This is a genomic window from Halorubrum sp. SD41 (genome assembly GCF_058630335.1).
In genome coordinates, this window is record NZ_JBZVGZ010000008.1 from 53591 (window position 1) to 109272 (window position 55682).

Here is a 55682-nt window from a genome sequence, read left to right on the forward strand (position 1 = left end):
GGACGCGGTCGGGCTCTCCGACCGCGAGCCGTTCGGCGAGATGGGGCCGGTGACGATCGGGACGATCGGCGAGACCGCGTCGCCGCGGTCGGCGGCCGCGATCCGCGAGACGCTCGACGGGTTCGAGGGGCAGCCGGCGGGCGAGGCGTCGCCCACGCGGGTGCTCGACTTCGGTCCCGACGAGATCGAGCGGGTCGCGATCGTCACCGGTTCCGGGGTCGACTGGCTCGACGAGGCGGTCGCGGCGGACGCGGACGCGCTGATCACCGGCGAGGGGAAAGGGCAGGTCTACCACGACGCGCGGGAGGCGGAGATTACGGTGTTCCTCGCCGGCCACTACGCCACGGAGACGTTCGGCGTCCGCGCGCTCCAGTCAGTGACCGACGACTGGGGCGTCGAGACGACGTACGTCTCGCACCCGACCGGGCTGTGAGTCGGCCGTCGGAGCGGCCGGGCGTTGAGGTGGCCGGGCGTTGAGGTGGCCGGGCGTCGGGGGCGCGCCCGCCGCCGAACGCAACCCTTACCGCTCGCGTCCGCGCAGTCGGGGTATGCGCGATCACTTCGAGATCCGGGACCACGACGCGGCCGGGCGGATCGGCCGGCTGGAGGTCCCGCGCGCCGACGTCACGGTCGAGACGCCGGCGCTCCTGCCCGTGGTCAACCCCAACGTGCTCACGATCGAGCCCGAGCGGCTCCGCGGGGAGTTCGGCGCGGAGATGCTGATCACGAACTCCTACATCATCCGCAGCACGGACCGCATCCGCGACCGCGTGCTCGACCAGGGGCTCCACGAGTTCCTCGGCTTCGACGGCGCGATCATGACCGACTCCGGCTCCTTCCAGCTGGCCGAGTACGGCGACATCGACGTGACGACCGAAGAGATCATCGAGTTCCAGCGGCGGATCGGCAGCGACGTGGCGACGCCGGTCGACGTGCCGACGCCGCCCGACGCCGACCGCGAGCGGGCGGAGCGCGAACTGGCGACGACGAAGCAGGCGCTCGCGGACGCGGAAGAGGCCGAGACCGGCGAGATGCTCGTCAACGCGCCGGTCCAGGGGTCGACGTACGCCGACCTCCGCGAGGGTGCGGGGCGGCACGCGGCCGCGACCGACCTCGACGTCTTCCCGGTCGGCGCGATGGTCCCCCTCCTGAACTCCTACCGCTACGCCGAGGTCGTGGAGGCGGTGCGCGCGGCGAAGCGCGGGCTCGGCCCGGGCGCGCCGGTCCACCTCTTCGGCGCCGGCCACCCGATGATGCTCGCGCTCGCGGTGGCGGCCGGCTGCGACCTGTTCGACTCGGCCGCGTACGCGCTGATGGCGCGCGACGGCCGCTACCTCACCGTCTCGGGGACTGAACACCTGGAGGACCTCGACTACTTTCCCTGCTCGTGTCCGGTGTGCGCGGATCACTCGCCGGCCGACCTCCGCGGCTTCGACGACGGCGAGACGGAGCGGCTGCTCGCCGAGCACAACCTCCACGTCACCTTCGAGGAGCTGCGCCGCGTGAAGGAGGCGATCCGCTCGGGGACGCTGCTCGAACTGGTCGACCGCCGCGCCCGCGGCCACCCGGCGATGCTCGACGGCTACCGCGCGCTGCTCGACCGCGCCGACGAACTGGAGCGCACCGATCCCGGCTCGAAGGACGCGTTCTTCTACACCTCCCACGAGGCGGCCCGCCGGCCGGAAGTCGAACGGCACCGCGACCGACTCGCCCGGCTGGCGGCGCCCGACGACCTCCTCCTCACGGAGTCGAAGGCGCCCTCGAACCACGAGTACGACGCCGTCTGGCGCGTGAAGCCGCCGTTCGGCCCCTATCCGCCCGCGCTCTCGGAGACGTATCCGCTCACCGCGGAGGTGCCCGAGCGGACCGACGACGCGGCGCAGATCGCGGCCGCAGAGGGGGTCGTCGCGCTGGCGGCGGCCAACCCCGAGACGGCGCTCACGCTCGGCCACGACGCGTGGTGCGACCGCGCGCTCGACCGCCTGCCCGAGCGCGTCGAGACGGAGAACCTGCGGACGCTCGGCTGACGAGCGGGTTGCTCGCCGGCCTGAAAGCGCATCGAGTGCCGCGAGAAAACCGCAGCCGTGACCGAGTCGACCGCCGGTTCGGAGACATCGCGCGCCTCAGTCCCGCCGGTGCCCGAGCGGCTTCTTCTGGTCGACCTCGACCTCGACGTGGATCGAGTCGGGGAAGTCGCGGCCGACGACGTCGCGCGCGATGTCGTCGGCGCCGTGGATCTCCATCGAGCGGCGGTACACGTCGTAGCGCCACGGCGAGAACTCGTCGCCGGGCTCGAGGTTCTTGTACAGCGGGACGGTGACGTTCTCCGAGGGGCTCGCGTGCGGGCCCTTGCACTCGGCGCCCTTGCGTTCGAGCGTCTCCTTGAGGTCCTGAACGGTCTCGACGAGCACGTCGCGGTCGCCGGACGCGAAGTCGAGTTTCGTGACGAAGGTCATGGCTGGGGGTCGTCCGCCAATGGCCGCCCGAGCGGTAAAAACGCATCTACCCGTCGTCGGTCCGGCCGCCCGCACGGCGAATCCCGCCCGGAGACCGGTCGACGCAGCCGAGTCGCTCGCCGCTGTTCGGGAGTCCGACACGCTCTTTAGGGGTGATCGCTTACCTGCGGCCAATGACGGTCGAAGCGACCAGTGCCGGAGCCATCCTCTTCCGCGATACCCGCGGCGAACGGGAGTACTTGCTCCTGAAGAGCCGACCGGGGGACTGGGAGTTCCCCAAAGGCGGGGTCGAGGGGGACGAGGAGCTCCAGCAGACGGCGATACGAGAAGTCGGCGAGGAGGCCGGGATCGAGGATTTCCGGCTGATCGACGGGTTCCGCAGGGAGTACGACTACGTGTTCGAGGCGAACGGGAAGACCATCCACAAGACGGTCCACCTGTTCATCGCCCGCTCGTTCGAGGCGAGCGCCGAGCTCTCGAAGGAACACCGCGACCTCCAGTGGCGCGACTACGACCAGGCGCTCAACACGATCACCCAGGACGGGCCGCGAGACATCTTAGAGGAGGCCCACGACTACCTCGACGAGCGGAAAGACGAGGAGGAGGGGAAGTACGTCTGACCGGGACGCGGGGCCGGCCCGCGGACGGCGACCGCCCCGTCCCCGAGCGATTCGTTTTTGTCCGCCCCGCTCGACGGGGCGACCAGTGACGCCCGACGCCGAGTTCGGCTACGAGCTCTTGGTCTGCCGGTACGCCGAGCTGGCGTGGCACCCGAGCGAGGGCCCCCGTCCCGCGCTGGTCGCCCGCCAGCTCGGCACCCAAGACCGACGGTGGGACACCGTCGTTATCGAGGTCGACCCGGCCGCGTTCGAACGGCGGCGTGCGTTCGGCGACCGGGCCATCGGCTCCGACCTCCTCCACGTCCTCCGGGGGGCGCCCGCCGAGTGGGCGTTCTATCGCGACGCGCTGCCGCACCCCGGCTACCCGTGGCGCTACGTGCGGCAGGCGGTCCACCGCGCGGCGGGCCGGGACCTGATCGAGAAGCGGCGCGACGGCAACCGGATCCAGATCCGCCGGAAGCGACCGTACCCGGACTGGGTCGAGCGGATCGTCGCGGTCGAGAACAAGCCGGACCTGGACCGCTCCGCGGCCGACCGGCTCGCCGACCAGCTCGACCACGACATCGAGACCGCGCTCGCCGACGAGGCGTGGCTCGCGACCGAGACGACCGGCGAGCGCGTCGAACCCGCGCTGCTCCGCGAGATGCCCGTCGAGGCCGGGATCCTCGCGACCGACTTCTCCGCGGGCGTCGACGCCGGGGCGGCCGACGTGGCGTGGCACCCCAGCGACCTCTCCCCGGGGGAAGGCGAGCGCCGCGACGCCGAGACCGAGACGCTGCGGCTGGAGATCGCCGAGCGCGCCTACGGGAAGGGGTGGCGCTCGTACCACGACACGATGCGCCCCGACTGCCGGCACTTCGAACTCCGCCGCGAGGGGCGCGCGCTCGTCCCGCACTGCGCGGCGAAGGAGAAGCTCCCCGCCGCCCGGGAGTGTTCGGGCTCCTGTTCCGAGTTCTCGCCGGAGCCGCCCCAATGGCGCACGAGCGGGTGGCCGATAGAGGGCGGTCCGGGGAAGGGGCTCGCGGCCCTATTGGAGCGGCGCCGCGAGCGCGAACGCGACCGGATAGCCCCCGAGATCGACGACTGACTGGAAACGCTTGTGTGGGTGACGACGCGACGGGGTCCCGTGAAGCTTCCGACGCCCTCCCCCTCCGAGTACGCCGTCCGCACCGCGGTCGTCGTCGCGACCCTCGCGGTCCTCCAGTACACCGGCACGTTCGTCGACGGGCCGCCGGGGATCGACCCCGCGCACCTCGCCGTCGTCGCCGTGCTGTTCCCGACGTTCTCGTATCTGCTCGCCGTCCTCGCCGCAAACGTGGACCGGATTCCCGAGTGAGCACCGGGCAGTCGGCCGTTTGAGCACCGGGCGTGGGCGGGTCCGGCCGCGCCGCCGCCCTACGCCAGCGCGGCCGCCAGCTTCTCGATCGGATGCGACGGCTCCGGAACCTCGCCGGGGCCTTCCTCCAACTGCGTCCGACAGGAGGTTCCGGGCGCGACGAGTCCGTCGCCGTCGCTGGCCGAGACCTGCTCGAACAGGTTCTCGCCGATCGCCTTGCTCATCGAGTAGTGTTCGGCCTCGTAGCCGAACGAGCCCGCCATCCCGCAACAGGAGGAGTCGAGCGGGTCGACGCCGTAGCCGGCGCGCCGGAGCACGCCGACCGCGTGGTGGTCCTTCTTCGTCGCCTTCTGGTGGCAGTGGCCGTGGTAGGTGAGCGACTCGGTCGGCGCGTCGAGCGGGAGTTCCTCGTCGAGCCGGTGGGCGTCGACGAACTCCATGACCCCGTAGGCGTGCTCCGAGACGGCCGCCACGTCCTCGTCCGGCACGTCGCTGGCGTCGCCGTCGAGCAGGTCGTGGTAGTCGGACTGGAGCATGACGGCGTCGGAGGGCTCGACGACGACGACTTCCCAGCCGTCGCGTACGTCGGGCGCGAGCGTTTCGACGGCGTCTCTCGCGGTCGCGCGCGACACGTCGAGCAAGCCTTTGGAGTGAGGCGGGCGCCCGCTGCCGTCGACATCCGGAATCCTGACGTGGCAGTCGGCGGCCTCCAGCACGCGCACCGCGGCCTTCCCCGCGCCGGGGTTGGTGTAGGTGGTGTACACGTCGGGGAAGAGGAGCACGTCGCGGGCGGCCTCGTCGCGCGGGACGCCGGCGCCGCCGCGCGCCTCGAACCAGTCGACGAGCGTCTCCGAGCGGAAGGTCGGGAGGTCCCGTTCCCTCGCGATACCGAGCGCCTTCTCCGCGAGGAGGCCGCTCCCGGGGATCTTGTTCGGGAGGTTCGAGAGCGGGGCGAACTTCGAGGCGAGCGGCGCGAGCGACTCGAAGCGGCCGAGCAGTCGCGTTCGAAGGTCGATACCGTGTTCCTCGTGGTGGGCGTGTTCGACCTCGGCCTTCAGCTTCGCCATGTCGACGCCGCTCGGGCAGTCGACCTTACAGCCCTTGCAGCCGACACAGAGGTCCATCACCTCGGTGACGAACTCGTCGTCGGTCGGGTCGTCGGGGAGCTCGCCGGTCATGGCCCCGCGGAGGGTGTTCGCCCGCCCGCGGGTCGACTGGATCTCCTCGTCGGCGGCGCGGTAGGTCGGGCACATCACGCCGCCGGTCGTCTCCTGCGGGCCGCGGCAGCCGCCGCAGCCGTGACAGAGCTCGACCATCCCCTGCATCCCGTTGTCGACGGCCCACTCCATCGCGGGGTCGAAGCCGGCGTCGTACTCGTAGTCGTCGTCGAACCGGAGGTTCTCGCGCATGTCGAACTCCCCGCAGACGTTCCCGGGGTTGAGCAGCCAGTCGGGGTCGAACGCGGTTTTGAGGTCGCGGAACGCCTCCCAGAGGTCGTCGCCGTACAGCTTCCGGTTCCACTGCGTCCGGGCGCGCCCGTCGCCGTGTTCGCCGGATACCGACCCGCCGAGCCGGACCACCGCGTCGGTGACGCGGTCGGCGATGTCGACCATCGCGTCGACGCCGTCGACGTCCTTCGTGTTGATCAGCGGGCGGACGTGGAGCACGCCCGGGCCGGCGTGCGCGTAGAAGGTCGCGAACGTGTCGTTGTCGGCGAGGATCTCCTGGAACTCGCGAGTGTACTCGGGGAGGTGCTCCGGGGGAATGGCGCAGTCCTCGATGAAGGAGATATGCTTCTCGTCGGTGGTCCGCGACAGGAGGATCGGGAGCCCCGCCTTGCGCATCTTCCAGAACCGGTCGCGCTTCTCGGGGTCGTGCGCCTCCATCGCGTGAACCGCCCGACGGGGGTGGCTCGTCGTCTCGGCGGCGCCCGCGCTCGGCTCGACCGCGGTGGCGACGCCGGCGCCGTCCCCGTCGCCCCCGTTCGCGGCCGCGCCCACCCGATCCGCGATCAGGTCCGCGACCTTCCGCTTCCCCGCCGCGTCGCTGTCGGCGTAGAACTCGACGAGCAGCACGGAGTCGGTGCCGTCGGGGAGCATGCCGACGACGTCCTCGAACTCCGGCGTGTCGGCGGCGAGCCCCAGCAGAACGTCGTCCATCACCTCGACGGCGGCTGGGTCGTGTTCGAGGCACGCCGCCACGTCCTCCATCGCGTCGAGGAGGTCGTCGTAGGTGAGCAGCGCGACCGCCTTCGTCTCGGGGATCTCGACGAGCGAGAGGGTCGCCTCCGTCACCGTCGCGAGCGTCCCCTCGCTGCCGGCGAGCAGGCGGGCGAGGTTGACAACGCCCGCCTCGCCGTGTTCGCCGCGATGCTCGGCGAGCAGGCGGTCGAGGTTGTAGCCGGAGACGTTCCGCTTCAGCTCCGGGAACCGCTCGTCGATCCGGTCGGCCTCCTCGTCGAGGACTCGGACGACCTCGGCGTGGATCCGGGGCAGGAGGTCGTCGGCGTCAGGGTCGGCGGACGCGCGGAGGTCCTCGACCGCGACCTCGCCGAACGTCGTCACGGTGCCGTCGGCGAGGACGACCTCCGCCTCCTCGACGTAGTGGTCGGTCTTCCCGTACTTCAGCGAGTGCGAGCCGGTGGAGTTGTTGCCGATCGCGCCGCCGACCGCGGACTTGTCGCGCCACGCCGGGTCGGGCGCGAACTTCAGGCCGTCGGGCTCGACCGCGGCGTTCAGGTCGCCGACGTACGCGCCGGCCTGGACGCGGGCCCGCTTCGCGTCGGGATCGGTCGACACCACGTCGTCCATCTCGCCCGTCAGATCGAGGACGACCGCCTCGTTGACGGTCTGCCCGGCGAGCGAGGTGCCGCCGCCCCGCGGGAGGACGGGGATCCCCTCCTCGAAGCAGTACTCGTGGACGGCCGCGACGTCCGCGGTCGACTCCGGGATCACGACGCCGATCGGCGTGACCTCGTACGCCGAGGCGTCGGTCGCGTACAGCCGCTTCGAGTAATCGTCGAACCGCACGTCGCCCGCGACGCGCTCGGCGAGCGCGTCGACGAGGTCCGGTCGCTCCACCGCGCCGCCGGTGTAGTCGAAGTCCCCGCCGTCCGTCGGGTCGGGACCCGGGGTGTTAGTCGCCATGCGACTCCCTCGCGGTCGAACCATGAAAAAACCTCCTGCCGTCCGCGCGTCGGCGGAATTCGGTCGCCCCGCGGCGGCCGAGACCGCCGCGTCCCGGCCGCGCTGTCGCCTGCCGGGAGCCGCCGTAACACCCATATGCCGGCCGGCGAACTCACATCCATGTCACTCGCAGACACGTCGACGTTCGCCGGTCGGCTCGACGACCTCGGCGTCGCGGTCTCGACGGGGCCGCCCGCGGAGTGCGCGGCCATGGTCGAGGCGGCCGCGGGCGAGCCCGCGGTCGGGGTGCCGCTGGCGCGCTCGGGGCCGGCCGCGTTCGCCGACTCGCCCGCGGCCCTGCCGGACCGCGTCGAGACGGCGCCGACGACCGCCGACCTCCGGGCGGCGCACACCGGCGTCACCGCGGCGTCGCTCGGCGTCGCCGAGTACGGGAGCGTCGCGCTGGAGGCGGACGCGGCCGGCACGGAGCCGGTGAGCCTCTTCGTCGACCGCCACGTCGTCGTCCTCCGAGAGGCCGACCTCGTCCCGGACATGCCCGACGCCTTCGACTGGCTCGGGCCGCGGGCGCGCGACGAGTCGGTCGACGTGGTGTTCGCGACCGGGCCGAGCGCGACCGCGGACATGGGCGGGCTCGTTCACGGCGCGCACGGGCCGAAGGAGGTCCACGTGATCCTGTTGCGCGGCGAGGACGCGGCGGACGGCTCGGACGCCGCTGTCGACGCGGAGGACGACCAATGAGTAGCGACGCCGAGACCGGCGCCGAGGAGGCGGCGGCGACCGAACCGGCGGACAATCCCGACCGCGAGGCGAAGGCCGAGCGGATCCGCGAGCTGTTGACGACCGAGGGCGACGCGGTCGCAGAGAACACCCGCGGGTTCAACGAGGGCCGCTACGAGTCGACCGGGCGGCTCGACGGCTACGAGGAACTGAAAGACGAGGCGCGGGCGATCAAGGAGGACGCGATCGAGCGGCTCCCCGACCTCATCGACGAGGTGAGAGCGAGCGTCGAGGCGAACGGGGGCACGGTGTACCTCGCCGACGACGCGGCCGACGCGAACCGGTACGTCCGCGAGGTCGCGGCCGAGCGAGACGCCGAGCGCGCGGTGAAGTCGAAGTCGATGACCTCCGAGGAGATCGAGGTGAACGACGCGCTCGAAGCGGACGGCGTCGACGTCGTCGAGACCGACCTCGGCGAGTGGGTGCTCCAGCTGGCCGACGAGGAGCCCTCGCACATCGTCGCGCCGGCGATCCACAAGTCGCGTGAGGGGATCGCGGAGCTGTTCGCCGAGCGGTTCGACCCGGAAGACCCGCCCGAGACCGCCGAGGAGCTCACGATGTTCGCCCGCGAGCGGCTGGGCGAGCTGATCGAGGACGCGGACCTCGGGATGACCGGCGCGAACTTCATCGCCGCCGACTCGGGCACCATGCTCTTAGTCACCAGCGAGGGGAACGCTCGCAAGACGGTGACCGCGACCGACACCCACGTCGCGGTCGCGGGCGTCGAGAAGCTCGTCCCGACCGTCGAGGAGTTCTCCCCGTTCGTCGAGCTGATCGGCCGGTCGGGGACCGGTCAGGACGTGACCTCCTACATCTCGACGCTCACGCCGCCCGTCGACTCGCCCGTGCCGGACTTCGAAGCGGCGGACGAGCCGCTCGCCGACGGCTCGGAGTCCGACCGCGAGTTCCACCTCGTCCTGATCGACAACGGGCGCATGGCGATGCGCGACGACGAGGAGCTGAAGGAGACGCTGTACTGTATCCGCTGTTCGGCCTGCTCGAACGCCTGCGGCAACTTCCAGAGCGTCGGCGGCCACGCGTTCGGCGGCGAGACGTACTCCGGCGGGATCGCCACCGGCTGGGAGGCCGGCATCGAGGGGCTCGACACCGCGGCCGAGTTCAACGACCTCTGTACCGGCTGCTCGCGCTGCGTCCCGGCGTGTCCGGTCGGCATCGACATCCCGTGGATCAACACCGCGGTCCGCGACCGGATCAACCGCGGCGAGGCGGAGCCCGGCCAGACGGACTGGATGTTCGAGGAGCTGGTCCCGGACGAGGAGCCCGGCGGGCTCGACCTGGCCACGCGCCTCGTGGGCAACTACGCGACGCTCGCGGAGTGGGGCCACAAGACGGCGCCGGTCGCCAACCGCCTCGCGAACGCCGGCTCGGTGCGCGCGCTCGCCGAGCGGGTGGCCGGCATCGACCGCCGCCGAGAGCTCCCCGAGTTCGCGCGCGAGTCGCTCGTGGAGTGGTTCGACGCGCGGGGCGGCCCGGCGGTCCCGGCCGACGAGGCGACCCGCGAGGCCGTCGTCTACCCCGACACCGCGACGAACTACGTCGACGTCGGGCGCGGGAAGGCGACCGTCAGGGCGCTGGAGGCACTGGGCGTCCGCGTCCGCGTGCCGGACCTTCCCGGGAGCGGCCGCCCGCCGCTGTCGCAGGGGATGATCGCGACCGCCGAGGCCGCCGCCGAGGACCTCTACGCCGGGCTGGCGCCCCACCTCGACGCCGGCCGCGACGTGGTCGCCATCGAGCCGAGCGACCTCGCGACGTTCCGTCGCGAGTACGAGCGGTTCCTCCCGGCCGCCTCCTACGAGCGGCTCGCGGACGCGAGCTACGACGTCATGGAGTACGCCTTCGGCCTGCTGGAGAACGGCGCCGACCCGGCGGCGCTGCGCGCGCCGAGCGAGGGGACCGGCCCGGTGGCGTCGGGGCAGCGGATCGCCTACCACCCGCACTGTCAGGCCCGCACGGTCGGGGTGAGCGAGTACGCGACCGCGACCCTCGAACGGCTCGGCTACGACGTGCGCGTCTCCGACACGGAGTGTTGCGGGATGGCGGGCTCGTTCGGCTACAAGACGGACTACTACGAGCTGAGCGTGGACGTCGGCGAGCCCCTCGTCGAGCAGTTCGGCGACACCGACCGCACCGTCGTCGCACCGGGCACGTCCTGTACCGAGCAGCTCGACGCCCTGTTGGACGCGGCGCCGAGACATCCGATCGAGGTCGTCGCGCCGCGGGAGTGACTGACGGCGACGCGCGCGGCGTCGACCCCGCGGGACCCGCCGGCGTCCGACGCGCGTCGTTCGACAACGAACGCTTATTAGGCGCGCTCGTGACCCTATCAGGTATGAACGCAGCCCCCGAAGAGATCACGTCGCTCGTCGGTCGCGAGGTGTACTCGAGCAACGGCGTTTTCGTCGGCGAGATCGAAGACATCCAGCTCGATCTGGACGCGCGCTCCGTCACCGGCCTCGCGCTCGCCGAACTCAACCACGAACTGTTCGCCGGACAGGTGGGCGGATCGACCGGCGTCATCGTCCCGTACCGCTGGGTCCGCGCGGTCGGCGACGTCGTCCTGATCAACGACGTCATCGAGCGGTACGACACGGGCGAGTCCGACGAGGAAGGGAGCGAGGTCGAGGCCCGGGCGGAGTCCCGGTAACAGGTTCCCGACCGCGCGCGCCGCGCCCGGGGCCGCTTCAGAAGGGGAGAGCGTCGCGGAGGCTGGCGATCACGCCGCGCTCTTCCCGGCGCGCCTCGTCGAACACCGGGTACATGGCGTCGAGAAACGTCGTCTCGTTTTCGAACTCCCGCTTGGGCACGCGGTCGAGCGCGTCCGCGAGCGCGATGGAGCGCCCCTGCGCGTCGTAGGGCACCTCCTGATCGCCGAGCGCGTCCCGTAGCTCCGCGGCCGTCGCGGGAAACGACACGTCCGCCTCGTCGAGCCGTGCGTCGAGCGCGGCGATGCCGAACTCGATCGCCTCCGGCTCCTCCGTATCGCCGCCGCCGGGTGGCCGTGCTGCCATTACGGCGTGTTACTCCCTCCGGCGGCTTGAAACCCCTGTTCTCGGCGCGTCCCGCTCATTCCGGCACGGACTCGGTCGGCGGCGCGGCGTCGACGACGGCGAGCTCGACCCCGTCCCCGGACCGGTCGAACGCGGCGACCGAGTCGCCGTCGTACGGCGGGACCGCGACGATCACCACGCCCGCGAGGTCGTCGGTGCGGGAGACCCCGAGGAACCCGTCCGGGTGCGAGAGGAACCGCGCGCCGCCCGCGCCCGCCGGCGTGCCGAGGTCGACGCCGAACACGGAGCTGACGGAGTTCCCCACGGACGGGAGCGTGAAGTGGGTCACCACCGGCGTAGCCGGGTCGAGGCCGAGGTCGGCCTCGAACTCGCCGGCCGGCGTGGCCGAGAGCCGGAGGTTCACCGCCTCGGGGTCCTCGCTCGCGGCGCGCTCGCGCAGCACGGTCAACAGGTCGCGGGTGACGTAGATCACTGGTCGAGCCCCGCTACGGGACGCATTGGCAAAAGGTCACGCACGGTTCGGTCGGTGCGGTCGGTGCGTCCGGCCTCACAGGCCGTCTCTGCCCGCGCTCAGAACGGCAGTGCCGATTTGAGCGTCTTCGCGTACAGTCCCGGCGCCTTCCGCCGCGAGTCGGAGAGCGCGTCCTCGAGGGCGACGGCCGCGCGCTCGTGGACGCCCACGCCGTGGCCGACGAGGACGCGCTCGGGGTCGAGCCCGGAGAGCGCGCCAGTCGGCGGCGTGAGCCGCAGCATCGGGTGGACGCCGAGGCGCTCGCGGTCGCCCCGGAAGTACGACGCGGAGCCGAGCGACTCGGGGACGATCAGCGTCTCCCCGTCGAAGAGCCCGACCTCCTGCCACGGCGGCAGCGAGGAGTCGCGGATTTTGATTGCCTCGAAGCCGGTGTCCGCGAGCCGTGCGCCGAACCGCTCGACCTCGACGTCCGGGCCGAGCTCCTCCGCGACGCCCGTCATCCACTCGGCGACGTACACCGGGACGTCGTGGCGCGCCGCGACCTCGCCGCTGTCGCGCACGTGGCGGTCGAGCCCGACCACGACGCCGGCGACGTCGCCGAGGTCGGCGAGCAGCTCGTCGACGCCGGGCGCGTCGACCGGGTCGACCACCCACACGTCGTCGGCGTCCGCCTCCTCGTTGGGGACCGCGAACGCGTGGCTCGCGCGCTCCATCGTCTCGTCGGGGTACGCGATCCAGCCGACGCCGCCGTCGTAGCGATCGATCTCGTGGAGGTCCGGCTCGTCGCCTTTCATTCCCATACCACCCGTTCGGCCCGGACGCTTGTTAAGTCGTCTCCGGCGGAACGCCGATCCGGTGTTACCGGTGATCGCAGCGGGGGCGACTCAGGCGTCGGGCCATTTGATCGAACAGCCCCGGGAGGGCCGGTCCGGGATTTCGACGTCCTCGCCCGCGAGGACGGCGTCGACCGCGTCGCGAATGTAGAACTCCGTCGGCTCGTCGTCTGGGTTGAGCGCGTCGTCGAGCCGGCCGTGGTAGCGCAGCCGCCACGCGCCGTCCTCGCGGCCGAAGAGGAACGGGTCGGGGGTACACACCGCGTCGTAGGCGGCCGCGACCTCGCCGGTCTCGTCGCGGAGGTACGCGTCGTACGCGACGGTGCCGTTCGCGACCGCCTCGCGCATCGCCTCGAAGGAGTCCTCCGGGTACGCGTCGGCGTCGTTGGGGTTGATCCCGACGACCGCGAGGTCGTCGTACCCGGCGGCGAGCTCGTTCAGCAGGTCGATCTTCGCCTTCGCGTACGGGCAGTGGTTACACGTAAACACGATGAGCAGCGCGTCCGCGTCGAAGTCGTCGAGCGCGTACGTTTCCCCGTCCGCGCCGGGCAGTTCGAAGTCGGGCGCGGCGTCGCCGCGGTCGAGCGCCGAGTCGGATTCCATCTGGACCATATCGGGGCGTACGCGCGGGAACGGAAAAGGCGTTGCGAGCCACTTCAGATGTCGAGTCAGCGATCCACGACGAGCCGTTCACTCGAGACCGGCGAATCAATGACTGATCTGATCTGTTAACTACCTAATTCAACGCTAGTATTTTATATGTCTGAAGAAAAGTAATAATAGAAAATAGTATGAGTAAGACAGAGTCTGAAAAAGTGGTGTCCGTATCGTCGCGCGGGCAAGCCACAATCCCGAAGGAGTTCCGTGAGGAGTTGGGTATCGACACGCCCGGCCGTGTGAAGTTCATTCGGACCGAAGAGGGCGACATCGTTGTTCGCCCCATCCACTCGGTTACGGACCTGCGTGGGGTTCTGGAAGGGAAAACCGACGAGCAGGGGCGCTCAGCAACCGAGCGCCTCCAAGAGGAACGGACAGCGGACAAAGCCAGTGAAGAAGAGTTGCGGCGGCGCTACGCCGGTGACGACGAGGCTGACGCATGACCAACGGGGCTGAGATTCCCGAAACGATCGTCTTCGACGCCGAACCACTCATCGCCTATTTCTGTAACGAACCAGGGAGCGACACCGTCGAAACGTACGTTGAGGCCATCGAAGGCGCAGCAGACGGCTACATCTCGGCGGCCAATCTTGCCGAGGTCCATTATATTGTCCGGGCGATCGACGGCGAGGAGCGCGCTGATGCCGTCGTCGACGTTCTCGAGGAAAGTGGCATCCGTCGCGTCGACACCGAACAGACATGGGCGCCAGCAGCCGACTTCAAATTCCGCTACTCGCTAGCACTCGGTGATGCTTTTGCGCTCGGGACAGCAGCGCATGTCGACGGGGTGATCTTGGTCGGTGCCGACGACGACTACGACGACGTCACCGACGTCCCGATCACTCGGTTCCGGACCGAACCAGCTTGACTTCCTCTCACGACTCTCGTGGGCTCTCTCCTCTGTTCTCTACAGAGTCGGCCAAACCGGGTCAACCGACAAGCCAACCCATTTGGGGGTGGTTGGTGACGACAGACTGGCTGTGACCCGCTTTCCCTTCTTAACCGCGACCGGACCCACCGCTCAGTACTCGATCGCCGCGGAGTACCGATTCAGAACGGCCACGAGCCCGGCGCCGACGAGCGCGGCCAGCGCGAACCGCGGCGCGGCCGCGCGCCAGGACTCGCCGCTCTCGGCCAGCCGCGCAGACACCTCCACCAGCGGCGCGCGCAGCGCCCCGACGACGAGGCTCACGAGGAACGCGAGCGTGGCGGCCCGCGCCCGCGCCAGCGCGTAGCGGACGGCGTGCGCGATGGTGAATAGCCCGCAGACGCCGCCGAGGAGGAACGCCGCCACCGGCGGCAGCGTCTCGACGAGCGCGTCCGCGCCGTCGCCCAGCGCGAGCGCGCCGGCGGCGTCGACGAACCGCGCGACGACGCCGGACATGTACTCGTACTGGCCGAGGACGACGAGCAGCAGCGAGCCCGAGATCCCGGGCAGCACCATCGCGCTGACGGCGAGGCCCCCGGCGACGAAGACGACCGGTAGGGGGTTGCCGAGCGCGGTCGCCGCGACGCCGGACGCGAGGAACGCGAGCGCGAAGCCGGCGACCGCGGCGGCCTTCCGGCGCGGCGTCGCGAGGTCGACGTCGCCGAGCAGCACCGCGGCGCTGGCCGCGATCAGCCCGAAGAAGAAGCCGTACGTCGCCACCGGCTGGGTCGTGAGCAGGCGGTTGACCGCGCTCAACACGGTCACGACCGCGGTGCCGATTCCCCCGCCCAACACGAGGAGGAAGGCGCCGTCGACCTCGCGGAACGCGGCCCGCGCGTCGGCGCGGCCGCCCGGTCGGACGCCGGCGAGCACGCGGCGGGCGCGGTCGGGGTCGACGGCGGTGACCGCCGCGATCAGCCGCTCGTAGATCCCGACGATCAGCGCGATGGTGCCGCCGGAGACGCCCGGCACGGCGTCGGCGCTCCCCATCGCCACGCCCTTGAGGTATATCGTCGCCCACTCGCGGAGGTCGGCCATCTGCTCTGGAGAAACGCGGCCGCGGTAAAGAAGGGCCGGGTATCAGACGGCCGCATCGGCCGCGGCCTCGGCGTCCGCGGTCAGTTCGCCGCGGTCGCGGTCAGGTCGGCCGCGCTCGCGACCGGCTCGGCGCCGATCAGCGACCCCGCGTCGGTCGAGTTCGTCGAGTCGCCGCCGTCGCTTCCGCCGCCGTCGTCGACCGGGCACTCGGGGTCGCCGCTGGGACAGTCGATGATCCGCTCTTCGAGTTCGACCGTCGCCGCCGCGTCGTCGACGCCGACGACCTGGCCCTCGGTCACCTCGACCTGTCCGAACCGCTCGGTGGTGTACAGGTCGTCGCCGGTCGTCCGCTCGGTGGTAATGTTGTACGGCCCGGTCGCGCGGACGCTCGTGTTCGTGTACCCGTTCTCGGGGCCGAACTCGTCGTAGCCCGTCGTCGAGTACGGGAGCGTAAACTCGAAGGTCCCGTCCTCGTCGGCGGTCGCGTACTGCGTGTACTCGAACGTCTCTCCGTTCGGCTTCCGGAGCTCGACCGTCGCCTTGACCTCTTGGCCGGGCTCGGCACCCGACCCCTCGACGGTCGCGCCCGGAACGCGTTCGAACGTCTTGACGAAGTCGTCACGCAGCGCGCCGAAGAACGACTCGCCGAACGTCGCCTGGAGGTCGACGCCGAACCGCTGGGCGAGGATGCTCGCCTGCTGGGCGTACGGCGACCGGCCCGGCGCCTCCGTGGCGTGGACCAGCCGGTAGTGTTCGAGCGCGTCCAGCCGCTCGGAGGGGACGCCCATCACGCCGCCGACCTGCGCGGAGCCGTCCTCCTCGACGTACGCCTGCGCCGCCGAGAGGTTATCGAACCGGCGGATCGCCTGGCCTTCGCTCGGCAGGACCTTGATCTCGATCTGTTCGCCGGACTGGGTCTGTGCCGTCTGCGGCTCCCAGTCGACGACGACCGGCTGCGGTTCGACCGCGCTGCCATAGTGCTGGTAGAGCCGGATCATCTGGCTCTCGTGGTAGCGCTGCGTGCGCGTCTGGAGCGCGGCGCGGAGCCCGCCCTGCTGGCCCTGCGGGCCCTCCACGCGTTGGTAGAGCAGTTCGTTGAAGTCACGCACCGTCTCGTTGCCCGAGTAGAACGTGACCGGCGCGTTGAACTTGGAGTTCGGCGACGCCATCTGCCAGTCGACCATCACGTAGCGGGTGTCGTTGCCCTCGGTGCTCTGGCTCGCGAGCACCTCTGCGGCTTCTTCTTCGCTCGGCGCGAGCAGGTAGTCGGCCGCTGCGCCCGCGTTCTGCTGGAACGGGTTGGCGTTCGGGATGCGCTCGGCGCGCGTGGTGATCCAGTGGCCGTAGTCCCACCACGACTGGACGCCGTATGCGCCCTCGGGGTACTCGAAGTCACCGTCTGCGGGGCGCTCGTAGGTGCCGTACAGTTCCATCGGGTTGTCTGCGCCCTCGAGTTCACCCGGCTGGGGCGTCTCGTCGTTCATCCACTGGAGACTCTCGTCCCACTGGACGACGCTCCCGGGGTTACTGGAGTTGCCCGCCTGCCAGACCGGGGTCGCGACACCGACGAGGGGGACGATGAGGATCGCAAGGACAGCGGCGACGGTGAGCACCTGCCACCCCTCGATCTCGCGGACGGCCTCAAGCGAGGTAAGATCGAGAGCGTCGAGCGCCACCTGGAGGAAGTACGCCGTGCCGACAGCGACGACAACGGCGAAATAGTAGTTAAACCGGACCTGTGTGAACGCGGCGCTGCCGATGAACGCCGCCCACACGACGAAGTACAGCTCCTCGGCGTCGTACTCGACGAGCAGCGTCGCGCCGACGAGGAAGGCGGCGGCGATGAGCAGGCCGATCACCTGCCAGTCGACGCCGACGAGGCCGCCGATCGCGCCGTACGCCTGCGGGACCGCGTAGACGGAGCCGACGACGGCGAGCGCGGCCGGGATGTACAGCGTGTGGTTCGTGTCGTCAGAGCGGTAGAGCGGGCGCGCGAGGACGTAGAGGATCGCGGCGAGCGCGAGGAAGAAGGCGAGCCCGTACTGCGAGAGAACGAAGTTCGCGAAGGAAGCGCCTTGAAGTGGCGGTTGTGCCTCGCCGATGGTGCGGGCGCCGGCGCTCGCGGAGAAGGCAATAGTGTTGAGGAGGTTACTGATGATCGTCGACCATAGCGACGGAATCGCCAGCCAGACGAACCCCGCGGACGCGAGGATCAGTCCTCCTACCGCCGCGGGATAGGTGTCGGTACCGAGGTCACGTGCCTCCCACTGCCGAGCGAGCCACGCGAGGAAGACGGCGCCGAGCGCGACGGCGAGTGGGGTGACTATCTGAAGGAATGAGTAACCAGTTGGGCTGAAGGCAAACTCGTTAAGCGGGATAATCTGCATGACCCCTGTGACGGTCATCGCGACCGCTCCGGCGAACGCGACCGGCTCCGGGCTCTTCCCGTGGTAGGTATCGCTCGTGAGCTTCACCGCGAGGAAGATTCCCGTGAACCCGACCATTAGCACCCCTGGTTGCCACGTCCACATATAGAGGCCGAGCGCGACGCCGGCTGTGGCGGCGTAGGCGATCGGCTCGCGGAGCGCGTCCCAGTCCTGGTCGACCACGAGTTCCCACACGGGTTTCTCCCGTTCGGCGACCCCGAGCGCGACGAGGAACGAGAGGACGGCGGTACTCTGGAAGAGCACCTCGGCCGCGCTGTGGTCGGGGAAGCCGACAAGTGAGTACCGGAGAAAGGTACCAGAAAAGAGCGCAAGCGTCGCCGCGCCGGCGAGTGCGGGGACACGGTCAGTAAACCGTCGCGCGATGAAGTACGTCGGCACGGCGACGAGCGCCCCGGCAATCGGCGCCATGACGAGCATTACTTCCTCGGTGCTCCCCATGATCGGCCGGGCGATCCAGATGCTGACCGCCATGATGTGGTCCCACAGGGTTCCGAACTGGCCTGCGTTTGTCCCGAAGGGGAACCCGGTCCAGACGTCGTACGGAAGGGTGCTCGGATAGTTTTCGAGGAGATAGTTCGTCGTGCGGAGGTGATACCACGCGTCGTTGCCGCGGAAGTACACCTCGCCGTTCTGGATGAAGTTCCCGTACGACCGGAGTCGCGTCCAGAGCATGAACGCGAATACCCCGAGGAGGACCGGCACGTGGTACCACTGTTCGAGCAGATCGAACGGGGAGGAGTCCGATCCGTCCGGTGGGTCGTGTGATTCACTCATTACCGCAAGGGACTGTCAAAACGCGCATAAGGCTTGCCATCTCCTAACGAAACCTCGATTGAAAAAGGACGCCCGAGTGATCAGGCCGAGACGGAAGGCATAAACAATCTTAAAGAGACAAGTTGCCCGTGAAGGTCTCGGTCGTCCTCTGTACGTACACGCTGGATCGGTTCCCTGACTTCATGGAGGCCGTCGAAAGCGTACTCGCACAGACGTACGACCCGGTCGAAATCGTTCTCGTGAGCGACGGGAACGACGCTGTCGCCGACCGGATGAGAGAAGAGTACGGCGGTCGCGAAGGAGTTCGGATACACAACAACGACGAGAACCGTGGTATCTCGTACAGCAGGACGAAAGGCGCCGAGTTGGCGTCGGGCGAACTGGTCGCCTTCCTCGACGACGACGCCGTCGCAACGCCGGAGTGGATCGCGACGCTCGTCGAGACGTACGAGTCGACCGATGCTCACGCGGTCGGCGGCCGATTGGACCCCGAGTGGCTCGCCGAGAAGCCGTCGTTCCTGCCCGAAGAGTTCTACTGGCTCATCGGCTGTACGGAGCGCGGGTTCGCCGACCACCTCGAAGAGGTGCGGAACACGTACGGATCGAACATCGCGTTCGATCGAGAGAAATTCCTCGACATCGGCGGCTACGACGAGGAAACGGGCCGAAAAGGGGACAGTCACGTACAGGCGCACGAGGCGCCCGCGTGTATTCGGATGCGCGAACGATACGGTCGTGGCGTCGTGTACAACGACGAGGCTATCGTCTACCACAAAATCTTCGAGTACCGAACTGACTTTCGTTGGCTCGTTGGGCGCGCTTTCTGGCAGGGGTACTCGAAACGGGTGATGAACCTTCGACACCCCGAAGACGAGGGGAACGAGGGCGAGTACCTCCATGACCTCACGACGCAGTACGTGCCACAGCGACTCCGGAATCTGTTCGCTGATCCGACAGTCGCGAAGCTCACACAGCTGGTCGCGATGTTCGTCTTCACCGCCGTCGTCGGGTTCGGATACCTCTACGGACTCGCGACGTACCGCTGACACCGACTCAACAAGGCTTATCAGTCGAATCGGGCTATACCGCAACAATGGATACTGGTGACGACGCGCCGAAGGTCGGCGTCGTCGGACTCGGCTACGTCGGGCTCCCGCTTGCGCTGGCGTTCACCCGGGCCGGATACGACGTGGTAGGTGTCGACATCGACGAAGAGCGGATCGAAACGCTCCGGAACGGACGCTCCTACGTGACCGACATCTCTGACGCGGACGTGGAGGACGCCCTCGCGGCCGGGTTACAGGTAACGACCGAGTACGAGGCGTTGAACGACGTCGAGGGCGTGTCGATCTGCGTTCCGACACCGCTGCGAAAGACGGGACAGCCGAACCTCTCGTACGTCGCCGACGCGACAGAGCGCCTCGCCGAGGTGCTACCGGACGGCTGTACGGTCGTCCTCGAAAGCACGGTGTACCCCGGCGCGACGGAGGAACTGGTCGCACCGACGCTGTCCGAAAACGGCAAGACCGTCGGTGAAGACGTCTACGTGGCTTTCTCGCCGGAACGGATCGACCCGGGTCGAGAGGATTACGCGCTCACGGAAATTCCAAAAGTGCTCGGCGGGGTGACGCCCTCCTGTGGCGATCACGCGATGGCCCTGTACGAGCGGGTGTTCGATGAGGTGGTCCGCGTCGACTCTTCGACCGAAGCCGAACTGGTGAAGCTGCTGGAGAACACGTTCCGCGCCGTCAACATCGGGCTGATAAACGAGATCGCGATGATCGCGAACGACCTCAACGTCGATGTCTGGCAGGTCGTCGATGCGGCGTCAACGAAACCGTACGGCTTCATGCCGTTTTACCCGGGGCCGGGATTAGGCGGACACTGTATCCCTATCGACCCGCTATACTTGTCGTGGAAGGCCGGGCAACAGGGGATCCAAACGCGGTTCATCGACCTTGCCGATCAGGTGAACCGGGAGATGCCCGTTCACGTGGTCCGGCGGGTAAACGAACTCCTCAACGAAAAGGGGCTGGCGGTGTCGCAGTCGTCGATACTGATCGTCGGCGTCGCGTACAAGCCCGGAGTCTCTGACGTGCGGGAATCGCCCGCGTACGACGTAATCGGGCTACTAGAGGAACGTAGTGCGGACATATCGTACCACGACCCATACGTCCCGATATTTGAGGTCGAAGATGAGACATACAAGTCAGTTGACTTGACTGCGGCAGAACTTGAGGCGCACGATTGTGTGATTATTTTGACTGATCACGATCAGTTTGATATCGACCTGATTCTGGAACATAGTGAGTTGGTGTTCGACACCCGGAACGCCATTTCCAGTGGAGAAAACGTGAGGAAACTATGAAGAGTAAGTCCATAATCGGTATATTGGAGACGGCGAGGAAATTACTGTATCGTGGTCCAATCAAACGTGTTGCTGTATCCCTCGGACTCGAGAAACGCCTACGGAAAGGGTATTCTCGACTTCTTTCGGGATTTACCCTTGTAGATACAATAGAACTGGAGATCAAAAATAAAACTGCCACCTTCCACGTGACCAATGGGGTAGAAATACAGAGGTTTCAAGCGCTAATGGAGGAAAAGCAGATTATTGAATCCGTTCTGACAGACGTGACACCGCAAGATGTTTTTTATGATATCGGAGCAAACGTAGGGCTGTATACCTGCTTTGTGAGCCAAAAATCTGGGCAGAGTATTGCTTTCGAGCCACACCCAGCGAACCGAAACCGATTGATAGAAAATATAGATATAAACAATATTTCGAACACCAGTATTCGTCAAGAAGCCCTATCAGATACAACTGGAACCGCAGAGCTCGCAATTGCTGGCTCTGAAGCTGCTGGTGAAGGTGCCCACGCACTTTCGACCGGAAATGAAACAAATACGATTTCCGTCGAAACTATTAGAGGTGATGAATTAAATGAGATTCCAAAGCCGGATGTGGTGAAGATTGATGTTGAAGGGGCCGAATTAGCAGTTCTCCGCGGAATGGAAAATACACTTGAAAAATGTTCAGTCATATATTGTGAAACCCATGCCGATAAACTTGAAGATCGAGGTGAATCACATCAAGCGGTAGTTGATAAACTAAGAGAGTTAGGATTTTCAGTTAATATATTGAATTCTCGGGGTGAAGAGACATTCCTCCGTGCGACAAAATGAAAATTCTCTGGCTTCAACCATCTACAGGGGACAACGTTAGTACTCGCAGAGAACGAATAATTTACCATCTGGAGAAAGCGGATGTCGAGGTTACGCTTCAGGACGCCAGTGGTTGGGACGTGATATCTGTAATTTATGAAGCCTTGAGGGGTGACCACGACCTTATCATCGGCAACGTACGGATGGGCTTATATCTCGGATATCCACTATCAAAAATCTTGGATAAACCATTTATTGGTGATGTAAGTGACCCAATTTCGCAGATCTCAGGTCTCCCGAACCCCATATACAAACTACTTTATAAATACGAGTGGTGGGTTCTACGCCGCGCAAGGGTTGCGATGTTTGCCGAGAATGATTCATACCAAATGGCTCAGAATAAGGGAATTAATGCGATTTTGGCAAAAAATGCTGTCAATTACGGTATTTTTTCAGATCCATCTTCTGAGTCGATAGATTTTGCGCGTCAGGAGCTTGAGGGTGCTGGGGTAGACCTTGATTCACCGATTGCGCTTTATCCCGGTCGGTTCTCTTCGGCGTACCATATCACCGAAATTCTTGAATGCGCAGAACTAACCGAAGACTGGGAATTCGTTTTTATTGGTGAGCGTGGCCAGCAGGAAGCTGTGGAACGAGCGGCCGACCAAAGGTCGAACGTGTACTATATGGGATCGTTCACTCACGATCGCGTCCCAGGATTCCTCCACCATGCTGATGTCGGACTGTGTCTGGTTGATGTCGAACGACCATTAAAAATACTTGAGTACGGAGCCTCAATGCTTCCGGTACTCGGTATGCCGGGACATCTCCAAAGAGAGTTTTCGGAGGAGGAAATCTGGTTTGTGGAACCAATTCCCGGAGCGATCGCTAGCGGACTTGAACAGATACGGAATAACCCTGACGAGGCCAACCGGCGTTGTGAAAATCTTCGGCAGAAAGCAAACAAAAATAACTGGATCTCAGTTGCTGAGACCTATTTAAAGGCTATTCGAGAGGCTATTGATTAATTAGAGACGACGATTCGATACAAGTATATAAGTAGCAGAACTATCTCGCTTAACGATATAGATGATGAGCGAGACACATCAGGGAGAAAATTGTGAAATTGATCCAGGAACTACGATAGGGTACGAATATACCGAGGACGCAAGTCCGACGAAACTCGGAGATGGAGTGGTCATCCGCACCGGGAGTATTATTTATAATGATGTTACAATAGATGATAAAACACAGACCGGACACAACGTTCTGGTCCGAGAACACACCGAAATTGGCCGAGAGTGTATCATCGGGACAAATACGGTCATCGACGGCCACACAGACGTAGGAAATAGAGTGAGTCTTCAGACTGATGTTTACGTGCCTACACAGACGACGATTGAAGATCGAGTGTTTATCGGTCCCTGTGCCGTCCTAACGAACGATCCGTATCCGGTCAGACAGGATGTCAATCTCGAGGGACCGACGCTAAAGCAATCGGCATCGATCGGCGCGAACGCGACGATCCTTCCTGGAGTCACAGTAGGAGAACAGGCCTTCGTCGCAGCCGGGGCCGTCGTCACAGAAGACGTACCAGCCGAGACGCTCGCAGTCGGCGCACCCGCGACATTCAAACCGCTCCCCGAGAAACTACAGAGTGAGAACGATACTTAATGATTCCAATCGCTGATCCACAATTGGATGACGCGGAGTTGGAACGTATACACTCCGTAGTTGATAGTGGGATGATCGCTGACGGTCCCGAGGTTCGCTCTTTCGAAGACGAATTCGCCTCGTTTTGTGATACTGAACACGCAGTTGCGACTTCAAACGGAACTACAGCACTCCATACCGCGTTGGAGGCTCTCGGGCTAGGAGAGGGGGACACCGTCCTCACGACGCCGTTCTCCTTCGTCGCGAGCGCGAACGCGATTCGTCTCGCAGGCGCAGAGCCTATCTTCGCAGACATTGACCCCGAAACATTCCTCCTTGACCCTGATACTGTCCGAGATGTAATTGAGAAACACGGCGATGTCGACGCAATCGTTGTAGTTCATCTCTATGGCCTCGCTGCGGACATGGATGCGTTTCAATCAATCGCCGATGAGTACGATTTGTTGTTGATTGAGGACACGGCTCAGGCTCACGGAGCAAAATATAAAGGATCTCGTGTTGGCTCGTTCGGAGACGCTGCTTGCTTTTCATTTTATCCTACAAAGAATATGACGACCGCAGAAGGGGGAATGATAACGACGGACCGAGAGGATATTCGCGATAGAGCGAGACGGTTCGTCAATCACGGTCGTTCTGACAACTACGAGCACGTTGAACTTGGTCATAACTTCAGAATGACAAGCGTTGCCGCAGCTATCGGCCGTGCTCAGCTAGAGAAGCTTCCCGACTTTACTGTGGCTCGTCGCCGAAACGCTGCTGCTCTGAATGAAGGGTTACAGACTAGTCCGGTCGACACACCAACAGAACCAGAAGAGCGTAAACACGTTTATCATCAATACACAATTCGTGCGGGTCGCCGAGATGAGCTTATAGAATACCTCGAAAGTGCTGACGTTGGTTCGGGGATTTATTATCCGACTTGTATTCATCGGCAACCGGCGTATTCACACGTGTCCGACCAATTTCCGATCGCCGAGCGTACAACCGAGGCAGTTCTTTCCCTGCCAGTCCATCCCGCAGTAAGTGACTCGGACATCGAAACAATCACAACGGTTGTAAGAGAGTTCTACTCCGATGACTGACTCTACGCTCTCGGTCGGAGTGATCGGTGTCGGGGCTATGGGCCAACATCACGCACGTGTATATAGTGAACTCGCAGAATCAACTCTTGTCGGAGTGTACGACGCGGATTCAGAACGGGCGGAACAGATCGCTGCTGAGTACGGCACTGATGCGATTTCTATTGACGAGCTGACTACGAGCGCTGATGCGGTTTCGATCGCGGTTCCGACCAAGTATCACTACGAAATTGCCCGCAGGTGTATTGAAAACGGACTCTCAGTTCTCGTTGAGAAACCATTCGTTTCCAATATCAAAGAAGGTGAAAAGCTGATTGACCTTGCCGAACAACGCGGGGTACAGATCCAAGTAGGTCACATTGAGCGATTCAACCCTGCCGTAGAGGCGCTTGCTGATATTGTACCACAACTTGATGTCACAGCCGTTGACGCCAATCGGCTTGGGCCGGACCCAGGTCGCGACATCAAGGACACGGTCGTTTCGGATCTTATGATTCACGATGTCGACATCGTGTTGTCGTTGATTGACGCCGAGATCGAGTCAATCCAAACCTCCGGAACCGCCGGAGGCCGTTACGCCGCGTCGACTTTGACGTTTTCAGATGATACCATCGCCTCACTCACCGCAAGTAGGCAGACTCAGAAGAAGGTTCGCGAACTAACTATCACGGCCTCCGACCGATTCGTCAAGGTTGACTACTTGGATCAATCTATCGAAATACACCGACAATCCGCCCCCGAATTTATTACGGACGACGGGAGCGTGAAGTACCGGCACGAAAGTATTGTTGAGCACCCGGCGGTCGAGAATGTTGAACCACTCAAGAACGAATTACAGTCTTTCTTGGAAGCAGTGACTGCGGATGAGACACCTGTTGTATCAGGAGCCGATGGACTTGAGGCCGTTAGAGTCATTCAAGAGATTGACAACCAGGCCTTCGGCACAGAGGAAGTAAATGAAACCGTACAATAACAGCGAAGGGAACATCCGGAACGCGTTCACTAATGGCGAAATCCCAGTCGCAGTCTACGGCCTCGGGAAAATGGGACTCCCGCTCGCAGCAGTCTACGCGGATATCTGCGGGTCGGTTACCGGCGTCGATATTGACGAGACAATCGTTGAATCCGTTTCGTCCGGTGTTTCGCACGTGGAGGGTGAGCCAGGGCTGGACGAGTTAATTCAACATACTGTTGAATCCAGTGCCTTATCGGCGACTACGGATGGAGAGAAAGCAGCGGCGGACGCCAGTATTCACGTTATTATTGTTCCGACGCTGGTTACAGACGACAATAATCCGGAGTTGTCAGTAATCTCTTCAGTCATCTCTGATATTGCTAGTGGCCTCGATCCGGGCGATGTGGTATTCATCGAATCAACGGTTCCACCACAAACGTGCCGAGACGTTGTGGAGCCATCTTTGGCTGAGGAGAGCGGCCTAGATTCTGACGAGTTCGGTGTGGCCTTCTGCCCAGAACGGACCTCAAGTGGTCGCGCAATCGAAGATATTCGCGGCGCATATCAGAAAGTCGTCGGTGGGACCGACAGCGAAGCGACGCGTATCGCGCAGGCCGTGTACGAGGAAATTAACGATTCTGGAGTAGTACCCGTTTCAGACGCAACCACTGCTGAGGCGGTCAAAGTCTTCGAGGGTGTTTATCGAGACGTCAACATTGCCTTGGCTAATGAATTAGCCAAACTCACCGACGAACTGGAGATCGACGTCCTGGAGGCGATCGAGGTCGCCAATACCCTCCCGATGTGTAATATTCATACACCGGGTGCCGGAGTTGGCGGTCACTGTATTCCGTATTACCCGTATTTTCTCATCAATCAATTCGACGGACCGACCCCCTTGATGGAGACTGCTCGGGACGTGAACGATTCGATGCCCGAGTTCGTGACTGAGAAACTGATCGACGGATTGACCGAGAGGAATACGGCGCTTTCGAACGCGACCGTGGTCGTGCTTGGTCTCACGTACCGGGCAGGGGTCGCGGAACTCAGGCATGCGCCGTCTATTCCAATTGTCGATAGACTCGTTACGCAGCAAGCGGACGTGTATGCCGTGGACCCGTTGTTGGAAGACTTCTCGGCATTTGATGGAGCCACACAGATCGATCAGGCAGAGCTCTATGAGGTGGATCCAGACGCGATTGTGTTAGTGACGGCACACAGTGAATTTGAATCAATCAATTGGGATCTGTTCGACAGATCGATGGTCATTGTAGATGGACGACAGGCGCTCGATCTAGAAGGGACGAACCACTGGGTGTACACGATCGGACGTGGGAAAAGCTCAAAATAGTTGTTCTAAACTCGACTCGATAGTTACCTAAGTGTCTCACATTCGTTCTACTCACTAGTTAACCTGTTATAAAGTTCAAGCAAAGAGTCCCGTTCGATCTCCCAAGAGTATTCGTTTTCAACTCGCCGTCGACCTGCCTTCCCCATTGATTTCCGGAGACTTTCGTCTTGAGAGAGTGTTTCGAGAACTGATGCGATTTCCGTTGGATCATCATACGGAACAATTTCGCCGCAATCGTTCGGAATATACGCTCGATTAGCGGTCGTATCGCTTGCCACCACTGGAATCCGTGAATACATATACTCGAATACTTTCGTGGGGACACCGTATTCATACGGTCCGGGATCGAGAAGTGCTAATCCAACGTCGGCAGCGGCGAGATATGAGAATACCTGGTCGTGTTCGACCCGTCCAAAAAATCGAACCGCATCACTCAGACCGTGGTTTTGGACGAATTCTCGGGTCTTCGCCTCAGTCTGCGCATTGTTGAACGGGCCAAGTAGCCACAGGCCTGCGTCGACACCGTTCTCTTGGAGAGTCCGAAGTACTTCCACCATCCGATGAACTCCCCGTGTCTGAGTGAGACCTCCGACATACACGAGGACGAAGTCATGTGATCTGGTTACCCCAGGAGTACCGATCTCGATGTTTTCGGTGATAGGAAAGTTGCGGACGAGCTGTACCGATTCGTGTCCCAATTCCTCGAAATCATCTTGAATCCATTCCGTGGCAGCGATAACGGCGTCTAACGGTCGGCAAAAGCCGGACTGTACGTGAGGGTAGATGTATTGGAAAAAGGGATTGAATACGTCTGGCGGAAACCCGTAATCCTGGAAAGAGATGTCATACTGTTCGTGACAGTCGTATACCACTCGAGCATTGGTACGTACCGCAAGAGCAGCACCCACTGGGAGTAGTCCAGGGTCGTGGAAATGATAAATATCTGCGTCAAGACCGTGGGCAATGTTATACATCTTCGGCAGGTCCACAAGGCGACCGAGATGTGAATTCGCGTTTTCAACAGAGATTATCTCTATTCCTCGACGAGATTCGTTGTGCGGATGATGCGCAACGAGACGTACCTCATATCCACTCTGTTTAAGCGTCTTAGCTTCTTTATGAAAGATTCGCGTATCATCAATCGGGTGTGCCGATGTGAGAATACATACAGATGTCATGAGCGCTAATGATAGTATTTCCGTATCAACCTTTTGGGAACCATCTCACACGTCGATATCTACGACAATACAATATGAATACGGAGTGTTATACTAAACCTCCGTCTATATCCACGTTCTCCATCCAATATCTGCCCACCTCCTGTACGGAACCGAACCAAGCTCCCTTTTCATACAACATTTCCAGTGCGTCTCGATAAGTATTGAATCTCTCCTCAATCGCTATCGAGCTTGGGTGCCAAGAAAGGGTTAGTATTCCACCGGTCTCAGCCACTTTATTAGCAAGCAATTCGACGTATTCTAGAGCTTTGTTCCTGTCCACTCCGAGCCCATTATCTCGAAATAGCGCAGTATCTTGAATAACTAGGGGGACCTCCACAACGGATAGGATTTCTCCGGTGGTTAGATCTTGAAGTTTCCAAGGATATGAACTTCCACGTCGAAACCCGACATTTCTATTAAAACCGAGAGAAGAATCATACTGAAAGCCAGCATCGTGATGGGTACGAGGCGTAATATTTGGGTCATAATGAAGATAGTGCTGCCTAACAGACTCCACATCGTCTGAAATTATGTTCTCCAGCGCAGCCTTCTGTCTTTGAAGTTCATTGGAATCTTCATACGCATACCAGCTTGGATGAAGACCGATCTCACAACCACTCTCATCTATTTCTGCTATCATATTTCTGACTTTACATTTTTCTCCGTTGAATACAATTTTGTCGTCATATTTATACTCGGAATCACTGATATGCGGTGTCTTCGTTTTTTCAGGCAAAACAAAGAACGTCGAATTTGCGTCGTACTCGCTCTCAAGCTCAAGCCACTCCTCATACCTGTGGTAAGGGTCCGCACCTGATTTGATTGCGTTTGATATGGAGTACGTTATCGCTCCTGTAACGGCTTTTAACGCGGGTATCGTTCCGGTTTCATTCAAATGCCCAATCTCAGAACTATTTTTATATCTCATCCGGGCTCGTAACATTCGTTTTCTCCATGACTGACGCCAAGAAAATTTGGACACGTGATCCAGATCATGGGTCAAACAGACGGCGAAGTCAGAGTCTCCGGGCCAATTAGGTTCTAACTGTCTACTAAGATCACATATTGGTGAATAGAGCTTCTGTTTTTTGTTCAATATATTGTATGGATAATCTGGAACTTGGATCTCTCTAAGCTCTTCCGCTGAAAAGTCGGTATATTCGTACCGTCCTTGGAGCAACTTTTCCACATCCAATTTATCAGTCATTTTGAACCCGAAATCATTGGCCTATATCATCAGTTCCTGCTCGTTTCTGAGGCCCTGTTTGGTAATATATATAAGTGTATCCACGCTTCCTTATAATATGTCTGATGTCAAGCGTATAGTTGAGAATCCCTACCTATTACTTGGTGAGTTTCGCCAGACCATAAGAAAAGTAAATAGGTTCCTTCATAATAGTCGCTCAAACGACGGTGATCTGGCTATCGAACAAGATTGGGACAACCTGATAATACTTGATGCGTGTCGCTATGATTATTTTTCTGAACAAAATCACATAGAAGGGGACCTGTCAAAATTTAATTCTGCTGCGTCGCAGAGCTGGGAGTTCATGGAAAAGAATTTCGTAGGCAGACAGCTTCATGATACTGTATACGTTACTTCAAATCCATTCAGTCCTCGACTGGAGGAGAATATCTTTCATTCGCTAGTAAATCTCCTTACTGAATGGGATCAAGAGAAACAGACCGTTCTCCCGGAGACAGTCATTGAGCACGCAGTAGAAGCAAATCAAAAATACCCGCAGAAACGTCTGATAATTCATTTCATGCAACCGCACTACCCGTTTCTCGGTCCTACGGGCGAATCCATTGATCACAGAGGGTTCGATACAGACAATGATGAACCAAATATCTGGGAGATTTTACAGTGGAGGCACGAAGGATACGGTGGTGTTGATGAAGAAATCGTTCGGAAGGCGTACCGGGAAAACGTTAAGATAGCCATTGATGCGGCCTCCAAACTCATCGATGAGTTCACGGGTAAAACGGTCGTCACAGCCGATCATGGCGCTCTCATTGGTGACCGTATGCGACCGATTCCTGTCAAGGGATACGGACACTCAGCGGGTTTCAGGGTCCCGGAAATTACTGAGGTCCCTTGGTTTGTTCCCAAATATAACGAAAGGAAGGATATAGTTGAAGAAGATCCCGAAGCCTACGATGAGGTTGATCAACAAATCGTAGAAGAACGACTTGAATCGTTTGGATATAGATAATAGACTCCCTATCGCTAGACTTGTTTTGGGGTTGCGATATGTACTTGGAGTTTTCGTAGCCTCGGTAGAATTTTTGAGACTTTGATTCCCACCATATGCTTAAATGATACAGAATTGGTATCCTCAGCTAGATAGTTTTTATATTCAGAATTTTTAATTTCGAACCCTGTCTTTTTTAATAATGACTGTACTTCTGCCTGCGTATACTCTCTTACATGTCCCATATGACCAATTGTGCGAAGTTTGTTGAATTCATCGTAAGGGTCAACTATCTTTCCTGTTGTTAAGAAGGAATGAATATTGTATATAGATGTTAGGTTTGGTGTGGTTAATAATAAAGTTCCATTCGGTTTTAGTACCCTGTTTATTTCTTCTAGTGTGTGAATAGGATTTATTCTTAGATGTTCAAGAACCTCGGTGAAGACCACGCCTGAAAATGAGTTGTCTTCAAAAGGAAATCTATCCTGTTCTATATCACACTGTTCTATATCTAAATTTAGCAACTCTATCAGTCCCTCCATTCTCTCAGGATCAATATCAAGTCCAACTATTTTGTACCCCATCCGGTTGAGGATGCTTGTCAGGTGATATGGAGCTGATCCAACTTCCAGCAATGGGCTTTCGAGATCTCTTTTCACGTAATCGCAAACACCACTATAGTATCTCTTATGGCTTTGTAAGTAATCAGAGGACCATGTAGTGAGTGATTCGTCGTACAACCCCTCTTGATTGATTAGATGATTCAGAGCTTGCTCAAAATTTTCGTTTGTCATAATTGTTAGTTTTCTGTCGGGGTTCACCAACCCTACTGGACTGATGATACTTGATAAAACCGATAGGGAATTAAGCGTTTAGATGAACTCCGACACAATGCGTGTTGCCCAGACAGCCGCAATCCATTTTATTGCCAAGCTTTCTGCGTCCTTAGCTGGCTTTGTCGCAACAGTCTATTTTGCTCGAATACTCGGGGCAGAAGTACTCGGAATTTATTTTCTTGCTTCTGGTGTCGTGACTTGGCTGGTGCTCGGTTCTAAGATGGGATTCAATACCGCGATCTCCAAGCGCATTAGTGAAGAAGGTGAGAAAGACCCATACATTTCTGCCGGCGCAATTCTTTCGATATCTCTTTATTTGTGTATTGCCGTAGTAATTTACTTAGCTCGAGGACACTTAAATAGCTACTTTGGGGCACCGATCTACCAATTCGTAGCGTTGATGCTCGGAGTTAAGGTTCTCGACGGACTCACGAACGCAATTTTGAGAGGTGAACATCTCGTTCATTTAAAGGGTATCCAGAACTTCCTCGGTACTTTCCTACGGAGTCTCTTCCAAATATTGCTCGTCTACTTAGGTTTCGAACTCATCGGAATGCTTGTTGGATACATTTTGGCCTTCTTCACCGTTGCTGTAATCGGCGGTTGGATGGCTCTCAAGTACTCCAATCGCACGATATCTGTCTCTATACCTTGTCGCCGACACTTTCGGAGCCTCTTTGATTACGCAAAATTCTCGTGGGCAGGGAGGCTGGAAGCACGCACGTTCAGTTGGACGGATATCGTTGTCTTGGGTCTCTTTGTCCCGTCCAACCTCGTCGGTATATACGGGGTCTGCTGGACGATGGCTAGCTTTATGTCTATATTTAGCAACTCTATCAGTCAATCAATGTTCCCTGAGGTTAGTGAAATATCGTCGAAGGGGAACAAACAGATTGTAGCCCGTCACCTCAACGATTCGATTGCGTATACTGGATTACTCATAATTCCGGGACTCATGGGAGGGGCGCTCTTAGGACGAGGCGTACTCAATATCTATGGTTCTGAGTTCTCTCAGGGCTATTTTATCCTGGTCATACTGATCGCTTCTGTTCTCTTTTACTCCTACCAGAAACAGTTCCTCAATATTATGAATGCCGTCGATAGGCCCGACCTCTCTTTCCGCGTCAACGCCATTTTCGTTGTCGTCAATATATTATTAAACGTCCTACTCGTCTACGCGTATGGCTGGATTGGTGCTGCTGTTGCCACTTTGATTTCGAGTATATTGGGGCTACTCTCAGCGTATGTGACAGTCAATAGTGTACTTGAGTTCAGTCTTCCCTCTCAGAGAATAAAATATCAGGTGGCATCGTCCGTTCTTATGTCAGCTATCGTATATTCTTTGATTTTGATTTCCGAGATGGTAAACGTAAACTCTGGGACAATACCTGTGACCTTCACGCTTGTAACAATAGGAGCCGCAGTTTATTTCCTCTCTTTGCTATATCTGTCACCAGATTTCAAACAAGTGATTAAAAATAATAGCCCACTATGAATGCCTAGTCGCAAGTGGTCAAAAACAACGCTCTGAATATCTCATATAAAAAGTATCAATTGATACAAAATGACACTACACTGAAAAGGTGTCTTGGATACTGGTGAGGGAATCGGTTGAATCGTGTGTACTTGATGTAAGGTCTGACTAACAAAAATATGTGTTCTCAAACTAAGACACAAAATGAACCTCTCTATCGTCGGCAGCGGCTACGTCGGCACGACGGTCGCCGCCTGTTTCGCGGACCTCGGCCATGATGTCGTCAACATCGATATTGACGAATCGGTCGTCGAAACGATCAACGCCGGCGACGCGCCGATCCACGAGGAGGGCCTCTCGGAGCTCATCGCCGAACACGTCGGGCCCGACGGGACTGGCCGGCTCCGCGCGACCACCGACTACGACGCCGTCCTCGACACCGACGTCACCTTCCTCTGTCTTCCTACCCCACAGAACGACGACGGCAGTATCGACCTCTCGATCATGGAGGCGGGCGCGAGCCAGCTCGGCGAGACCCTCGCCGACAAACCCGACTGGCACACGGTCGTCGTCAAGAGCACGGTCGTCCCCGGCTCGACTGCGGACACGATCACCCCGATTCTCGAACAGGAGAGCGGGAAGAGTGCCGGCGAGGGGTTCGGCGTCGGAATGAACCCGGAGTTCCTCCGTGCGGGCACGGCCGTCCACGACTTTCTGAATCCCGACAAGGTCGTCCTCGGCGCGGACGACGACCGGGCGCGAGACGATATGCGCGCGGTGTTCGAGCCGCTGATCGCGACCGCCGACACACCCGTCGTCGAGACCGACACGCGCACCGCCGAGATGATCAAGTACGCCAACAACGGCTTCCTCGCGGCGAAGATCAGCCTCATCAACGACCTCGGGAACATCTGTAAAGAGCTCGGCGTCGACGCCTACGAGGTCGCCGACGCGATCGGGCTCGACAACCGGATCAGCGAGCAGTTCCTCCAGAGCGGCGTGGGGTTTGGGGGAAGTTGTTTTCCAAAAGATGTCCACGCAATAATCTCGGCTGCGGAGGAAACTGGCTACGATCCGGCAGTCCTCAATGCGGCTATCGAGGTCAACGATCGGCAGCCAGAGCGGTTAGTCGCCCTGCTCGGTGACCATCTCGACGGGGAGTTCGAGGGCGCACAGATTGCTGTCCTTGGCCTCGCGTTCAAGCCCGGCACCGACGATATGCGGAACTCCCGGGCGATTCCGGTAATCAATGATCTTCAGGAGCGCGGTGCGACGATTATTGCGTACGACCCGGTTGCGACGGACAACGCGCCGAACTACGTCGACGACGTGACATACGCGGAGTCGGCCGCGGCGGCACTCGACGGCGCCGACGGCGCGGTGGTCGTCACCGACTGGGACGAGTTTGCCGCGCTCGACGTGGAGTTCGACGCGATGGCGACCCCGATCGTCGTCGACGGGCGCCGCATTATCGAGCGGCGCGACGGGATTATCTATGAAGGATTGACGTGGTGATCACCCACAGCCACAGAGACGTCGAACTGCTCCCGGTCGCCGGCTGTCGTGTCGACGGCCCACCGTTGGGAACACGAGCCGTTCCCACCAGTCCTCGGTCATTCACTCGCCGAAAAGAGAGCTTTCCCGCGATATTCCCGCTCTCCGGAGAAAACACCATAGTTACACCCCCTGATCCCGGCCGCAGTACTCCCCGTGAGAACGGGTGAAACACGCACGCTCGGGCCCGACCGAGCCGACAAGTCGCTTAGGTCGAGTGCTGTTCTCACGCGGCCAGAGGGCCACACACGCAAAATCGCACGACAACAGCGAGGAGACACGTATTGCCAGTTGCCACACGCTGTGAGGCGATCGGCCAGAGCGGGGTCGACGTCTCAGATACCCGATCTCAGAGATCGGCCGAAACACCCCCGGTGGTCCCGGGGTGTTTTACCGATGCGCATCACATATATTTGGCGTCTGAGAGGACGTGAGGGTCGACTGTTCGCGACGGGCTGTGCCGATGAGTTGGATAACTCCGGCACTACGACGCGATCCGCGGCCGCACCGGTGTTTGTTTGCCTGTTAGTTCTTCAAGTCCGGCCGCAGTCGCCGCTCCTTGATCGGCGTTTCACCCGTTGGTACTCCTATTACTACGGCGGGACAAACCAGTGTAACTCGGCCTGGAACTCCCGCTGGACTCTCGGCCCTCCGTCGCAGCAACTGAACGCGCGGTGCGGCATCACTGTCACCACAGACTCGAGTGGCGACGCTTGCTCATGCGGCCCGCAGTTCCCACCAAGGCGTGTTAACCAACACAACCCATCCACCACACACCAGTGTTGGTTAACGACCGCGTACCGGCCGCCCACGAAGCGGCCCGGGTGGCTCGGCGTCACTCGACGGTGACGCTCTTCGCGAGGTTCCGCGGCTTGTCGATCGACCGCCCCTTGTCGTTCGCCACGTGGTACGCGAACAGCTGGAGGTAGACGTTCGCGACGAGCGGCTCGACGAGGCCAACGTCTGGGACCGGCAACGAGACGTCCAGCGTGTCGTACTCCTCGCCCGCAGAGACACAGCCGATGGCGGGCGCACCGCGCGTCTGCGCCTCAGTGACGTTGTTCATCGTTTCGTCGGCGCGCGACCCGTCAGTCAGAATCGCCAACACGGGCGTGTCAGGGGTCACCAGCGCGAGCGGGCCGTGTTTCAGTTCGCCGGCGGCGAACCCCTCCGCGTGGTCGTACGAAATTTCCTTGAGCTTCAACGCGCCCTCCAGCGCCACCGGCACGCCGAGCTGCCGCCCGACGAAGAAGAACGCCTCGCTGTCACCGTACTCGGTCGCGGCCTCGCGGACCTCCGGTTCCGCGTCGAGCACCTGCTGGACCGCGCCGGGGAGGTCGCGGAGCCCCTCCAAGACGGGCCGCGCGTCGGCCGCGGCCAATGCGCCGCGTTCGCGGCCGATTCCAACGGCCAACATCGTCAGCGTCGCCACCTGCGAGGCGAACGTCTTCGTCGCCGCGACGCCGATCTCGGGGCCGGCGCGGATGAACGCGGTGTCGTCCACCTCGCGCGTGACGGTGCTGCCGAGGGTGTTCGTCACGGCGAAGGTCCGCGCGCCGGCGGCGTTCGCGCGACGCACGGCGCCGAGCGTGTCAGCGGTCTCGCCGCTCTGCGTCACGGCGACGACCAGCGTTCGATCCGGACTGCGCCCGGCGCCGAACTCGTACTCGCTGGCGATCTCGACGGTCGCGCGCACCCCCGAGAGCTCCTCGAACAGCTGCGCGGCGTACCGCCCGGCGTAGTTGGAGGTGCCGCACGCGACGATCTGGATCTCCTCCAGATCGGCGAGAAAGCCCGGCGGGAACGAGACGTCGAGGTCGACGTCGCCCGCGTCGACGTCGAGCCGCCCCGCGATGGTCTGCCGGAGCGACTCGGGCTGTTCGTGGATCTCCTTGCGCATGTAGTGTTCGTAGCCGCCCTTCTCGGCGGCGTCGGCCTCCCACGTCACCGTCTCGACGCCGCGGTCGACGGGCTCGCCGTCGGCATAGATCTCGACACCGTCGGCCGACAGGGCCGCCACGTCGCCGTCCTCGAGGTACGTCACGTCGCGGGTGTGCTCGAGGAACGCCGTCACGTCGCTGGCGACGAACGTCGCGTCGGCGTCGCGCCCCAACACGAGCGGGCTCCCGCGGCGCGAGACGACGATCCGGTCGTCGCCCTCGCGGACCGCGCAGATCGCGTAGCTCCCCTCCAAGCGGTCCTCGACGGCCTGGACCGCGTCGAGGAGGTCCAGTTCGGGATCAGCCGCAAGTTCCGCCTCGATCAGGTGCGGGATGACCTCCGTGTCGGTGTCGCTCGTGAACTCGTGATCAGCTAGCTCCGCCTTGAGCGCCTCGTGGTTCTCGACGATTCCGTTGTGGACGACCGCGACCTCACCAACGCAGTCCGTGTGCGGGTGGGCGTTCGCGTCTGTCGGCGGCCCATGCGTGCTCCAGCGCGTGTGGCCGACGCCCAGCGTCGCGTCCGGAACGTCGGGGACGGTGAGATTGTCGACCTCGCCCGACCGCTTCGCGACGGTGAGCCCGCTCGACGCGCCCACGAGCGCGACGCCAGCGGAGTCGTACCCCCGGTACTCCAGGTTGCGGAGCCCTTCGTGGACGATCTCGCCCACGTGGGCGACCTCGTCGCCGTCTTCCAAGGCGATCCCGTCGCCGATGTAGCCGGTAATGCCGCACATGATTATCCCCTCCGCACGACCGCGCCCGATTCAACGCGGTCGTCGATCACGACTCCCGCGTCGGCGTCGACGTCGTCGCCGACGACCGCGCCGTCGGTGAGCGTCGATCCGGCGCCGACGGTCGCGTTGTCGCCGACCACGCCGGCGAGTTCGACATCGTGGTGGACCGCGTCACCGACGACGACCGTCGCCGGCCCGCCCGCGACCGTCGCGTTCGGCCCGATTCGCGCGTTGCCGGCGACGATGGCGTCTCGGACCACGGCCCCGGCACCGATCACGGCGTCAGGGAAGATTACTGCGTTCTCGACGACCGCGCCCGCCTCGATAGTCGCGTTGCTCCCGACCGCGGTGCTGCCGCCGATCGTGACGTTCGGGCCGACGCGGACGTTACCCGCGAGGGCCACGTCGTCGGCGACGGTCACCGACTCGCCGAGGGCGGGACCGTCCCGGTCCGACGCCCCGGACTCGCCGATCAGCCCCGCGTTGACGGTGAGCAGGTCCCACAGGTTCGACACGTCGAGCCAACGGCCGTCGTACCGGACGGCTGACAGCGACTCGCTCGCGGCGAGGTCGTTCAGCGTCGCCGTGATCGTCAGTTCTCCCGGCGCGTGCGTTTCGCGGATCGCGTCGAACACCTCGGTCGAGAAGCCGTACACGCCGGCGTTGATCCGGTTCGTCTCGACCGGCCCCTCCGGCTTCTCGTCGATGGCCGTCACGCGGTCGCCGTTGAGGCTCACGACCCCGTACTCGCGCGGGTGTTCGGCGGTCGTCACCGCCATCGTCGGGTAGGTCCCCTCGCGGACGCGGTCGTGGATCCGCGAGACGGCAGCTGGGTCGACGATCCGGTCGCCGTTGAGCACGACGAAGGGCCCGTCGATGACCGGTTCGGCCTGTAACACGGCGTGGCCGGTGCCGAGCTGGGTGGCCTGTTCGACGTACTCGATCGTCACGTCCCAGTCGTCGCCGTCGCCGAAGTGGTTCCGGATGCGCTCCTGCCGGTAGCCGACGACGAGGACGATTCGATCGATCGACGTCGCCGTGATGGCCTCGACGACGTGTTCGAGCAGGGGTCGGTTCGCCACGGGGACCATCGGCTTCGGCCGCCGGTTCGTCAGCGGCGCCAACCGCCGGCCCTCGCCCGCGGCGAGGATCACCGCGGTCACGGAGTCGTCGCTCATACGCAACTCCTCGCCCGCCCGGGTTTTAAATCGCTCGCGGACGGACCGCCGTTAGCCGAAAGTCGATCACGTCACGTTCGATCGCGCGTTAGCGCCTCGCCCGGCCCGGTCGTCTCGCCGGCGCCGAGCTTCACGCCCGCGTTCAGCGATGTGTTGATCCCCGTCTTCGCCTCGTCGCCGACGATCGCGCCCAGCTTCCGGCGCCCGGTGTCGACGCGGTCTCCCTTCACCGTCAGGCGGACGTTCTCGCCGTCGTGGCGGAGGTTCGCGACGTTCGTTCCCGCGCCGAGGTTGACCTCGCGACCCAGCACGGAGTCGCCGACGTACGAGAGGTGGCCGGCCGAGGCGTCGGCCATCAGCACCGAGTTCTTCACCTCCACCGAGTGGCCGACGTGGGCGCCGGGGCCGACGACGGTCGCCCCGCGGACGTACGCGTTCGGCCCCACGTCGGCGCCCTCGCGGATCAGCGCCGGTCCCTCGACGTAGGCGCCCGAGCGGACCCGCGCGCCGTCTTCGACGACGACCCCCCCGTGGAGGTGGACGCCCTCCTCGACGGTGCCGTCGAGCTCACGCTCGTCGTCGAGTTCGTCGAGCGCCAGCTCGTTCGCCTCCAACAGCTCCCACGGCCGGCCGACGTCGAGCCAGGTACCGTCGTATCGCGCCACGTCGATCCGGCGGCCGTCGCCGAGCAGGAGATCGATCGTCGTCGTGATCTCGTACTCGCCGCGCTCGCTCTCGGGCGTGCGGTCGATGTACTCGAACACCTCCGGCTCGAACGCGTAGCAGCCGACGTTCGCGAGGGTCGTCGGCGGGTCGGCGGGCTTCTCGACGATGCCCGCGAGCGAGCCGTCATCGTCGGTCGAGAGCACGCCGTACGCCCGCGGGTCGTCGACCTCGGTGGCCGCCACGGCTGGCGCGCCGGCGTCGGCGAGTGCCCGCGGCAGCGATACATCGACCACCACGTCCCCGTTGAGCACGAGGAAGTCGTCGTCGACGACGGGCTCGGCCTGCGCCACGGCGTGGGCGGTGCCGAGCGGCTCCCCCTGCTCGACGTAGTGGACCGGGCGGTCGCGGTACGACTCGCCGATCGCCTCCCGGATCGCGTCGCCGCGGTACCCCGTCACGACAACGAACTCGTCGACGACGTCGCGGGCCGTGTCGAACACCCGTTCCAGCAGCGACCGATCCCCGACCGGGAGGAGCGGTTTCGGGCGTCGGTCCGTCAGCGGTCGCATCCGAGTCCCGCGGCCGGCCGCGAGCACGACTCCGTACATGGACGGGCCGACGGCGGGGCGGGGTTTAGCCGCTGCGGTCGGTGCGGTCGCCGGGGCCGAATACGTAGTAATAGTTGTTATATCTCTGCTACCAAAGATATATGTCTCTTACATCGCGACTAGATGGTATGTCGAACGACACCGCCGCCGACTCGTCGTCGGATGAGGACTCCGAGACCCGGCGTCGATGGAAACGCGACCGGACCACGTTTCAGCGGGTGTACGACGTGATGACCGGCGTGACCGAACACGCGTCGGCGAGCGAGGTCGCCGAGCGCGCGGCGTGTTCGCCCGACGGCGCGCGAAACGCGCTCACTCAGCTGGCCGAGCTGGGCATCGTCGACCGGCGCGGGAGTCGTCCCGCCGAGTACCGCCGCAACGAGTCGTACTTCGAGTGGAAGCGCGTCGAGACGCTGGCCGACGACCACACCGCCGCGGCGCTCCGCGAGCGCTTAGACGACCTCCTCGCGGAGGACGCCGACCTTCAGGAGTCGTTCGGCGTTCCGGACCCGGACGCCGTCTCGGTCGCGCCGGTCGAAGGCGGCGACCACGCGGCGGTCCACGACCGGCTCGAGTCGCTGTCGCGGTGGCGCACGGTGCGGCACGACATCGAACTCCTCCAGCGAGCCGTCTCTCGGGCCCAGGCGCGCGGCCGCGACGAGAGCGACCTCGGCGCGTCGGCCTGAGGCGTCCCGAGCCACATGTCGGACGATGACGACGCCAAGACCGCGGTAGACAGCGGTCGGCTCGACCGGACGACGATGGAGACGATCGGACGCCGGGCGGCGACAGACCCGCTGGTCGAGTCCTGGCGGTTCGAGCCGGACCGGATCGTTCCCCGATCGCTGGTGCTCACGCTGGACGCGACCGCGTATCCGTCCGCCGTTGACGCCGCCCGGATCGACGTCCACTGGTTTGTGACGGGCGACTACTACTTTCATTGCGTCGAAGAACGGGGCTCGTCTCGGTTCCAGTGTCGCTGGGACCGCCACCCGAAGACCGACGCGCCGAGGAGCCACTTCCACCCGCCGCCGGACGCGGGCGGCGCCGAGCCGTCACCCCTCGGCGACCACCACCTCGACGTCCTGTTTTCGGTTCTCGACTGGGTCGCGGAGCGCGTTGAGCGATGCCACGACGAGTCGGACCGCCCCGCCTAAGACGCGTCCGCAGTGGCCCGCTCGATGAGGTCTCGCGCCGTCTCGAACAGGTCCGCGGCGTCGCCCTCGTCGCGTGCCTCCGCGGTGATCCGCACCAGCGGTTCGGTGCCGCTCGCGCGCACGAGGAACCAGCCTGCGTCCGTCTCGACGCGGATCCCGTCGAGCGTCGAGACGTCGTCGAACGCCTCGCCGGCGAGTGCCGCGACGCGCTCGACGGTCGCCCGCTTCGCATCCGTCCGCACCGAGTCCCGCCGGATCGGGTACTCGGGGAGGTCGTCGACGAGCGCAGCCAGCGACCCCTCCGCGCCGACGAGCGCGGTCAGGACGCAGGCCGCGAGCGGGCCGTCGGGACAGGGCGTCCGCTCGGGCCAGATCCACGCGCCGCTGGGCTCACCGCCGAAGGCGACGCCCGGCTTCGCCGCCTCCGCGGCGACGTACGCGTCGCCGACGGGCGTGTACGTCACCTCCGCGCCGACCTCGGCGAGCGCGTCGGCGACGAGCAGGCTCGTGTCCACCGGGACCGCCACGCGGTCGCCCGCGTCGGCCGCGCGGCGCGCGAACAGCGCGAGCAGCGCGTCGCCGGCGACGAACCGCCCGCGCTCGTCGATCGCCATCATGCGGTCGGCGTCGCCGTCGTGGACGACCCCGAGGTCGGCGTCGGTCGCGGCGACCACCTCGCAGGCGGTCTCGCAGTTCGCCGCGGTCGGCTCGCTCGGGCGCCCGGGAAACCGCCCGTCGCGCTGGCCGTTGAGCGTCTCGACGTCGCAGCCGGCGGCATGGAGCGCGTCGGCGGTGACGCGCCCGACCCCGTTGCCGAGGTCGACGACGACCGAGCGGTCCTCGGGGAGCGAGACGCTCTCGCGCAGCGCGCGCTCGTGAGCGGCGCGGGCGTCGCCGCCCGCCGCCACGCCGCGTTCTTCGACCGCGCCGATCGCGTCGGCCGCCGCGAGGTCGAACCTTTCCGTCTCGACGATTTCGGTAATCCGATCGTTGCGCTCGTCGCCGAACGCACGCCCGGATCCGGTCCAGAGCTTGATCCCGTTGTCGGGCGCGGGGTTGTGCGAGGCCGTGACGACGACGCCGGCGTCCGCGCCCTCGCGGGCCACCGTCCGCGCGACCGTGGGCGTCGCCTCGACGCCGACGTCGACGACGTCGGCCCCGCATTCGGTGAGCCCCGCCACGAGCGCCCGCACGAGCATCCGGCCGCTGTCTCGCGCATCGCGCCCCACCACGACCGTCGCCGCGCCGTCCGTCGCGAGCGCGCGCCCCACGTCGAGCGCGAGGTCGGCCGTCACGTCCTCGCCGACGGGACCGCGAACGCCGCTGGTTCCGAACATACGCGGTCATCACCGTCCACCGCAAAGACGTTCGGGGTGCCAGGGAGCTTCGCGGACGATGTGTTCCCGCGGACTTGCCTCCCGCGTGGAATCATCCGCCGGACGTTTCGCAGGGCCCCGGTGATCATCAGAATCCCTCCCAGTCGATGACCCGAACGCCGTCAATCCGTTCGAAGTGATCGACGTTCGCCGTCAGCACCGGCAGTTGTTCAGTCCGTGCGGTCGCACCGATGTACACGTCGTGGAGATCGTCAAGCCGTTTCCCGTCGGCACGGAGGTCAGCGATTATTTCCGCGGCCGCCGTCGCGACCGGTCGGCTGATTGGGAGTACGTCGAAGCGGGAAACGAGGCGATCGAGGGCGTCGATCGCGTCCTGATATTCCTGTGTGTCCCGGTCGTACTGAAGTTCGACACCCAGTCGGAGCTCCGTCACGGAGACCATACTGATCGCGTGGCGACCCTCATCGTCTAGCGCGCGGACCTTCTCGTCGACGCCCCCTCGGTCGATGTCGGCGACTGCCGACGTGTCAAGGAGTTTCATCGGTCAGGCGGTTGAGCGTGCCCTCACTCAGTCGTTCCATCTCCGCGTCGATGTCGTCGTACGTCTCCGGATCGAGTATCTGCTGGCCGGTCACGTCCGTAAGCCCTCCGCCGCTGTCAAGCGTGTCGGCGATAACCTCGCTGAAGCTCCGGTCGCCCTTTTCGCGCTTGAGGCGTCGGTAGACCTCGTCGCTGATCGCGATGTTCTTGCTCATGTGTTATGTGTGGGTACCCATACGTAAATATGCTGTCGCTGTTCTCTGTCGACGCCGAAACCGACACGATAATCCCGGTGCTCCGACGAAAACGGAATATGCAGGACAAACGCGTCCTCGTCACGGGCGGGGCCGGGTTCATCGGCTCGAACCTCGCGAACCGCCTCGCAAGCGACAACGACGTGATCGCGGTCGACGACACCTATCTCGGCACGCCCGAGAACCTCGACGACGACGTGGAGTTCGTCGAGGCCTCGGTCGTCGACGGCGAGTTCCCGGTCGACGTCGACGTCGTCTTCCACCTCGCCGCGCTCTCCTCGCGGAACATGCACGAGAGCGACCCCCAGCGCGGCTGCCGCGTCAACGTCGAGGGGTTCGTCAACACCGTCGAGCGCGCCCGGAAGGAAGGGTGTGAAACCGTCGTGTACGCCTCGACCTCCTCGATCTACGGCAGCCGCACCGAGCCCTCGCCGGTCGACATGGACGTGGAGGCCCACACCGCCTACGAGGCCTCGAAGCTCGCGCGCGAGCGCTACGCCGAGTACTACGCCAACCACCACGATATGAACGTGGCCGGCCTCCGGTTCTTCTCGGTGTACCAGGGCTTCGGCGGCAACGAGGAGCACAAGGGCGAGTACGCGAACACGGTCGCGCAGTTCGCCGACGCTATCGCGAACGGCGAAGCACCTGAGCTGTTCGGCGACGGCACCCAGACGCGCGACTTCACGCACGTCTCGGACGTGGCCCGCGCCTGCGAGCTCGCGGCCGACCACGAGCTGACGGGCGTGTACAACGTCGGCACGCAGGAGGCGTACTCGTTCAACGAGATGGTCGACATGATCAACGACGCGCTCGGCACCGATATCGACCCCGTCTACATCGAGTGCCCGTTCGACGGCTACGTCCACGACACGATGGCCGACTACTCGACGTTCCACGAGGCGACCGGCTGGGAGCCCGAAATCAGCTTCGAGGAGGGCGTCGAGATGGTGTGCGAGCCGTATCAGTAGACCGGATCTGTCGCTATCTGCTCAAGCAGTCTTTTTAAACCCGGAGGAGCGATCTGCGCACTGATCGACGGCGGGAGTGAGTATCGCAGATCGGCGGCCGCGATGTGGTATTTAAATAACCACGAGCGACGGCGACGAGCGCTTATAAAAAGGGGTGCGGTGGCGCGCCTGCGAGCGGCCGGAGCAAAGCGGAGGCCGCGAGCCAGCCCGCGAGGGACGCCGCGAACGCCCGCAGGGCGTGAGCGGCGAGGTTGGGGAGGCGTGAGGTGCGGTGCCGTGCGGGGCGGGACTCAAAGGGGCAGTCGCGAGGGCGAAGCACGCCGCAGTAAGCACCGCAAGGAGCGAGTGAAACGAGCGACTGAGGAGCACAGCAAGGCGCGCGAGCCGTCGCGACTGGGGCTTTGGAGAACATCATCTCGGCAGTGTCAGTCATTTATAAACAGCCGACAACAACACCGCTATTTACTTATAAACGACCTCACTCACGATATACTACACCTACTCCCGCAATCGATCGCTCCCGTACTGTTCGATCGCCTCGCCACGTTCGGCGACGACGTGCGGGGCCTCGTCCGCCGCCCCGTCGCCGTCGATCTCCTTGAGGATCGCGTAGAACCGCCAGTCGTCGCCGTAGTCGTACACGTAACAGATCCGGTCGCGCTCGTCGAGACCGAGGAGGTCGGCCAGCTCGTCGACCGTGGTCTCGCCGGCGTCGTACGTCGTCTCGTCCGCCTGAACGAACGTCGGCTCCGCCGACTCGTCGAACTCCTGCGGTGACTGAAACTTATCGTCGCTCTGCCAGTACGCCTCGCCCGCGCCGATGAACCAGAGGTGGCCCCGATCGAGCCCCATCGCGTCGTTGATCGTCGCTTGGAACTCGTCGAGCGTGCGGCCGCCTCCGACGACGACGTCTCGCCAGAGGCCGGTCGGGTCCGAATCGAACTTGACGCGGAATCGATACGCGGTCATCTTCGATCCGACTGAGGCGAACGAACAAGAAGGTCGGGTTCCAGAAGAGGGTCGGAGAGTCAGTTCCCGGGGGCGATCACATGTAGCCGAGGTCGCGCAGGCGCTCCATCAGGTCCTCCTTGTCCTGGGCGCGGCCGGCGCGCTCGGTCGTTCCCTCGAGGTCCTGGAGCCACGCGGGCTCCTCGGTCGTCTTCTCCGTACTGACCTCGCTGCCGAGCGAGCGGAACCCGGCGAAGTACTTCGGCGAGATGGGCACGTCCTCCTGCGTGACGCCCTCGGGGAGGTCGTCGTCGCTCTGCGGGATGTATCCCTCGTCGGGGAACGCCTCGACGGTGTCGGGCACCACGAAGTTCCAGAACGCCTCCCACACGTCGGCCTCGGCGAACTGGAGGATGGGCTGGATGCGGTCGTGGGGCGGGAACAGGTCCGGGTCGTGGCGCGGCGAGAAGAACGTCTCGTCGGCGCGGGCCTCCTGCTCGTCCCAGCGGACGCCCGAGATGACGCCGTCGATGTCGTACTCCTCGAGGGCGTCGTTGAGCGCGACCGTCTTCAGCAGGTGGTTCCCGACGTACGTGTCGAGCAGGAACGGGAACGAGTCCTCCTCGAACTCCAGAATCTCCCGGATGTGGTGCTGATTGTGCTCCGAGAGCGCGTCGACCGGGATGTCGTCGCCCGGTTCGAGGCCGTGTTCTGCGACGTAGTCGCCGACGTCCTCGTTGCGGGCGTAGACGAGGTCGATCTCCCACTCGTCGGCCCAGTGCTCGACGAAGTCGGTGATGTCGTCGAAGTGCTGGAAGTGGTCGATGAACACCGCGGTGGGCTTCTCGTAGCCGTACTCCTCGGCGACCTGGTTAATGAAGTACAGCGTCAGCGTGGAGTCTTTGCCGCCGGTCCACATCACCGCGGGGTTGTCGTACTGTTCGAGGCCGCGGCGGGTGACCTCGACCGCCTTCTCGATCTTGTGCTGGATCGACGGGTAGTCCTCGGGGGCCTCCCCCTCGCCGTCGGTGTAATCGACGTCGACGCTCGCCGGGAAGTCGTCGCTCATACGGCGTAGCTGTCGCCGTCGAGACGAATAGGCTTTCTGAATCGCTCTCGGGGGTCGAAATTCGCCGGAACACAAGGGATATGCCGGCCGCCCCGGAACCGGCTGGCATGGGTCTGTTCGACCGGCTCCGCGGCGACGACGACGGCCGCGTCGTCTTCCTCGGGATCGACGGCGTACCGCTCGACCTCGTCGAGGACCACCCCGACGTCTTCGAGAACCTGACCGAGATCGCCGAGACCGGCTCCGGCGGGCGCTTGGAGAGCATCGTCCCGCCGGAGTCGAGCGCGTGCTGGCCGAGCCTCACGACCGGCGTGAACCCCGGCGCGACGGGCGTGTACGGCTTCCAAGACCGCGAGCGCGACTCCTACGAGACGTACGTCCCGCTCGGGCGCCACGTGGAGGCGACACGGCTGTGGGACCGCGTCACCGACGCCGGCCGCGACGCGACCGTCCTCAACGTCCCCGTCACGTTCCCGCCGTCGACGCGGATCCAGCGGATGGTCTCCGGCTTCCTCTCGCCCGACCTCGACGCGGCCGCGAGCGACGAGGAGGTGCGCGCGACGCTCGACGGCTTCGACTACAAAATCGACGTCAACGCCAAGCTCGGCCACGACGACGACAAGACGGAGTTCGTCGAGAACGCGCACGCCACCCTCGACGCTCGCTACGAGGCGTTCTCCCACTACCTCGACGAGGACGACTGGGACCTCTTCTTCGGCGTCTTCATGAGTACCGACCGCGTGAACCACTTCCTGTTCGGTGACTACGTAAACGACGGCGAGTACGCCGCGGAGTTCCTCGAGTTCTACCGCAAGCTCGACGGGTACATCGGCGAGATCCGCGACTCGCTCGACGACGACACAACCTTTGTCGTCGCCTCCGACCACGGGTTCACCGAGCTGGAGTGGGAGGTGAACTTCAACCAGTTCCTCGCCGACGAGGGGTGGCTCTCGTACGCGGACGACGACCACGACTCGCTGACGGACATCGACGACGAGACGCGCGCCTACTCGCTCATCCCCGGCCGCTTCTACCTCAACTTAGAGGGCCGCGAGCCGGAGGGCGTCGTCCCCGAGTCCGAGTACGAGGCGACGCGCGAGGAGCTCATCGACGACCTCGAATCGCTCACCGGCCCCGACGGCCGACAGGTGTGCAAGCGGATCGTGAAAGGCGAGACCGTCTTCGACGGCGCCCACGACGACATCGCCCCCGACCTCGTCGTCATCCCCGCGGACGGCTTCGATCTCAAGTCCGGCTTCTCCGGCAAGGAGGCCGTCTTCACCGAGGGTCCGCGCAACGGGATGCACAAGTTCGAGAACTCGCTGCTGTATTCGACCGAGCCCGGCCTCGACCTGACGGACGCGAACCTCTTCGACGTGACGCCGACGCTGCTCGACCTGATGGACGTCGACGCTGACGACGAGTTCGACGGCGAGAGCCTGCTGGGCTGACGGCCGTCGCAGGGACGGGACCTACTCTGTCGCCCGCGACGCGCGCCCTCAGATCACCTCTGTCGGCCGCGAACACCGCAGACAGAGGATTCGGGTGCCCGCCCAGTTCACGTGGTTCGACCCACAGTGCGGGCAGCGGTGGTTCTCGTTGTCGTACTCCGTCGTCCCCCGCGGCGCGGCGAGGTGGGCGTCGTCGACCGCGCGCTCGACGAGCCCGGCGAACCGCTGCTTCTTGAACCGAGCGCGGTGCGCGAGGAACTCGCCGGGCCGTCCCGGATCCGATCCGTGGAGGTCCTCCCACTTTATCGCTATCTCGCCGTCAGCTGGCCCACGCGCGACCTGCTTGATCGTCGCCGCTGCGGCCTCGAAGAGGGGGGTCGTCGCGAGCGCCTGCGGGGAGTCGACCTCGTCGCCCGCGGCCGCGTAGCACTCGGCGGCGTCGTCGTACGCCTCGTCGGCGCCGCCGAGCCCGCCCGCGACCCGGAAGTCGGCGACGAACTCCGCGAGACAGGCGCCCTGTCCCGGCTCGGCGAGGACGGACTCGAAGTCGCGGGCGGCGGCGATCCCCTCGGCCGCGCGGCGGGCCGCCCGTTCGTCGACGCCGGCGACCCGGTAGGCGACCGTCGCCGCGAGCAGCTGTTGGAGTCCCTGCCCGATCCATCCCTTGTCGTCCGGCTCGAAGGGGTCGACCTCGGGGCGGGGGTCCGCGAGCACGCGTCGCCCGCCGCGGGTGTAGCGGTCCCCCGCGCGCTCGTACTCCCGGGCCGCCAGCGCGTCGACCGCCGCGTCGTGGTGGCCGCCGTCGTCGGTGTTCACACGCGCGCTACGGGCGGGGACGGGTTACGCCTGACGGGCGGCGGGCGAGCGGAAGGCTGCCGTCCGGACCATACTTATTTCCGGGCGTCGAAGCGCCCCCATGGAGCAACCGGACGGCGGTTCGCGCCCGGCCTCGGAGCCGCCGTCGCGATCCGTCTCGCGGGAGAGCGCGGACCCGACGCCGGTCAGCGGCGCCGTCGAGTGGCTCCTCGTCGTCGCGCTGCTCGCGGCCCCGATGGCGGTCGTTCCGGGCGGCGACGACGCCCCGACGCTGGTGAGCCTCTGGGGGTTCGTGACGCTCGGCGGCGACGGGAGCGGGCTCGGCGGGTACCCCGTGTGGGCGTACTTCCTCGACCAGCCGCGACCGTTCGCGACGCTCCCGCCGTCGATCCGGGCCTGGCCGCTCGCGCTCGGCTTCCACCTGCTCGCGACCGGGAGCGCGACGAGCGGCGTCGCGCTCGGCCGCGAGGACCGTCGGGTGACGGGCGGGATCCTCGTGCTCGGCGCGGCCGCGACGCTGTGGGTCGCCGCGGGGCTGGGCGTGCGCTTCGGCGTCGGGACCACGGCGGGCTGGCTGACGGTGCTGCCGGTAAGCGCGCTCGCGACGCTCGCGGTCGCGGTCGCCGCGTACGGCGGCGACCTCCGGAGAATCGTGACGCATTGACTGGCCGAGGTCGCGCGTGCGAGCCGCCCGGGCGACCGGCCGCCGTCGCGCCCTCGGTCCACCCCCTTTATCAACCCGTGCGCGGATGCGGATCGCATGACGTCGTTCGCGACCATGATCGGCGTGACGAGCGCGGCCGGGCTCGTGACCGCGCTCGGCGCGCTCCCCGTCTTCTTCCGAGCGCGAGTGACGCACCGCACCTACGACGCCGCGCTCGGGCTCGCCGCCGGGCTGATGGTCGCGGCCAGCGTGTTCGGACTCGTGATTCCGGGGCTGGAGGAGGGGACGCTCGCGGAGGTGATGACGGGCGTCTTCGTCGGCGGCCTCGTCCTGCTCGGCGGGAACTACCTCATCCCGCACATCCACGCACAGTACCGGGAGTGGCTCCCGGACGGGGGCGCGACCGGCGCCGACGCGGCCGCGATGGGCTTCCCGGCCGCGGACCCGGTCGACGCCGCGGGCGGATCCGTCCACGGCGACGCCACCGCCGACGCGCCCGCGGACGGCGAGGTCGCTTCCGATCCCGCCGCGGATGACGCCGCCGAGAGCGCCGACGGGATGGAGGCCTCGCTGCGGAAGGCGCTGCTCATCGGCGGGGCGATCACCCTCCACAACGCGCCCGAGGGGCTGGCGATCGGCGTCGCGTTCGCCTCCGGGTTGAACGAGGTGGCGCTCGTGCTGGCCGTGGTGATCGGGCTGCAGAACGTCCCGGACGGGTTCGCGTTCGCGGTGCCGATGGCCGAGACCGGGATGTCGAACGCACGCGTCCTCTGGTACACCGCGCTCTCCGGGTTCGCGCCGCAGGTCGTCGCCTCCGCGTTCGGCTTCTGGCTCGTCGGACTCTCCACGGGGCTGTTCCCGGTCGCCTCCGGGTTCGCCGCGGGCGCGATGCTCGCGGTCGTGTTCCGGGAGCTGATCCCCTCCTCGCACGGCCACGGGCACGCCGACGCCGCGACCGCGGCGTTCCTCGTCGGGTTCGTCCTCCTCGTCGTCGTCGACGCCGTCGTGACGGTGTGACCGCGACCGCAACGGAGTTGTCGCCGGGGCGCCAGACCGCGAAACGCTTTCGCCGGCGGGACGCGTCGCGTCGCACATGTCCACGACCGTGTCGACGCCCGACGCCGACGAGACGTGCGCGTACTGCGGCTCGCGGATCTTCGACCACGATCCGGTCTGCGTGCGCGACTGCGACGCCGACTGCGGCGCGCCCGCCTACTTCTGTAACTACGCGTGCCTCTCTGCGTACGTCGACGAGAACGAGCTCACCGCGGGCGACGCCTGCGAGTGGTCGCCGGAGGAGTGAGACGCCGCGCCGGAACCCGAGTGCCCGCTACTCGTTATCCGGACTGCTCGGGTGGTAGTCGGTGTCGTACTCGCCCGGGTTCCCGTCCACGCGGTCGGGGTTGATCCGGCCGGCGAGCAGCATGAAGTCGAGGACCGTACAGTACAGCATCGCCTCGACGACGGGGACCGCCCGCGGCGGGAGGACCGGGTCGTGGCGGCCGACGACCTGGATCTCCTTCTCCTCGCCGGTCTCCCAGTCGGCCGAGCGCTGCTTCTTCGGGATCGACGTGGGCGCGTGCCACGTCGCCTCGCCGTAGATGGGCTCGCCCGTGGTGATCCCACCCTGGAGCCCGCCGTGGTCGTTCCCCTCCGGGACGGGGTCGCCCTCGTCGCTCTCGACGTGGTCGAACGACTCGCCGTCGTCGAACGTCCAGTCCTCGTTGCGCTCGCTGCCGGTGACGTCGACGGCCTCCTTCCCGAGGCCGAACTCGACGCCGGTCGTCGCCGGGATGGCGAACAATGCCTGGCCGAGCCGGCTCGGGAACCCGTCGAAGCGCGGCGCGCCGAGCCCGCGCGGGACGCCGCGACACTCGAAGTAGATGGAGCCCCCGATGGAGTCGCCCTTCTCTTGGTACTCCTCGATCAGCTCCTGCATCTCCGCGGCCGCCTCGGGGTCGGCGCAGCGCACGTCGTTCTCCTCGCTGTTCGCGAGGAGCTGCTCGAAGCTCACCGCGTCGGCTTCGACGTCGCCGATGCGGTTGACGTGGGCTTTAATCTCCACGTCGTGATCGGAGGCGTCGAGGACCTGCTCGGCGACCGCGCCCGCCGCGACCCAGTTGACGGTCTCGCGCGCGGAGGAGCGCCCGCCGCCGCCCCAGTTGCGCGTGCCGAACTTCGCGGAGTAGGTGTAGTCGCCGTGCGAGGGGCGCGGCGCCGTGACGTACGGCTCGTACTTCCCCGAGCGGGCGTCCTTGTTCTGGATCACCATGCCGATCGGCGTCCCGGTCGTGTAGCCGTCCTGGACGCCGGAGTTGACGACGACCTCGTCGGGCTCGCCCCGTGAGGTGGTGATCATCGACTGGCCCGGCTTGCGCCGGTCGAGCTGCGCCTGAATGGCCTCCTCGTCGAGTTCGACGCCCGCGGGCACCCCGGAGACGGTGACGCCCATCGCGTCGCCGTGGCTCTCGCCGTAGGTCGTCAGCTGGAAGAGTCGGCCGAACCGGTTCCCGTTCATACCCTCACGTGTGGCCGGGGGCATATAGGGGTTGCAATCCGCGCAACGGTGCGGTCGGCGGTCGGGGACGGGCGAGGGCGGTCGGGGACGGTCGAGGGCGGTCGGGGACGGTCGAGGGCGGTCGGGGACGGTCGAGGGCGGTCGGCGGTCGAGGCGGCGTCGGACGACCACAGATCAGCGGCCCGCCGCGCGACCGATGGCGGTATGTAACGGGAACGCGTTGGTGGGTGCGTGCGCGAACGTCTCACTTCGGACCTCGGCGTGTACGCCATCTCGGGGCTGTTCTCCCTCGTCGTCTTCGTGCTCGCGCTCGGGATCCTCTCGCGGACGCTCCCCGACGGGCTCGCGAGCCGACAGCTCGGGGGGCTGATCGTCGGCTACCTGCTGTTCGTCGGCGTGTATACGACGGCTTGGTTCATTTATACCGGGATCGACAGCCGCGAGGAGATCTGACTGGCGGGTCGCGGCCGACCGTCGCGATCGCCCGCCGACTCGCTTCCGGACGCCCGGATCCGCCTGCCGAACCGTTTTCACGCCGCCCCGCGACGGAGCGCGTATGAGCCGAGACACCATTTCCTTCGACGTCGACGACCGCGGGGTCGCGACGATCACCGTCGACCGACCGGAACAGCTCAACGCGCTCACCGTCGAGACGCTCGAAGCGATCGAGGGCGCGCTCGACGAGGCCGCCGACCGCGACGCGCGCGTCCTCGTGATCGCCGGGGCGGGCGACGACGCGTTCGTCGCGGGCGCGGACATCTCCTACATGGTCGACATGTCGACCCCCGAGGCGCAGGCGTACGCCGAACTCGGCCACCGCGTCGCCGACGCGATCGAGACGTTTCCGGCGCCGACGGTCGCCGCGGTCGACGGCTACGCCTTCGGCGGCGGCTGCGAGCTCGCGCTCGCCTGCGACCTCCGGGTCGCCGCCGAGAGCGCGGTGCTCGGACAGACGGAGATCGACTTGGGGATCATCCCGGGCTGGGGCGGCACCCAGCGGCTCCCGGCACTGGTCGGTGACGAGGTCGCCCGCCGGCTGATCTTCCTCGGCGAGCGCATCGACGCGGCCGAGGCGGCCGAGGTCGGGTTCGTCGGCGAGGTCGTCGCCGACGCCGAGTTCGACGACCGGATCGACGAGCTGGCGGGCGAGCTGGCCGCGAAGCCCGCGACCGCGCTGCGCGCCGCGAAGGAGGCGCTCAACGCGGCCGGCGAGGGCTCGGCGTCGACCGGGCTGGCCCTCGAACGCCGGGCGTGGGCCGGCCTGTTCGGCACGCACGACCAGCGCGAGGGGATGGCGGCGTTCTTAGAGAAGCGCGAGCCGGAGTTCGAGTAGGACGAGGCTCGAACCGCAGTGGTTGGCGCGCGCCTCCGAGCGGCCGCCGAAGGCGGCTGCGAGGAGCACGCGCGAGGGAGTCGCGAACGCCCGCAGGGCGTGAGCGACGAGGCTGGGGAGGCGTGAGGTGCGGAGCGGTGCTGTGCTGGGCGGGACTCAAAGGGGCAGTCGCGAGGACGAAGACGCGCGACGCAAGCACTGGAACGAGGGAGCGCCAGCGACCGAGTGAAGCGCACAGCGAGCGCATCGAGTCCTCGCGACTGGGGCTTTGGCGGTGTTGGCTGGAGCGTCATCGCTCGTCGCGTGCCGTGTCCTGTACCGTGCGATCGAGGTCCACGGAATCGGGGGATCGCCACGCTTTATTAATCCGCCCGAGTACCGGCGACATGGACCAGTTGCGGCAGTCGCTCCTCGACGCGCCGATCATCGAGAAAGGCGAGTACCAGTACTTCGTCCACCCGATCAGCGACGGCGTCCCCATGCTCGAACCGGAGCTGCTCCGGGAGATCGTCATCCGGATCATCCGGAAGGCCGAGCTGGAGAACGTCGACAAGATCGTCACCCCCGCAGCGATGGGGATCCACATCTCCACCGCGCTCTCGCTGATGACCGACATCCCCCTCGTCGTCATCCGCAAGCGCCAGTACGGCCTCGACGGCGAGGTGCCGCTGTTCCAGGAGACCGGCTACTCCGAGTCGGAAATGTACATCAACGACGTCGAGGAGGGCGACCGCGTGCTCGTGCTCGACGACGTGCTCTCGACGGGCGGCACGATGAAGGCCATCCTCGACGCGCTCACCGACGAGGTCGGCGCGGACGTCGTCGACGTCGTCGCCGTGATCAAGAAGGCGGGCGACAACGAACTGGACGGCACCGACTACAACGTGAAGACGCTGATCAACGTCACCGTCGAGGACGGCGAGGTCGTGATTGTCGACGCGCAGGGCGACGAATAAGTCGTTCGGAGCAGCGCCGCGGTAAAACCCGCGAAACCTTCGGGTATCCGCTTATAAATACTCGACTACGTAGAGGCGGCGAACACCTTCAAAGCCCCAGCCGCTTGCTTATAAATGGCTGACTGCGGATCAACGGCGAACACCTTCAAAGCCCCATCCGCCTGCTTATAAATGGCTGACTGCGGATCAACGGCGAACACCTTCAAAGCCCCAGCCGTGAGGGCGGCGCACGCTCGCTGCGCGCTTCAGTCGCTCACTCCGTTCGCTCCTTCCAGTGCTTGCGTCGCCTGCGCCGCCCTCACGGCTGCCCCTTTGAGTCCCGCCCCGCACAGCGACCGCACCTCTCACCTCCCCAGCCTCGTCGGCCGCCCTCCGCTTCGCTCCGGGCGCCCGACTCCCTCGCGCGGTGCCGTTCGCGGCCGCCGAGGGCGGCCGCTCACGGGCACGCGCCGACCGCACCGCAGTGTTTGTTTATAAGCCTCGCGCCGTCCCTCGTCGCTGCCGGGCGCGGGCGCCTTTTATGTCGAGGTCACGAACAGTGGGGTACACATGACTGAAGCGCTGTTCGTCGTGAGCGAGGAGGGGTACTGGGCCGAGGAGTGTATCGAGCCGCTGACGACGCTGGAGGCGGAGGGCGTCGACGTGACCGTCGCGACCCCGTCCGGGTCGCCGCCGGTCGTCGACGAGCGCTCGCTCGACCCCGAGGCCGCCGGGGGCGAGGAGCGAGTCGCGGAGCTCCGCGAGGTCGACGAGGAGCACCCCGAGCTCAACGACCCGGAGCCGATCGCGACGGTCGACGCCGCCGACTACGACGCGGTCGTCTTCCCCGGCGGCCACGGCACCGTCTGGGACGTGAACCAGGACCGCCACGCCCGTCAGCTGCTGCTCGACGCGGTCGCGGGCGAGGCGGGCGTGGCACTGGTCGTCTGCCACGCGGTCGGGATCCTCGCGTTCACGAACGAGGCCGACGGGACGCCGCTCGTCGAGGGGCGCGCAATCACCGGGTTCCCCAACGAGTGGGAGGCGGACATCGTCGACGAGGACGACGTGATGCCCGACGGCCGGAAGCTCCCGTACTGGGTCGAAGACGAGGTCGCCCTCGCGGGCGCCGACTTCGACGCCGAGCTCGACGCCGACGAGAGCGTCACGGTCGACGGCGACCTGATCACCGCCCGCGGCCCGGGCTCCTCGTCGGCGGCGGCCGCGACGCTGCTCGACGAGCTGTAGGCGCGCCGCTCTGCGGTCGCGGCCCGCCCTCTCCCGCTATCGGATCACGAACGCCGGCTCCTCGATCCGCTCGCTCTTACACTCGGGACACCGCGACGGGTCGTTGACCGGGTCGTCGAAGCCGTCGAACCCGCACTCCCGGCAGGTCGGCGGCGCGACGAGGAACTCCTCGCCTTCGCTCCCGCTCCCGTCGCCGCTCGGTCGGTCGCCGTCCGCCACCGACCGCGAGACGTGTTCGAGGTGTTCGTACACGACGGGCGTCGGCAGCGACAGCGTCTCGGCGAGGTCGCTCGCGGTCCGGGGGGCCTCGCGGAGGGCGTCGGCGATCCGCTGGCGCGTCGTCTCCATGCGGACCCCTCGCGGCGCGGCGAGTATAACCGTCGGGGATCGCGGCGCGGGCGCTCGGGGTCGGCGACGCACGACGCCGGCCGTGCGAGCGGGCGGGACGACGACGCGGGCACAAGAGGTATGTCACCGGGGTGAGACGGGAGGGGTATGAAAGCCGTCGTACTCGCGGGTGGCTACGCGACCAGACTCTGGCCGATCACCGAACACCGACCGAAGATGTTCCTGCCGGTCGGCGACAACACCGTCATCGACGAGATATTCGAGGACTTGGAGGCCGACGACCGGGTCGACGAGGTGTTCGTCTCGACGAACGAGCGCTTCGCCGACACGTTCGCGGAGTACCTAGACGACAGCCCCTTCGAAAAGCCGACGCTCTCGGTGGAGGAGACCGTCGAGGAGGACGAGAAGTTCGGCGTCGTGGGAGCGCTCGAACAGCTCGTCGACCGCGAGGGCGTCGACGACGACCTGATCGTCGTCGCCGGCGACAACATGATCAGCTTCGATCTCGGCGACTTCGCCGACTTCTTCCACGAGAAGGGGACGCCGACGCTGGCCGCCTACGACGTCGGCGACCGCGAGCGCGCGAAGTCGTACGGGCTCGTCCAGCTCGACGGCGACGAGGTGGTCGACTTCCAGGAGAAGCCCGAGGACCCGCAGTCGACGCTCGTCTCCATCGCCTGCTACGCGTTCCCAGCGGAGACGCTCCCGAAGCTCACGACGTACCTCGACGACGACAACAACCCGGACGAGCCGGGCTGGTTCCTCCAGTGGCTCCAGCAGCGGGGGCCGGTCCACGCGTACACCTTCGACGGCGCGTGGTTCGACATCGGCACCGCCGACAGCTACCTCGACGCCGTCGAGTACGCCCTCGACGGCGGGGCGCTCGTCGCCGACGACGCGACCGTCGAGGGGAGCGACCTCGGCGACGTGGTCCACGTCATGTCGGGC

55 protein-coding genes (2 of these 55 running past the window's edge) are annotated in these 55682 nt (G+C 64.4%); 33 read left to right on the top strand and 22 right to left on the bottom strand.

Annotated elements, in window-relative coordinates; translation table 11 throughout:
* Positions 1 to 433, top strand: the 3' portion of a protein-coding gene (locus AC4NMM_RS05035) for a Nif3-like dinuclear metal center hexameric protein (RefSeq protein WP_491923680.1). 344 nt of this gene lie to the left of the window's left edge; only the last 433 of its 777 coding nucleotides appear in the window; its start codon lies off the left edge, out of view; its stop codon occupies positions 431 to 433.
* A 115-nt stretch (positions 434 to 548) separates the two neighbouring features.
* On the top strand, positions 549 to 2027 hold the full coding sequence (gene tgtA / locus AC4NMM_RS05040) for a tRNA guanosine(15) transglycosylase TgtA (protein ID WP_491923681.1): 1479 nt from the start codon (positions 549 to 551) through the stop codon (positions 2025 to 2027).
* Positions 2028 to 2123: 96 nt separating this feature from the next.
* On the opposite strand, the gene AC4NMM_RS05045 is transcribed toward tgtA, so the two are convergent.
* Positions 2124 to 2456 (bottom strand): uS10/mL48 family ribosomal protein, encoded by a 333-nt coding sequence (locus AC4NMM_RS05045; RefSeq protein ID WP_096393391.1) that lies wholly within the window; start codon positions 2454 to 2456, stop codon positions 2124 to 2126.
* 173 nt (positions 2457 to 2629) lie between these two features.
* On the opposite strand from AC4NMM_RS05045, the gene AC4NMM_RS05050 reads away from it, so the two are divergent.
* The 3 genes from AC4NMM_RS05050 (at position 2630) to AC4NMM_RS05060 (ending at position 4412) form a co-directional block, all read left to right on the top strand.
* Positions 2630 to 3076: a bis(5'-nucleosyl)-tetraphosphatase gene (locus tag AC4NMM_RS05050; protein WP_092921845.1), complete on the top strand. Its 447-nt coding sequence runs from the start codon at positions 2630 to 2632 to the stop codon at positions 3074 to 3076.
* Positions 3077 to 3161: 85 nt separating this feature from the next.
* Positions 3162 to 4163, top strand: a complete 1002-nt coding sequence (locus tag AC4NMM_RS05055) for a DUF5787 family protein (protein WP_491923682.1) — start codon at positions 3162 to 3164, stop codon at positions 4161 to 4163.
* Positions 4164 to 4202: 39 nt separating this feature from the next.
* The gene (locus tag AC4NMM_RS05060) at positions 4203 to 4412 is read left to right on the top strand and encodes a hypothetical protein (protein WP_491923683.1); all 210 of its coding nucleotides are present in this window, start codon (positions 4203 to 4205) and stop codon (positions 4410 to 4412) included.
* A gap of 59 nt (positions 4413 to 4471) precedes the next feature.
* Here AC4NMM_RS05060 and AC4NMM_RS05065 read toward each other — a convergent pair whose 3' ends face one another.
* Complete coding sequence (locus tag AC4NMM_RS05065) at positions 4472 to 7558, bottom strand: FAD-binding and (Fe-S)-binding domain-containing protein (RefSeq protein WP_491923684.1); 3087 nt, start codon at positions 7556 to 7558, stop codon at positions 4472 to 4474.
* A gap of 159 nt (positions 7559 to 7717) precedes the next feature.
* Between AC4NMM_RS05065 and AC4NMM_RS05070 the strand changes: the two genes are divergently transcribed.
* From AC4NMM_RS05070 to AC4NMM_RS05080, 3 genes are all read left to right on the top strand, one after another.
* Positions 7718 to 8296 (top strand): LUD domain-containing protein, encoded by a 579-nt coding sequence (locus tag AC4NMM_RS05070; RefSeq protein WP_096393395.1) that lies wholly within the window; start codon positions 7718 to 7720, stop codon positions 8294 to 8296.
* On the top strand, positions 8293 to 10581 hold the full coding sequence (locus AC4NMM_RS05075; RefSeq protein ID WP_491923685.1) for an LUD domain-containing protein: 2289 nt from the start codon (positions 8293 to 8295) through the stop codon (positions 10579 to 10581). The genes AC4NMM_RS05070 and AC4NMM_RS05075 overlap by 4 nt, the downstream gene beginning before the upstream one ends.
* A 104-nt stretch (positions 10582 to 10685) precedes the next feature.
* Positions 10686 to 11000: a PRC-barrel domain-containing protein gene (locus AC4NMM_RS05080; protein ID WP_096396110.1), complete on the top strand. Its 315-nt coding sequence runs from the start codon at positions 10686 to 10688 to the stop codon at positions 10998 to 11000.
* Positions 11001 to 11037: 37 nt separating this feature from the next.
* Here AC4NMM_RS05080 and AC4NMM_RS05085 read toward each other — a convergent pair whose 3' ends face one another.
* From AC4NMM_RS05085 to AC4NMM_RS05100, 4 genes are all read right to left on the bottom strand, one after another.
* On the bottom strand, positions 11038 to 11364 hold the full coding sequence (locus AC4NMM_RS05085) for a DUF5789 family protein (protein ID WP_096393397.1): 327 nt from the start codon (positions 11362 to 11364) through the stop codon (positions 11038 to 11040).
* Between the two features lie 55 nt (positions 11365 to 11419).
* Positions 11420 to 11836 (bottom strand): JAB/MPN domain protein-containing protein, encoded by a 417-nt coding sequence (locus AC4NMM_RS05090; RefSeq protein WP_096393398.1) that lies wholly within the window; start codon positions 11834 to 11836, stop codon positions 11420 to 11422.
* Between the two features lie 98 nt (positions 11837 to 11934).
* On the bottom strand, positions 11935 to 12630 hold the full coding sequence (locus AC4NMM_RS05095; protein ID WP_491923725.1) for a hypothetical protein: 696 nt from the start codon (positions 12628 to 12630) through the stop codon (positions 11935 to 11937).
* 90 nt (positions 12631 to 12720) lie between these two features.
* The gene (locus AC4NMM_RS05100) at positions 12721 to 13281 is read right to left on the bottom strand and encodes a thioredoxin family protein (RefSeq protein ID WP_491923686.1); all 561 of its coding nucleotides are present in this window, start codon (positions 13279 to 13281) and stop codon (positions 12721 to 12723) included.
* A 179-nt stretch (positions 13282 to 13460) separates the two neighbouring features.
* On the opposite strand from AC4NMM_RS05100, the gene AC4NMM_RS05105 reads away from it, so the two are divergent.
* Positions 13461 to 13769, top strand: coding sequence for an AbrB/MazE/SpoVT family DNA-binding domain-containing protein (locus AC4NMM_RS05105; protein ID WP_491923687.1), 309 nt, complete (start codon positions 13461 to 13463; stop codon positions 13767 to 13769).
* A complete protein-coding gene (locus tag AC4NMM_RS05110) occupies positions 13766 to 14194 on the top strand; it encodes a PIN domain-containing protein (RefSeq protein ID WP_491923688.1) in 429 nt (142 codons plus the stop codon). Before AC4NMM_RS05105 ends, AC4NMM_RS05110 begins: the two co-directional genes overlap by 4 nt.
* A 153-nt stretch (positions 14195 to 14347) precedes the next feature.
* Here AC4NMM_RS05110 and AC4NMM_RS05115 read toward each other — a convergent pair whose 3' ends face one another.
* The gene (locus tag AC4NMM_RS05115) at positions 14348 to 15292 is read right to left on the bottom strand and encodes a DUF368 domain-containing protein (RefSeq protein WP_491923689.1); all 945 of its coding nucleotides are present in this window, start codon (positions 15290 to 15292) and stop codon (positions 14348 to 14350) included.
* An 80-nt stretch (positions 15293 to 15372) separates the two neighbouring features.
* Positions 15373 to 18513 carry an oligosaccharyl transferase, archaeosortase A system-associated gene (locus AC4NMM_RS05120; protein WP_491923690.1) on the bottom strand — a complete coding sequence of 1047 codons (3141 nt, stop codon included), beginning with the start codon at positions 18511 to 18513 and terminating at the stop codon, positions 15373 to 15375.
* Between the two features lie 128 nt (positions 18514 to 18641).
* Here AC4NMM_RS05120 and aglG point away from each other — a divergent pair, with 128 nt between their 5' ends.
* From aglG to AC4NMM_RS05160, 8 genes are all read left to right on the top strand, one after another.
* Complete coding sequence (gene aglG, locus AC4NMM_RS05125) at positions 18642 to 19559, top strand: glucosyl-dolichyl phosphate glucuronosyltransferase (protein ID WP_491923691.1); 918 nt, start codon at positions 18642 to 18644, stop codon at positions 19557 to 19559.
* A 47-nt stretch (positions 19560 to 19606) separates the two neighbouring features.
* A complete protein-coding gene (locus AC4NMM_RS05130) occupies positions 19607 to 20881 on the top strand; it encodes a nucleotide sugar dehydrogenase (protein WP_491923692.1) in 1275 nt (424 codons plus the stop codon).
* Complete coding sequence (locus AC4NMM_RS05135; RefSeq protein ID WP_491923693.1) at positions 20878 to 21699, top strand: FkbM family methyltransferase; 822 nt, start codon at positions 20878 to 20880, stop codon at positions 21697 to 21699. The genes AC4NMM_RS05130 and AC4NMM_RS05135 overlap by 4 nt, the downstream gene beginning before the upstream one ends.
* Positions 21696 to 22706 carry a glycosyltransferase gene (locus AC4NMM_RS05140; protein WP_491923694.1) on the top strand — a complete coding sequence of 337 codons (1011 nt, stop codon included), beginning with the start codon at positions 21696 to 21698 and terminating at the stop codon, positions 22704 to 22706. The genes AC4NMM_RS05135 and AC4NMM_RS05140 overlap by 4 nt, the downstream gene beginning before the upstream one ends.
* A 64-nt stretch (positions 22707 to 22770) precedes the next feature.
* Positions 22771 to 23352 (top strand): acyltransferase, encoded by a 582-nt coding sequence (locus AC4NMM_RS05145; RefSeq protein ID WP_491923726.1) that lies wholly within the window; start codon positions 22771 to 22773, stop codon positions 23350 to 23352.
* A complete protein-coding gene (locus tag AC4NMM_RS05150) occupies positions 23352 to 24434 on the top strand; it encodes a DegT/DnrJ/EryC1/StrS family aminotransferase (protein WP_491923695.1) in 1083 nt (360 codons plus the stop codon). Before AC4NMM_RS05145 ends, AC4NMM_RS05150 begins: the two co-directional genes overlap by 1 nt.
* Positions 24427 to 25404, top strand: a complete 978-nt coding sequence (locus tag AC4NMM_RS05155) for a Gfo/Idh/MocA family oxidoreductase (RefSeq protein WP_491923696.1) — start codon at positions 24427 to 24429, stop codon at positions 25402 to 25404. The genes AC4NMM_RS05150 and AC4NMM_RS05155 overlap by 8 nt, the downstream gene beginning before the upstream one ends.
* Positions 25388 to 26737: a nucleotide sugar dehydrogenase gene (locus AC4NMM_RS05160; protein ID WP_491923697.1), complete on the top strand. Its 1350-nt coding sequence runs from the start codon at positions 25388 to 25390 to the stop codon at positions 26735 to 26737. Before AC4NMM_RS05155 ends, AC4NMM_RS05160 begins: the two co-directional genes overlap by 17 nt.
* A 47-nt stretch (positions 26738 to 26784) precedes the next feature.
* On the opposite strand, the gene AC4NMM_RS05165 is transcribed toward AC4NMM_RS05160, so the two are convergent.
* Both AC4NMM_RS05165 and AC4NMM_RS05170 read right to left on the bottom strand, forming a co-directional pair.
* Entirely contained in the window at positions 26785 to 27915 is a 1131-nt protein-coding gene (locus AC4NMM_RS05165; RefSeq protein WP_491923698.1) for a glycosyltransferase family 4 protein, read from the bottom strand.
* A gap of 88 nt (positions 27916 to 28003) precedes the next feature.
* Positions 28004 to 29164 carry a polysaccharide deacetylase family protein gene (locus tag AC4NMM_RS05170; RefSeq protein ID WP_491923699.1) on the bottom strand — a complete coding sequence of 387 codons (1161 nt, stop codon included), beginning with the start codon at positions 29162 to 29164 and terminating at the stop codon, positions 28004 to 28006.
* A gap of 97 nt (positions 29165 to 29261) precedes the next feature.
* Between AC4NMM_RS05170 and AC4NMM_RS05175 the strand changes: the two genes are divergently transcribed.
* Positions 29262 to 30173, top strand: coding sequence for a hypothetical protein (locus AC4NMM_RS05175; RefSeq protein ID WP_491923700.1), 912 nt, complete (start codon positions 29262 to 29264; stop codon positions 30171 to 30173).
* A 14-nt stretch (positions 30174 to 30187) separates the two neighbouring features.
* On the opposite strand, the gene AC4NMM_RS05180 is transcribed toward AC4NMM_RS05175, so the two are convergent.
* Entirely contained in the window at positions 30188 to 30973 is a 786-nt protein-coding gene (locus tag AC4NMM_RS05180; RefSeq protein ID WP_491923701.1) for a class I SAM-dependent methyltransferase, read from the bottom strand.
* A gap of 55 nt (positions 30974 to 31028) precedes the next feature.
* Between AC4NMM_RS05180 and AC4NMM_RS05185 the strand changes: the two genes are divergently transcribed.
* Positions 31029 to 32483, top strand: a complete 1455-nt coding sequence (locus AC4NMM_RS05185; RefSeq protein WP_491923702.1) for a flippase — start codon at positions 31029 to 31031, stop codon at positions 32481 to 32483.
* 183 nt (positions 32484 to 32666) lie between these two features.
* A complete protein-coding gene (aglM, locus tag AC4NMM_RS05190; RefSeq protein ID WP_491923703.1) occupies positions 32667 to 33977 on the top strand; it encodes a UDP-glucose 6-dehydrogenase AglM in 1311 nt (436 codons plus the stop codon).
* A gap of 874 nt (positions 33978 to 34851) precedes the next feature.
* Here aglM and glmS read toward each other — a convergent pair.
* The 3 genes from glmS to glmU form a co-directional block, all read right to left on the bottom strand.
* Positions 34852 to 36693 carry a glutamine--fructose-6-phosphate transaminase (isomerizing) gene (gene glmS / locus AC4NMM_RS05195; RefSeq protein ID WP_491923704.1) on the bottom strand — a complete coding sequence of 614 codons (1842 nt, stop codon included), beginning with the start codon at positions 36691 to 36693 and terminating at the stop codon, positions 34852 to 34854.
* Positions 36694 to 36695: 2 nt separating this feature from the next.
* Positions 36696 to 37871 carry a sugar phosphate nucleotidyltransferase gene (locus AC4NMM_RS05200; RefSeq protein WP_491923705.1) on the bottom strand — a complete coding sequence of 392 codons (1176 nt, stop codon included), beginning with the start codon at positions 37869 to 37871 and terminating at the stop codon, positions 36696 to 36698.
* Positions 37872 to 37942: 71 nt separating this feature from the next.
* Positions 37943 to 39145: a bifunctional sugar-1-phosphate nucleotidylyltransferase/acetyltransferase gene (gene glmU, locus AC4NMM_RS05205; protein WP_491923706.1), complete on the bottom strand. Its 1203-nt coding sequence runs from the start codon at positions 39143 to 39145 to the stop codon at positions 37943 to 37945.
* Between the two features lie 128 nt (positions 39146 to 39273).
* Between glmU and AC4NMM_RS05210 the strand changes: the two genes are divergently transcribed.
* Together AC4NMM_RS05210 and AC4NMM_RS05215 are read left to right on the top strand one after the other, a co-directional pair.
* Positions 39274 to 39831: a DUF7342 family protein gene (locus tag AC4NMM_RS05210; protein WP_491923707.1), complete on the top strand. Its 558-nt coding sequence runs from the start codon at positions 39274 to 39276 to the stop codon at positions 39829 to 39831.
* A gap of 15 nt (positions 39832 to 39846) precedes the next feature.
* Positions 39847 to 40302, top strand: a complete 456-nt coding sequence (locus AC4NMM_RS05215; protein WP_491923708.1) for a toxin-antitoxin system TumE family protein — start codon at positions 39847 to 39849, stop codon at positions 40300 to 40302.
* Here the strand turns inward: AC4NMM_RS05215 and glmM are convergent.
* The 3 genes from glmM to AC4NMM_RS05230 all read right to left on the bottom strand — a co-directional run bounded on the left by glmM (position 40299) and on the right by AC4NMM_RS05230 (position 42394).
* Positions 40299 to 41639, bottom strand: coding sequence for a phosphoglucosamine mutase (gene glmM, locus AC4NMM_RS05220; protein ID WP_491923709.1), 1341 nt, complete (start codon positions 41637 to 41639; stop codon positions 40299 to 40301). The genes AC4NMM_RS05215 and glmM overlap by 4 nt on opposite strands.
* 127 nt (positions 41640 to 41766) lie before the next feature.
* Positions 41767 to 42180, bottom strand: a complete 414-nt coding sequence (locus AC4NMM_RS05225) for a type II toxin-antitoxin system VapC family toxin (protein WP_491923710.1) — start codon at positions 42178 to 42180, stop codon at positions 41767 to 41769.
* Entirely contained in the window at positions 42167 to 42394 is a 228-nt protein-coding gene (locus AC4NMM_RS05230; RefSeq protein ID WP_007344384.1) for an antitoxin VapB family protein, read from the bottom strand. Before AC4NMM_RS05230 ends, AC4NMM_RS05225 begins: the two co-directional genes overlap by 14 nt.
* A gap of 98 nt (positions 42395 to 42492) precedes the next feature.
* Between AC4NMM_RS05230 and AC4NMM_RS05235 the strand changes: the two genes are divergently transcribed.
* Positions 42493 to 43404 carry an NAD-dependent epimerase/dehydratase family protein gene (locus AC4NMM_RS05235; RefSeq protein WP_491923711.1) on the top strand — a complete coding sequence of 304 codons (912 nt, stop codon included), beginning with the start codon at positions 42493 to 42495 and terminating at the stop codon, positions 43402 to 43404.
* Between the two features lie 498 nt (positions 43405 to 43902).
* On the opposite strand, the gene AC4NMM_RS05240 is transcribed toward AC4NMM_RS05235, so the two are convergent.
* Together AC4NMM_RS05240 and AC4NMM_RS05245 are read right to left on the bottom strand one after the other, a co-directional pair.
* Positions 43903 to 44373 carry an IS1096 element passenger TnpR family protein gene (locus tag AC4NMM_RS05240; RefSeq protein ID WP_096393421.1) on the bottom strand — a complete coding sequence of 157 codons (471 nt, stop codon included), beginning with the start codon at positions 44371 to 44373 and terminating at the stop codon, positions 43903 to 43905.
* Positions 44374 to 44449: 76 nt separating this feature from the next.
* Positions 44450 to 45421, bottom strand: coding sequence for a phosphoadenosine phosphosulfate reductase family protein (locus tag AC4NMM_RS05245; RefSeq protein WP_096393422.1), 972 nt, complete (start codon positions 45419 to 45421; stop codon positions 44450 to 44452).
* 107 nt (positions 45422 to 45528) lie between these two features.
* On the opposite strand from AC4NMM_RS05245, the gene AC4NMM_RS05250 reads away from it, so the two are divergent.
* Positions 45529 to 46872 (top strand): alkaline phosphatase family protein, encoded by a 1344-nt coding sequence (locus AC4NMM_RS05250; protein ID WP_096393423.1) that lies wholly within the window; start codon positions 45529 to 45531, stop codon positions 46870 to 46872.
* A gap of 48 nt (positions 46873 to 46920) precedes the next feature.
* Here AC4NMM_RS05250 and AC4NMM_RS05255 read toward each other — a convergent pair whose 3' ends face one another.
* Positions 46921 to 47688: a hypothetical protein gene (locus AC4NMM_RS05255; RefSeq protein ID WP_491923712.1), complete on the bottom strand. Its 768-nt coding sequence runs from the start codon at positions 47686 to 47688 to the stop codon at positions 46921 to 46923.
* A gap of 100 nt (positions 47689 to 47788) precedes the next feature.
* Between AC4NMM_RS05255 and AC4NMM_RS05260 the strand changes: the two genes are divergently transcribed.
* From AC4NMM_RS05260 to AC4NMM_RS05270, 3 genes are all read left to right on the top strand, one after another.
* Positions 47789 to 48352, top strand: a complete 564-nt coding sequence (locus AC4NMM_RS05260; RefSeq protein WP_491923713.1) for a TIGR04206 family protein — start codon at positions 47789 to 47791, stop codon at positions 48350 to 48352.
* A gap of 96 nt (positions 48353 to 48448) precedes the next feature.
* Positions 48449 to 49369 (top strand): ZIP family metal transporter, encoded by a 921-nt coding sequence (locus tag AC4NMM_RS05265; protein ID WP_491923714.1) that lies wholly within the window; start codon positions 48449 to 48451, stop codon positions 49367 to 49369.
* Positions 49370 to 49445: 76 nt separating this feature from the next.
* Positions 49446 to 49655 carry a hypothetical protein gene (locus AC4NMM_RS05270; protein ID WP_491923715.1) on the top strand — a complete coding sequence of 70 codons (210 nt, stop codon included), beginning with the start codon at positions 49446 to 49448 and terminating at the stop codon, positions 49653 to 49655.
* Positions 49656 to 49682: 27 nt separating this feature from the next.
* On the opposite strand, the gene aroC is transcribed toward AC4NMM_RS05270, so the two are convergent.
* Positions 49683 to 50870 carry a chorismate synthase gene (gene aroC / locus AC4NMM_RS05275; RefSeq protein WP_491923716.1) on the bottom strand — a complete coding sequence of 396 codons (1188 nt, stop codon included), beginning with the start codon at positions 50868 to 50870 and terminating at the stop codon, positions 49683 to 49685.
* Between the two features lie 231 nt (positions 50871 to 51101).
* Here aroC and AC4NMM_RS05280 point away from each other — a divergent pair, with 231 nt between their 5' ends.
* From AC4NMM_RS05280 to AC4NMM_RS05295, 4 genes are all read left to right on the top strand, one after another.
* Entirely contained in the window at positions 51102 to 51323 is a 222-nt protein-coding gene (locus AC4NMM_RS05280) for a hypothetical protein (protein ID WP_491923717.1), read from the top strand.
* Between the two features lie 103 nt (positions 51324 to 51426).
* The gene (locus AC4NMM_RS05285; protein WP_096393433.1) at positions 51427 to 52203 is read left to right on the top strand and encodes an enoyl-CoA hydratase/isomerase family protein; all 777 of its coding nucleotides are present in this window, start codon (positions 51427 to 51429) and stop codon (positions 52201 to 52203) included.
* A gap of 386 nt (positions 52204 to 52589) precedes the next feature.
* The gene (hpt, locus tag AC4NMM_RS05290) at positions 52590 to 53159 is read left to right on the top strand and encodes a hypoxanthine/guanine phosphoribosyltransferase (protein WP_491923718.1); all 570 of its coding nucleotides are present in this window, start codon (positions 52590 to 52592) and stop codon (positions 53157 to 53159) included.
* Between the two features lie 549 nt (positions 53160 to 53708).
* A complete protein-coding gene (locus AC4NMM_RS05295) occupies positions 53709 to 54386 on the top strand; it encodes a type 1 glutamine amidotransferase domain-containing protein (RefSeq protein ID WP_096393435.1) in 678 nt (225 codons plus the stop codon).
* Between the two features lie 36 nt (positions 54387 to 54422).
* Here AC4NMM_RS05295 and AC4NMM_RS05300 read toward each other — a convergent pair whose 3' ends face one another.
* Positions 54423 to 54734: a transcriptional regulator gene (locus AC4NMM_RS05300; protein WP_096393436.1), complete on the bottom strand. Its 312-nt coding sequence runs from the start codon at positions 54732 to 54734 to the stop codon at positions 54423 to 54425.
* Positions 54735 to 54881: 147 nt separating this feature from the next.
* On the opposite strand from AC4NMM_RS05300, the gene AC4NMM_RS05305 reads away from it, so the two are divergent.
* On the top strand, positions 54882 to 55682 hold the 5' portion of the coding sequence (locus AC4NMM_RS05305; protein ID WP_096393437.1) for a nucleotidyltransferase family protein. It continues 174 nt past the right edge of the window; the window shows 801 of its 975 coding nt (coding positions 1–801); the start codon lies at positions 54882 to 54884; its stop codon lies off the right edge, out of view.

What these genes read in the sequence shown, in the direction of transcription:
- tgtA (WP_491923681.1), top strand. Translation starts at nt 549, where the DNA reads ATGCGCGATCACTTCGAGATCCGGGACCACGACGCGGCCGGGCGGATC.
- AC4NMM_RS05045 (WP_096393391.1), bottom strand. Translation starts at nt 2,456, where the DNA reads ATGACCTTCGTCACGAAACTCGACTTCGCGTCCGGCGACCGCGACGTG.
- AC4NMM_RS05050 (WP_092921845.1), top strand. Translation starts at nt 2,630, where the DNA reads ATGACGGTCGAAGCGACCAGTGCCGGAGCCATCCTCTTCCGCGATACC.
- AC4NMM_RS05065 (WP_491923684.1), bottom strand. Translation starts at nt 7,558, where the DNA reads ATGGCGACTAACACCCCGGGTCCCGACCCGACGGACGGCGGGGACTTC.
- AC4NMM_RS05070 (WP_096393395.1), top strand. Translation starts at nt 7,718, where the DNA reads ATGTCACTCGCAGACACGTCGACGTTCGCCGGTCGGCTCGACGACCTC.
- AC4NMM_RS05075 (WP_491923685.1), top strand. Translation starts at nt 8,293, where the DNA reads ATGAGTAGCGACGCCGAGACCGGCGCCGAGGAGGCGGCGGCGACCGAA.
- AC4NMM_RS05080 (WP_096396110.1), top strand. Translation starts at nt 10,686, where the DNA reads ATGAACGCAGCCCCCGAAGAGATCACGTCGCTCGTCGGTCGCGAGGTG.
- AC4NMM_RS05085 (WP_096393397.1), bottom strand. Translation starts at nt 11,364, where the DNA reads ATGGCAGCACGGCCACCCGGCGGCGGCGATACGGAGGAGCCGGAGGCG.
- AC4NMM_RS05095 (WP_491923725.1), bottom strand. Translation starts at nt 12,630, where the DNA reads ATGAAAGGCGACGAGCCGGACCTCCACGAGATCGATCGCTACGACGGC.
- AC4NMM_RS05100 (WP_491923686.1), bottom strand. Translation starts at nt 13,281, where the DNA reads ATGGTCCAGATGGAATCCGACTCGGCGCTCGACCGCGGCGACGCCGCG.
- AC4NMM_RS05105 (WP_491923687.1), top strand. Translation starts at nt 13,461, where the DNA reads ATGAGTAAGACAGAGTCTGAAAAAGTGGTGTCCGTATCGTCGCGCGGG.
- AC4NMM_RS05110 (WP_491923688.1), top strand. Translation starts at nt 13,766, where the DNA reads ATGACCAACGGGGCTGAGATTCCCGAAACGATCGTCTTCGACGCCGAA.
- AC4NMM_RS05115 (WP_491923689.1), bottom strand. Translation starts at nt 15,292, where the DNA reads ATGGCCGACCTCCGCGAGTGGGCGACGATATACCTCAAGGGCGTGGCG.
- AC4NMM_RS05120 (WP_491923690.1), bottom strand. Translation starts at nt 18,513, where the DNA reads ATGAGTGAATCACACGACCCACCGGACGGATCGGACTCCTCCCCGTTC.
- AC4NMM_RS05130 (WP_491923692.1), top strand. Translation starts at nt 19,607, where the DNA reads ATGGATACTGGTGACGACGCGCCGAAGGTCGGCGTCGTCGGACTCGGC.
- AC4NMM_RS05135 (WP_491923693.1), top strand. Translation starts at nt 20,878, where the DNA reads ATGAAGAGTAAGTCCATAATCGGTATATTGGAGACGGCGAGGAAATTA.
- AC4NMM_RS05140 (WP_491923694.1), top strand. Translation starts at nt 21,696, where the DNA reads ATGAAAATTCTCTGGCTTCAACCATCTACAGGGGACAACGTTAGTACT.
- AC4NMM_RS05145 (WP_491923726.1), top strand. Translation starts at nt 22,771, where the DNA reads ATGAGCGAGACACATCAGGGAGAAAATTGTGAAATTGATCCAGGAACT.
- AC4NMM_RS05150 (WP_491923695.1), top strand. Translation starts at nt 23,352, where the DNA reads ATGATTCCAATCGCTGATCCACAATTGGATGACGCGGAGTTGGAACGT.
- AC4NMM_RS05155 (WP_491923696.1), top strand. Translation starts at nt 24,427, where the DNA reads ATGACTGACTCTACGCTCTCGGTCGGAGTGATCGGTGTCGGGGCTATG.
- AC4NMM_RS05160 (WP_491923697.1), top strand. Translation starts at nt 25,388, where the DNA reads ATGAAACCGTACAATAACAGCGAAGGGAACATCCGGAACGCGTTCACT.
- AC4NMM_RS05165 (WP_491923698.1), bottom strand. Translation starts at nt 27,915, where the DNA reads ATGACATCTGTATGTATTCTCACATCGGCACACCCGATTGATGATACG.
- AC4NMM_RS05170 (WP_491923699.1), bottom strand. Translation starts at nt 29,164, where the DNA reads ATGACTGATAAATTGGATGTGGAAAAGTTGCTCCAAGGACGGTACGAA.
- AC4NMM_RS05175 (WP_491923700.1), top strand. Translation starts at nt 29,262, where the DNA reads ATGTCTGATGTCAAGCGTATAGTTGAGAATCCCTACCTATTACTTGGT.
- AC4NMM_RS05185 (WP_491923702.1), top strand. Translation starts at nt 31,029, where the DNA reads ATGAACTCCGACACAATGCGTGTTGCCCAGACAGCCGCAATCCATTTT.
- aglM (WP_491923703.1), top strand. Translation starts at nt 32,667, where the DNA reads ATGAACCTCTCTATCGTCGGCAGCGGCTACGTCGGCACGACGGTCGCC.
- glmS (WP_491923704.1), bottom strand. Translation starts at nt 36,693, where the DNA reads ATGTGCGGCATTACCGGCTACATCGGCGACGGGATCGCCTTGGAAGAC.
- AC4NMM_RS05200 (WP_491923705.1), bottom strand. Translation starts at nt 37,871, where the DNA reads ATGAGCGACGACTCCGTGACCGCGGTGATCCTCGCCGCGGGCGAGGGC.
- glmU (WP_491923706.1), bottom strand. Translation starts at nt 39,145, where the DNA reads ATGTACGGAGTCGTGCTCGCGGCCGGCCGCGGGACTCGGATGCGACCG.
- AC4NMM_RS05210 (WP_491923707.1), top strand. Translation starts at nt 39,274, where the DNA reads ATGTCGAACGACACCGCCGCCGACTCGTCGTCGGATGAGGACTCCGAG.
- AC4NMM_RS05215 (WP_491923708.1), top strand. Translation starts at nt 39,847, where the DNA reads ATGTCGGACGATGACGACGCCAAGACCGCGGTAGACAGCGGTCGGCTC.
- glmM (WP_491923709.1), bottom strand. Translation starts at nt 41,639, where the DNA reads ATGTTCGGAACCAGCGGCGTTCGCGGTCCCGTCGGCGAGGACGTGACG.
- AC4NMM_RS05225 (WP_491923710.1), bottom strand. Translation starts at nt 42,180, where the DNA reads ATGAAACTCCTTGACACGTCGGCAGTCGCCGACATCGACCGAGGGGGC.
- AC4NMM_RS05230 (WP_007344384.1), bottom strand. Translation starts at nt 42,394, where the DNA reads ATGAGCAAGAACATCGCGATCAGCGACGAGGTCTACCGACGCCTCAAG.
- AC4NMM_RS05235 (WP_491923711.1), top strand. Translation starts at nt 42,493, where the DNA reads ATGCAGGACAAACGCGTCCTCGTCACGGGCGGGGCCGGGTTCATCGGC.
- AC4NMM_RS05240 (WP_096393421.1), bottom strand. Translation starts at nt 44,373, where the DNA reads ATGACCGCGTATCGATTCCGCGTCAAGTTCGATTCGGACCCGACCGGC.
- AC4NMM_RS05245 (WP_096393422.1), bottom strand. Translation starts at nt 45,421, where the DNA reads ATGAGCGACGACTTCCCGGCGAGCGTCGACGTCGATTACACCGACGGC.
- AC4NMM_RS05250 (WP_096393423.1), top strand. Translation starts at nt 45,529, where the DNA reads ATGGGTCTGTTCGACCGGCTCCGCGGCGACGACGACGGCCGCGTCGTC.
- AC4NMM_RS05260 (WP_491923713.1), top strand. Translation starts at nt 47,789, where the DNA reads ATGGAGCAACCGGACGGCGGTTCGCGCCCGGCCTCGGAGCCGCCGTCG.
- AC4NMM_RS05265 (WP_491923714.1), top strand. Translation starts at nt 48,449, where the DNA reads ATGACGTCGTTCGCGACCATGATCGGCGTGACGAGCGCGGCCGGGCTC.
- AC4NMM_RS05270 (WP_491923715.1), top strand. Translation starts at nt 49,446, where the DNA reads ATGTCCACGACCGTGTCGACGCCCGACGCCGACGAGACGTGCGCGTAC.
- aroC (WP_491923716.1), bottom strand. Translation starts at nt 50,870, where the DNA reads ATGAACGGGAACCGGTTCGGCCGACTCTTCCAGCTGACGACCTACGGC.
- AC4NMM_RS05285 (WP_096393433.1), top strand. Translation starts at nt 51,427, where the DNA reads ATGAGCCGAGACACCATTTCCTTCGACGTCGACGACCGCGGGGTCGCG.
- hpt (WP_491923718.1), top strand. Translation starts at nt 52,590, where the DNA reads ATGGACCAGTTGCGGCAGTCGCTCCTCGACGCGCCGATCATCGAGAAA.
- AC4NMM_RS05295 (WP_096393435.1), top strand. Translation starts at nt 53,709, where the DNA reads ATGACTGAAGCGCTGTTCGTCGTGAGCGAGGAGGGGTACTGGGCCGAG.
- AC4NMM_RS05300 (WP_096393436.1), bottom strand. Translation starts at nt 54,734, where the DNA reads ATGGAGACGACGCGCCAGCGGATCGCCGACGCCCTCCGCGAGGCCCCC.